This window comes from Agrobacterium sp. ST15.16.024, assembly GCF_027956545.1.
Classification (GTDB): domain Bacteria; phylum Pseudomonadota; class Alphaproteobacteria; order Rhizobiales; family Rhizobiaceae; genus Agrobacterium; species Agrobacterium cucumeris.
In genome coordinates this window covers 1-57,671 of the sequence record NZ_JAQKGO010000013.1, presented here as the reverse complement: position 1 = coordinate 57,671, position 57,671 = coordinate 1, and the positions used below count along the sequence as shown (strand labels likewise).

Sequence of the window (57,671 nt, the reverse complement as noted above, 5' to 3'; positions counted from 1 at the left end):
ATCCGCAGGGAGGTCGCGTGTGCGTGGCTGTTGAAGCACTATCCTGACGACCTGAAGAAACAGTTGGAGCAGATCGAGCCGCACAGCGCCTATTGGTATTCGGTCGTTGATCGCGTCGAACCGAAGCTGGCCGCGTTGTCGCGCATGGTCGTCACGGCGGAAGGAAGTTCGGAAGTCTGCTCGTCATGCGGCGACCGGCCAGCCATGTCCTACCGTCTTGCGAATGGCGCTCAGACGATGCCGGGCGTACCCTCCCTGCGCCTGTGCAGCGACTGCATCGAGATACGGCGCGGTATGGGCAACATCCTGATGCCGTTCCTGCATTGACTTGGAAAGAGAATGGGACCGCAAACGAAGGCTGTGATAAAAGAGGATGCGCTGCTTTGGGTGAGTTAGGCCGTTCAGGAAACAGTGTTCTGGACCCAGCGCAACTGCGTCGGATCGAAGCCGTGCATCGCGGCTACTTATTCCAGCACCTCTATGCAGTTCAATGTTTGTTGTCAGCCGCAACCATCGCTGCGCGGGAGATCGCTGTCGAAAGCGACGAAGATGTAGAAATCCAACTCGATGGCATCCGTATCTATGTGCAGGTGAAACATCGGAAAGATGCCCTTGCGTGGGATGATATCGAGGGCGCGATGTCACGTTTTGCGGACCTTGCCGCTGATTCGACGTTAGCCTAAGACCTATCGACCGGCTATAGCCGAAGAAAAATAGCGGGATATATGCGCCGACTCGCCGGCTGTGTTGATGAAGGCTAGCTCGCGCGATCGTGGCCGTACATGCGGAGCCTTTTAACTAGCATCGTTGAGAAGGTGGCGCGTTTGTGATCCTTAATCCCGCCTGCCGTGTTCATGAGCAGATCCGTCAACAGCGCATTCGTTTTTCTGCAATGCACTTGAAGAAGCCGATTGCCGTGATATGGCGCCGTGTCCAGTAAGATTGCCAATCTCTGCGCCGGCGGGAGGGGCCTATTCCCTCGACCATCAGCGACATTTAGATCGCGACAAGTAGCGTCACCTCGCAAAGTTGGAGAAAAAGAGGGTGGCTGTATTTGATCCGCTGGGCTGGCAGGGGCGCTAGCGTTGGCGCTCGTTCATGCAGCCAACCTGCATTTCAAGTGTTGCAAAAGTAATAGATTAGCAGTGGAGACGCCCTTTTCATCTGAGTAAGGTTAGCGTGATTGAAGAAAAATGGAGCTTCTCATGCCGTCCAGCAGCCAACGAACACCTCCCCGAGAATCTGAGTCTGCTCGGGTGAAGAGTGATCCTGCGTCACCAAACCGAAACCTACCTTCCGATGTACTTGCAAAAGTTGCTACCTACGTTCCAACCCAGGATGTGGTCGAAACCGCACGAGATCTCGGAAATCTAGAGCGAACTGGCTCCGCAGGTCGCGAAGCTTTACGTCGAGGCCCTATCGGAATTTATCACGCTCGCGTGAAAAGGATTGGTACATCGGCAAAAGCAGTCTTCGATACAATCATCCCTGGGGAGCAATTGCCTGATTGGCAGGTGAACCGGCCATCTGAAACGGCAAGAACGCGGGCGGTAGGACCACTTCTGAAGTTTCAATCTGAGGCTGGAAAAGCACGATTCACAACCAACATCCTGAACCTCCCTCAGCCTGATCAGTGCGACGCAATTCTGAGCGTGATAAAGCATCTGGACGATCTTGGGGAAGTCAATAAGACGCGCTTAATCGAACGTTCGATCGAAATCTTGCAGCTTGATCCCCCTCTTACTTGGAACCAGGGTCAGAAATGCCCCGCCGCAGACGTATTGGTCCAGGGCGAGAAGCACTTAAACGACGACCAAAAAACTCGGGTACAACACGAGAGGAACAATCGCCCGGAGCTGCTGCGCCTGTTCCGCCGGGCTGTCGCAGACTTTGAGATTGAAAAAAACATGGCGGCGCATCCCCGCAGGTATCAAGACGCGAAAGAACCGGAGGTGAAACCTATCGACGAGGTGATTGACATAATCGAAAGATATAGTCGATCGGTCGTGACGAGAGGGCCAAATGCTATCGGCCTTCTGACGGCACACGAGAGTTTCGTCAAGAACGTCGGTGATGCCTACACCCGTACGCGCGCCGAATTCGATTCATCCTCCCGCGATCGGGACAGATCGGCATTGTCACGGTAACTCTCGGCAGCCGTTCCGTGTTGGCGTGAGTGGAGGGATTACAAGGTGACTTGTCCCCGCTGTGCTCCAGGTTTCATTCGTGTTTGGTGCAGTCAATCGGCATCGGCCTCGTTGCAAGCTGTGCTGGTCCGAGGAATGAGGATTGATTGGCACCCGGAACGGCTTTTCCAAGGGGAAAACGCCAGCCGCAATCCGCAGTAGGGGCTTTCATCGTGAGATTGACATAGGACAAGGCTCGACCGGAGATGTAGAACAGGAGCGCGTGGGCGTGCTGCCCGACGCTCGGGTCGTGCGTCCCAATAGCCAGCCTTGGATTGCTATCGGAGCCGGAAAATCCAACACTTTGTTTGTGTACTTTTCTACCACAGCACTGAATGGTGTGCCGTCCTGCAGCTTCAACACGGCACGATGTTCGAGAAGAAACGGTGGCAGGACCAGTGGTCCTCTCCGGTTCGCAGTTAATTCATTTCCCATGTCCCAGCCTTCTGGTAGAGGAGACCAAAGCAGATTGGAAGATAGGTTGGTGCGGGTGAAGTTAAGAGACTGAACGGCCCTGCCGAACGCTATATCACTGGTGCTCAACGCGTTATTCATTTCCATTGTCAGTCTCGCCGGAACATACCAGTTGTCGGCTTCTGATAGTACGCGATTTCCGCAAACCAGGCGAACGCGGCGATAAGCGATAGGCTCCTCTGATCCCACGGCAAGAAGTTCTCGGATACTGCTATCGGCGGGCGTGTCTTGTACGCGCACGCGCTGGGCAACGATCTTGGAGTCTTCCGGGGCGAGTTTGTGCGCGGCACACCAGCGATCGAGCGTCAAGGTGGCGCTAGGATTTCCCAGGAGATTTGCATTCAAGGTCTGGAGAACTGCGAGCGCCTCGATCCGAGCGGTTGGTGTGTCCGGCCATGGAGAGGCGGTGGAAGATTCTTGTGCCAAGGTATTCGCGGCCAGCACGAGCGCTATAGTCGATGCGATTGCTGTTACCTGCACAGACTTTAAGCAAAAATTCGACATACTGAATTACTCCCTGGATGTGCGTGGGCGAGTTGAATGTTGATCTTGGGGAGGACTGGAAGCATCGCTGTTCGCGGAGTGGCCAGCGGGGCAGTTTGTTCCGGCTTTCGTGTCTGCTCATGCATCTTCCGCCGGCCGCCCAATCGTTCTGATTGTCCACCGTTGAGTTCAGCTCGTTTGGTGTACTGGAACTTCTAGCGTTCCTTCGAGGTTGGTTAAATGTCAATCGTGTTACAAATGTAAAGCATTGCCTTCGGACGCGTTGCCGTTGGATGTCATACCGAAAAAACTACGTTGGCTTCTCATTACTTCAGGAAATTCGAGTGCACTTTGTTTCGGATTAAGACGTAGATGTATGTACCAAACGGCTTTCCCCCGGTCAGTCGCCCACTCCCACCGCATTGACATGGCAATTTCTGCAGTCGGTTATTGTATCACGACAAGCCATACCGCTTTGAGGCGCCAAGGCGTCGTTGGAAGTCGTCATCTCTCGACATTGGCAATGGGGTGCGGGTAGCTTTGGAACATTTGATCTGAATCCGCGTCAGGCGCGGCGCATTCGTAAACGAGAACCGATTCAAGCGTCGCCGCCTTGAACTCCTTCGGCGAGTGGCCGCCATCAGTTCTCATCATCGTCTTTTGCTTTCGAAGTGAAAGCTTCATATTGCTGTAGTGGATAAAAAAATTCACATCCGTAGGCAAAGTCCAAGAGCAACTGTTGAAAAAATGATCTTTGTAGCGCAACGGTTGGTCCCTCGATCTCTGAAGCGGTTGGCAATCTTGTCGATTGCGTGCCGTCGACACCAGCCGGCTCCAGATCCGAGCGGCTGTTTGCAGTACCTGGTTTTTCGTTCAGGCTCATGGTTCAGTCTCCTTGTACAGCTTTCACCCCCTATGCAATCTGAATGTGCTAAAATGATTTGCCGTGGGAGAAGGTCAGTTTCAGCTGTAATCCAACGGGGCTGGATGAATGCGGCTCGCTCTGCATTAGAGGCAGATATTGGTCCGAACCTGCTCGCAAAGTCGGGACAATCCCTTGTTTGCCAAACACTGTCGAGAGTGGTCCTCGCCGGTCGCCGTCAGGGGCCGCGTCTAAACGATAATCTGCGATCCCAGTTCAACAACCCGGTTGGCAGGAAGGTGAAAATAGTCTGATGGGAGTGAGGCCGCATTCGCAAGGAGGATGTAGAACCGGTCCTGCCAGTAGGGCATGCCTGAATTGGCGTCCGGCACCAGCTTGCGCCGGCCGAGATAGAATGAGGTCGACATGATGTCGAACTTCAGTCCGGCCTTGCGCAGCGTCGCGAGCGCCTGTGAGACGTTCTGCGATTCCATGAAGCCGAACAGCAGTTCGACGCGCGAGAAACGCTCGGAAATCTGCTCGACCTTGTAACGGTCCTGACTCGGCACACGCGGCTTGTTGACCGTGCGGATCGTCAGGATGACGTTGCGGTCGTGCAGCACGTGATTGTGCTTGAGATTGTGCAGCAGGGCGGCGGGTGCGGATTCCGGATCGCTGGTCAGGAAGATCGCCGTGCCGGGAACCTGGGCCGGCGAATGTTCGCTCTTGCGCTCGATCGAGCTGACGAAGGAGGCGAGCGGAATATCGGTGTGGCGGGTCTTTTCCATCAGGATCGCAGTGCCGCGGCGCCAGGTCCACATGATGACGGTAAAGGCCGTGGCGATCAGGATCGGGATATAGCCGCCGTCGTGGATCTTCAAAAGATTGGCGCCGAGGAAGATCAATTCGAGTATGACCAGCGGCGCCAGCGCGATCACCGCAACCGGCAGCGACCAGTTCCAACGGGCGCGAACGAATTCGAAGGCCATGATCGAGGTGACGACCATGGCGCCGGTGACGGAGATGCCATAGGCGGTCGCCAGCGCGTCCGAGGTTTTGAAACTCAGGACCAGGAAGATGACGCCGATGAACAGCACGGCATTGACCGAGGGCACGAAAATCTGCCCGGTATTGGTTTCCGAGGTGAAGAGGATTTCCCTGCGCGGCAGGAAGCCAAGGTTGATGCCCTGGCGCACCATCGAGAAAGCGCCTGTTATAACAGCCTGGCTGGCGATGATCGTCGCCGCGGTCGCCAGGATGACAACCGGCAGCAGCGCCCATTGCGGATACATCAGGTAGAAGGGATCCGACATCGTCTCCGGCTTGCCGAGCACGAGTGCGCCCTGCCCGAGATAGTTCAGCGTCAGCGACGGGAAGACCAGCAGGAACCAGGCCCACTGGATCGGGCGACGGCCGAAATGGCCGAGATCGGCATAAAGCGCCTCCGCACCCGTCACCGTCAGGAAGACGGCGCCGAGCACGACGACGCCGTAGAAGCCCTCATGCAGCAGGAAGCTGACGGCATAGTAAGGATTGAAGGCGGCAAGAATGCCGAAATCGTCCGAGATATGCGAAATGCCGGCGGCGGCCATGACGAGGAACCAGACGGCGGTGATCGGGCCGAAGAATTTGGCGACGGCGCCGGTGCCGCGCGATTGCACGACGAAGAGCAGCGCCAGGATCACCACCGAGATCGGCACGATATATTCCGAGAGCCTGGGCGTGACGAGCTTCAGGCCTTCGACCGCCGACAGCACCGACAGCGCCGGCGTGATCATCGCGTCGCCGAGGAAAAGCGCAGCCCCCAAGAGGCCGAGCAGCATCAGGATGGCGGTATGGCCGTTGGCGGTCTTCATCAAAAGAGCAAGCAGCGACAGCGTGCCGCCCTCGCCTTCGTTGTCGGCGCGCAGCAGGAAGAGCACATATTTGATGGTGACGATGATCGTCAGCGCCCAGATCATCAGCGAGATCAGGCTGATGACCTCGAAACGGGTGAGCCCGTCATGGGCCACCGGCTTCAACGCCTCGCGAAAGGCGTAGAGCGGGCTGGTCCCGATATCGCCGTAAACGACGCCGATGGAACCCAGCGTCAGATAGAACAGCTTTTTCGGCGTCATCTGGGATTCGGTCGGATGGCTTTCTGCGGACATGATTTCAACAGGCTCTTCGGAGCCCCAGCCTCCTTTTCCCGCATCGTTTAAAACGCAACAAAGGCTTTCGCAACGGCGTTGGAAAATTGACCGGTCGAAGAATTCTTTGATGATGCAGGCGTTTCTTTGAGGCCTTATCTCATGATCTCAACAGAGCTGAAACGTCGGATCGAGCTTCATCTGTAACGCTCACAAAGTTGCAAATCCGTTCGGCAAACTGATGCGCTGATCGAGGACCACTCGGGCTCTTAAAGCGACGAGTTTCGCAGGGGCGGCTTTCAGAATTGCCGATCGCAGACGCGGCGGCATACCAAGCCGCTTTGAACGACTTCAAATCGCGCGCTTCGCTGAGGACGTCAAATTTGATTTCATTTGTAACAGGGGACCACGCGTCGATTGAAATCCGAAGCGCGTTCAACATAAAAACATCGGGAAGACTTCCTTTTGAAACGTTTGGGTCAGCCTGTCATGTTCGTGCGTTCCGATGCTCTCTCCCGTATAAAGCCTTCTGCCACTATCGTTGTCTCGCAGAAGTTTCGCGAGCTTAAAGCTGAGGGCAGGGACGTGGTCCGCCTCAATATAGGAGAGCCGGATTTCGATACGCCCGACAATATCAAGACGGCCGCCATCGACGCGATCAACCGCGGCGAAACGAAGTACACGCCGGTGTCCGGTATCCCCGAGCTGCGCAAGGCGATCGCCTCCAAGTTCAAGCGCGAAAACGGTCTGGAATATTCCTGGGAGCAGACGATCGTTGGCACCGGCGGCAAGCAGATCCTGTTCAACGCCTTCATGGCGACGCTGAACCCGGGCGATGAAGTCGTCATCCCGGCGCCTTACTGGGTGTCTTATCCCGAGATGGTGGCGCTTTGCGGCGGCACGCCGGTTTTCGTTTCGGCCACCCAGGAGCATGACTTCAAGCTTCAGCCGGCGGATCTCGAAAAGGCGATCACGCCGAAGACCAAGTGGTTCATCTTCAACTCGCCGTCCAACCCGACGGGTGCGGCCTATACGCATGCGGAGCTGAAGGCGCTGACCAACGTGCTGATGCAGCATCCCCATGTCTGGGTGCTGACCGACGACATGTACGAGCACCTGACCTATAGCGACTTCAAGTTCGTCACGCCCGTTGAAGTCGAGCCCAGCCTCTACGACCGGACGCTGACGATGAACGGCGTCTCCAAGGCCTATGCAATGACCGGCTGGCGTCGGCTATGCCGCCGGCCCGCTCCAGCTCATCAAGGCCATGGACATGATCCAGGGGCAGCAGACCTCGGGTGCGACGTCGATCGCCCAGTGGGCGGCTGTCGAAGCGCTGAACGGCACCCAGGACTTCATCCCGGCGAACAAGAAGATCTTCGAAGGCCGCCGCGACCTCGTCGTCTCCATGCTGAACCAGGCCAAGGGCATCGTCTGCCCGGTGCCGGAAGGCGCCTTCTACGTCTATCCGTCCTGCGCCGGCCTGATCGGCAAGACGGCGCCGTCGGGCAAGGTCATCGAGACGGACGAGGATTTCGTTTCCGAGCTTCTGGAATCGGAAGGCGTTGACGTCGTTCACGGCTCGGCCTTCGGCCTCGGCGCGAACTTCCGCATCTCCTATGCGACGTCGGAAGCGCTTATCGAGGAAGCCTGCCGCCGCATTCAGCAGTTTTGCTCGAATTGCTCGTAAGAGCGTATCCTCCAGAGGTTATTTTATGAATGGTAGAGTTTCTCAAAAAGTGTCGGAAGAGTCCGGGCCAATGATATCGGCGTCGATCGACCCAGACAACGTTAGTATCGCGGACTTAGATCGGTTCGGCCACGCTATTTTTAAAGAATGGCGGCCGAAGCGGCCCTTCCTCCGCAGGCAGGACGGCGTATACCTCGTACTTAGGGCGGACGATGTATTGGGCTTAAGTAGTGACCCTCGGACCCGTCAGATAGAGACGGAACTGATGCTCAATCGGGGGGTCAACGAAGGAGCGGTCTTCGACTTCGTTCGCTACAGCATGCTTTTTTCAAACAAGGAAACCCACAGCAGGCGTCGCTCTCCTTTTACTCGGACTTTCGCATTCCGGATGATTGAAAATCTACGTCCGCAAATAAGGCAATTGACGGAGATCCTTTTTCGAGATTTGAAGGAGCTTGGTTCCTTCAATTTCGTGGGGGAATATGCTTCAAAGCTCCCAGCCGTTACGATAGCCAGCCTGTTAGGCCTCCCGCCAAGCGACATTCCCTATTTTACTCAACTCGTCTATCGCGTTGCTCGCTGCCTGAGCCCTTCATGGCGGGATGCCGACTTTCCGGACATCGAAAAATCAGCGGTCGAGTTTAAGAACTACGTGCAAGCGGTAATTGACGATCGCCGAACGGATCCGCGTGATGACTTCCTCTCATCCTACATAAACGCAACGCGAGAAGCGGAGGATCTCTCGCCCGTCGAAGGCCTAACCCAGCTGATGCTTATCATCTTGGCTGGAACTGACACGACCAAAACCGGCCTCACTGCACTGACCGGACAGCTTTTGCAACATCGACAGGCATGGGACGCACTGTTGAACGATGGTACTCTCGTGGCCGCCGCCGTCGAGGAGGGACTGCGCTTTGAGCCTCCAGTCGGATCCTATCCCCGTTCAACACTGGCAGATATTGATCTTGACGGGTTCATACTACCCAAAAATAGTCTTCTCGCACTTTGCACCATGTCCGCGCTAAGAGACGAGAAACACTATGTCCACCCTCAACTTTTCGATATTCATCGCAAGCAGATGCGCTGGCATATGGTATTTGGCACCGGTGAACATCGATGCCTTGGGGAAGCGTTGGCTCGTTTGGAATTGCAAGAAGGACTTGCTACGGTGCTTAGACATGCTCCCAATCTCTCGATTGAAGGTGAATGGCAGGCGGTACAGGGTCATGGAGGTGTGCGCCGAATTGCGGAGATGAGAGTTGGCTTCAATCGAGAAAATTGAAGCGAGTTGCTTTCTCTCGTTGGCTGATGGGAAGAAAGCGCATAGGAGTCGCCGCCAAATTCTTGTCGGACCAGCTTGGTTTGTTCGGTCGGTGTTTTTCACCGTGGATGCGGAGTAATGAGAAACTGGGTCAGACCACTGGGCTCCGTTGATTCCGCGAAATCTGCTTAGTTGGATTGGCTGTCAGAAGGAGAGGTGACCGCATGATTTGGGATCATTTATCACCTTCCCGAAGGGTTCTGCTTGATATCAAATCGTGGTCTGTATTGGTACTGGTAATTGCCTCGATATCTTTTGCGGTTCTGGCCATAGGATCTTGGCAAGACAACGAAAGCAACGAAGCGATCCTGACAGAGCTGCAATCGATCGACGTGGATTGCGCGATGCTGCAGCGGAATGTGTTGCGTGCTCACGCCGGCCTTCTTCGGAATTACCATCCTCTTATCGTCCCTCTGGGGCGACTGCGCACGAGCGTCGCAGATTTACAGCAGCTTTTTAGGCGGGCGGGCCTCGACGGGGCCGGTGAATTTTCTGAATTGCTGGCGCGGGTGAAGAGCTCAGTAGATGCGACCGACGCAGCCGTTGCAGCGTTCGGTACGCAAAATGTAATGTTCCAGGATTCGTTGGCGACCTTTAACCAGTCGATAGCTTCGCTTCCGAGGTCTTTGGATACGAGGGATTTGAACTCGCTAGAAGTCGCTGAGTTGGGCTATCTGATGCTCCAGTTTTCGTCTCAGCCAAATTTCGAGTTTGCACGGGAAATCAACCAACGTCTCGACCGGCTTCAGGTTTCGGCGAACGGGGATAAGGCAGGCGTCAAGGAGATCGTTCGCAGTGGGAGGATTATCCTGACTCTACTGCCGCGATTGAAAGACACCGTTGGAGTGATCCAAACTTCTGAAACCATCGACAACACGAAGAAGTTGCAGCGAGCATACCTTGAAGCTTATAGCTTGGCCAGCGCGGGTGAACAGCGGGTACGGGTCTTCCTCGGCGCAGTTTCGGTTTTCTTTTGCTTTTGCATAATTTCCCTAGTCCATAGGTTACATCTGCGAACCAAGGTGTTGACGAGACGACTGGACTTCGAAGAAGTGATCAAAAAGATTGGGCTTTGCTTCGAAGATGCTTCAGAAGCAAAACCGTCGTTGGAATCCTCAACGAATGCCGCGTTGGGAATTATCCAATTATTCTTTGAAGCTCATCAATGCGCGCTGGGACTGGTCAACATCAATGAGAATGACGTTGGCGTCACCTTTTTTGGAAGCACTCCTGCGCCAGAGTGGAACGAACAACGGGTGCGCGAAATTGTTTCCACGGTAGGGGCCGAGGACGGCGGGCGGATTTTCCGAGCCTATCCTCAACGAAAAGCGAGCTGCTTCGGTGAGGACTCTCCATTTCTGTGGGTGCTGCTTGCGTTCAAGGTATCCGATCGAATAGTCGCTGTCTTTGGCCTGGGATTTGATCGAGAGCATCTACAGACGCCGACCGCACGTGAAATGCAGCTGATGGAACTAGCGGCTGCATGTGTTAGCCACTATGCGGTCATTCGGCGCAAGCAGTCCCAGCGAGATATTCTGGAACGTCGTTTGAAACATGCGGAACGGCTTGAAGCAGTTGGTACGCTTGCCGGCGGCATTGCGCATGAATTTAACAACATTTTGGGTGCAGTTCTGGGTTACGCGGAAATGGCACACAACGTTCTGCGCCGTCGTACTCATGCTCGAGACTACATCGATCACATCATTTCTGAAGGCAATCGAGCGCGGTTGATTGTCAACCAGATCCTTGCCCTTAGTCGAAAGCGGGATCGAACAACAAAACCATTCGATCTTTCGGAGTTAGTGACCGTGATCGCGCCGTCGTTACGTGTTGCGTTGCCTCCGGGCGTCGAGCTCGATTTCAAATATCAGAGCGCTCCAATGGTTATCGAAGGAAACTCACTTGAGGTCGAGCAAATACTGATGAATTTGTGCAAAAACTCTGCTGAAGCATGCCGAGAGTTAGGGCGTGTGGAGGTCAGCGTTAGGAGGTCTGTCGTACGGAAACACAAGGTTCTTACAAACGGTACTATTCCCACCGGCGAGTATATCCTTCTTTCAGTTGAGGATAACGGCGCAGGCATAACAGAGGCGGTATTATCGCACATTTTCGAGCCTTTTTTTACTACCCGCGCCCGCAGCGGTGGCACGGGCCTGGGATTATCCACGGTTCACGGTCACGTTAGCGCGATGGCTGGTTACATCGACGTGGTATCAACTGTCGGCAGAGGTACGCGCTTCGACGTCTACTTGCCACCTTCGTCGAAGCAGCCGGTAAATTCAGAGAGTTTTTTTGACCCTGGAAGAATCCCGCTTGGGAACGGCGAGATTGTCGCGGTGGTCGAACCCGACTTAGCCACGCTGGAAATGTACGAGGAAAAGATCGCGGCGCTGGGCTATGAGCCAGTCGGCTTTAACACGTTGGATGGTTTAATCGACTGGGTGTTGGAAGGAAAAGAACCTGATCTTGTTCTAATTGATCAACCGTCTTTGCTGGATGGAGACGGTGCAGGGTCCTTAATCTCAAAGCTGGCAAAAGCGCCCATCATCATTATTGGCGAAAACCAGAAAAATGTTCCCCTTTCTGCGGATCGCGAGGGATCTGCCCGTTTTTTGGAAAAGCCGATTTCAGCAAAGACTCTCGCCTATGTCGTTCGTGCGAATATCAGAACTGAACGAATGGTCGGCTCGAATAGCAGCGGAATCGTGATTGCGTCATAAACCGATACGCCCTCTGAACAGAAGCCGGCCGCACAACGCGATTGCTTATTAATTTAATCCCCAGTCGCGGAATCAGCCGGTCAGTCCCGACATCCGCAACAACGCAACTCCGGTTGCGGCTGCAATCACCGCCAGTGATATACAGGCAAAAAACCGGTAAACCTGCTCTTTTGATGTTAAGAGGAGATGGATCGAAGCGATCATCAGAAGGAAAATCGTCGCAAGTGCGCCATACGCCCAATACTCGTTCGAATAAAGCCATGTTCCCAAAGCCAACAGACCGCAAACAAAAAAAACGAGTTCGAGCTTTTGCAAGACAACACCTCAAAAAGATCTCGTTGTGATCCTAGGACATCGGTCTCGCAGGTCAATACTGCGATCGCGTTTCATGCAACGGACTTGATGTATCTGCCGCGCGGCACTAGGAGACGTGAGGAACGGCCCCCTGTCTAGGGTGCAGTCGGTGCCGATCTCCGCTTCGGGGGCGCTTTGCGAAATCTCCTGCGGCTGCACCATCCTCCGCGCCAGCCTGCGAAAATTTTCGAAAACCGCCGCTATGGTGAATTCGCTCTCATGGCCTAGGGATCACCGCTTGGGCCGCCGATTCCCTCGATTCAAGAAATCAAACGGCTTCGCTTCGATGCTTCAAATGAAACCGAGAGGTAAGATAATAAAATCAGAAAGTAACAGACACCTCCCATAGTCGCGACTGTTAGCGATCGAGTCATTTCATGCTGACCAAGATCATTGCGATACAGTGGGGAATAAACAATGCGGAAGACGGCAGGATCTTTCGGGATCATTTTTCTGATGGTCCAGCCAAGCAAAGCTGCGCCGCTCTCGTTCGCTGAATTTAACCAACTCGCTCGCGAATGCGCACCTTCAGTCGCTCCATCGACGCTTGGAGCGATTGCGAAGGTTGAAAGTCAGTTTGATCCGCTCGTGCTGCATGACAATACCACCGGCGAAACTTTACATGGCAAGAATCCGGCGGATGCTACGCAAAGCGTAAACAATCGCGTCGCAGCAGGGCATTCAGTCGATGTAGGCCTAATGCAAGTGAACTCGAAAAATTTCGCGAACTTGGGCTTGACTGCCGGCAATGCAATCAACCCTTGCGTGTCCCTGTCGGCGGCGGCGGACCTGCTCGTACGGCATTATAGTGGCGGCGACACGGTAGAGTCAGAACAACTTGCCATCCGGCGAGCAATTTCGGCTTACAATACCGGCAACCCGACACGCGGCTTCGCGAACGGCTATGTGCGGAGGGTCGAAGTGGCGGCTCAGCTACTCGTCCCCCCGCTGGCTCAGTCGGGGAAAAAAGGCGACCGTGATGAGCGGAGTCCAGAAGAACCCTGGAACGTCTGGGGTTCATACGACCGCTCCCACTCAGCAGTCGGTTCGTCCGCGCCGCCAGAGGCGCAGCAGCCGAATGAGCGCAAATCCCCCGAACAAGATCAAGTTTTCGAACCGAATGATGGAGATGCACCATAATGGCATGGCTTGAAGGATACCGCGCACCGTCGAAATTCCGTGGCCTCTGGCACAGAGCTGTGCGCCTGCTGGCTCCGCACGTGCCGAGCGTCACCGGCGCGATCGGCTGGAGCTTGTTTTTCTGCGAGCCAGCTGCCGCGCAGGCCGCTGGGGGCACTGACCCCGCCACCATGGTCAACAATATCTGCACGTTTATTCTCGGTCCGTTTGGTCAATCGCTCGCCGTTCTTGGTATCGTAGCCATCGGGGTATCGTGGATGTTCGGCCGAGCTTCCCTTGGTCTGGTAGCAGGTGTTGTTGGCGGGATCGTTATCATGTTTGGAGCCAGCTTTCTCGGCCAAACACTGACAGGGGGCGGGGGATGAATGCCGATCTTGAAGAAGCCACACTCTACTTGGCGGCAACGAGACCTGCATTGTTCTTTGGGGTACCGCTGACGCTTGCTGGAGTTTTCATGATGTTGGCGGGGTTTCTCATCGTTGTTGTGCAGAACCCCCTCTATGAAATTGTTCTCTTGCCGCTGTGGCTTGGAGCGCGGCTCATCGTAGAGCGGGACTATAACGCGGCAAGCGTGGTCTTGCTGTTTCTCCAGACGGCAGGGAGAAGCGTTGACGGCCATGCGTGGGGCGGCGCGAGCGTCAGTCCCAACCCCATCAGAGTGGCGTCGCGAGGAAGAGGAATGACGTAATGTTCGGAGCAAGCGGACGGACCGAGAGATCTGGGGAAATCTACCTGCCTTACGTAGGGCACCTCAGCGACCATGTCGTTCTTCTAGAGGACGGTTCCATCTTGACCATGGCGCATATCAGTGGCCTTCCCTTCGAACTGGAGGAAGTAGAGGTCCGAAATGCGCGCTGCCGTGCCTTTAACACGCTCTTTCGCAATATTGCCGATGATAACGTCTCAGTATATGCCCATCTCGTCCGTCACAACGATGTGCCAGTACCGCCGGTACGCCATTTTCGCAGCACCTTCGCGTCAAGCCTAAGCGAAACGTTCGAGCGGCGTGTTCTGTCTGGTAAACTGTTTCGAAACGACCACTTCCTCACGCTCATTGTCTCTCCTCGCACCGCTCTCGGTAAAGTGGGAAGCAGATTCACCAGGCGCTATGGGAAGAACCCAGGCGATCTTGCGCATCAGATCCGACATCTGGAGGATCTTTGGAACGTTGTCGCTGGCGCGCTTGATGGGTATGGACTTCGTCGACTTGGCATCCGAGAAAAAAATCAGGTGCTTTTCACGGAAATTGGTGAAGCCCTTCGCCTGATAATGACTTGTCGTTTTTTACCGGTGCCGGTCGTTAGCGGATCCCTCGGCGCCTCAGTTTATACCGACCGGGTCATCTGCGGCAAGCGTGCCCTCGAGATTAGAGCGCCGAAAGATCGTTACGTTGGATCTATCTTTTCATTCCGCGAGTACCCGGCAAAGACGCGGCCCGGAATGCTTAACACACTCCTGTCATCAAGTTTTCCGCTCGTTTTGAGCCAGAGTTTCTCTTTCCTCACACGTGCACAGGCTCACGCCAAGCTCAGCCTCAAATCGAACCAGATGACTAGCTCCGGTGACAAGGCGGTCACCCAGATCGGTGAACTCGCCCAAGCAGAAGATTCATTGGCCAGTAGCGAATTCGTCATGGGTTCGCATCATCTCAGCCTTTGTGTCTATGGCGATGATCTCGATACCCTTGCCGACTATGGTGCGCGAGCCCGCACGAGCTTGTCGGACGCGGGCGCGGTTATCGTGCAGGAAAGCATTGGAATGGAGGCTGCATACTGGTCTCAGCTTCCAGGAAACCACAGATGGCGTACCCGTCCCGGAGCGATCACTTCACGCAACTTTGCCGGCTTGGTTTCATTCGAGAACTTCCCTATCGGAAGGAAGTCGGGCCATTGGGGAGGTGCGGTTGCTCGTTTCCGTACAAACGGCGGGACGCCCTTCGATTATATTCCGCACGAAAACGACGTGGGCATGACCGCGATCTTCGGGCCGATTGGCAGGGGAAAAACGACACTTATGACCTTCATCCTGGCGATGCTTGAGCAGAGCGTGGTTGACCGCAGCGGGACGATCGTTTTTTTCGATAAGGATCGTGGCGGTGAACTGCTTGTGCGCGCCACCGGGGGCACGTACCTCACGTTACGACGAGGTGTCCCAAGCGGCCTTGCACCTTTGCGCGGCCTAGAGGATACGGCAGCGGCGCGGGACTTTCTCCGCGAGTGGATCGTGGCGCTGATTGAAAGCGACGGCAGGGGGGGAATTTCGCCGGAGGAAAATCGCCGCTTAGAGCGCGGTATCCAACGGCAACTTTCGTTTGAGCCTAACATGAGATCCCTTGCGGGCTTAAGGGAGTTCTTATTGCACGGGCCCTCCGAAGGTGCGGGAGCTAGATTGCAGCGGTGGTGCCGAGGCAACGCTCTTGGCTGGGCGTTTGACGGCGAATCGGACGAAGTGAAGTTAGATCCTTCGATTACGGGCTTCGATATGACCCATCTCCTCGAATATGAGGAGGTATGCGCGCCGGCCGCAGCATACCTTTTGCATCGAATAGGAGCGATGGTAGATGGCCGACGCTTCGTCATGAGCTGCGATGAGTTTCGTTCCTACCTGCTTAATCAGAAATTCGCAGCAGTCGTCGACAAGTTCCTGCTGACCGTCCGGAAGAACAACGGAATGTTAGTTCTTGCGACGCAGCAACCCGAGCACGTACTTGATTCACCATTGGGCGCAAGCCTCGTAGCACAATGTATGACCAAAATCTTCTACCCATCACCCACTGCAGACCGCTCTGCTTACATAGACGGGTTGAAGTGCACCGAGCGAGAATTTCAGGCTATTCGCGAGGAGATGGCGATTGGCAGCCGCAAATTTCTGCTGAAGCGCGAGAGCGGAAGTGTTGTGTGCGAATTCGATCTGCGCGACATGCCGGAATACGTCGCCGTACTATCCGGGCGTGCCAATACGGTGCGTTTTGCCCAGCAGTTGCGCGAGACGCATGGAGAGGAACCCTCTGCCTGGCTGGAAAAATTCATGACGCGCTACCATGAGGCACAGGATTGATCTGGAGTTCGAAGTCATGAATATTACGAAGCTCGTAATAAACGCACTTTTCATATGCCTTGTTCTGTCGGGGACTGCCAAGGCGCAGTTTGTTGTCAGCGACCCTGCAACGGAGGCCGAAACGCTGACGACAGCGATCAATACTGCGGCGAACCTCGAGCAATTGATCACGATGGTGACAATGTTGACCTCGCCCTTTGGCGTCACCGGCATGTTATCAGCGATCGACCAGAAAAACCAATATCCCTCTGCCGGCCAACTCGACAAGGAAATGTTTTCGCCGCAGATGCCTGCTTCGACAACTGCGCGTGCAATTACCTTAGATGCCGATCGCGCAGTCGTGGGCGACGACGCTGAAGGAAATCTTTTGCGACAGCAGATTGCAGGCGCCGCAAATGCTGCCGGTGTCGCGGCTGACAATCTGGATGCAATGGACAAGCGCCTTGCGGCAAATTCTGAGACATCGGGCCAGCTCTCCCGCTCACGCAATATCATGCAGGCCACCGTCACCAACGGTTTGCTTCTCAAACAGATCCATGACGCAATTATTCAAAACATTCAGGCGACCAGCCTGTTGACGATGACCACCGCACAGGCGGGGCTGCACGAGGCGGAGGAGGCGGCGACCCAACGAAAGGAACATCAGGCAACTGCGCTTATATTTGGCGCCGCTCAACTGCACTGATCCGCTACTGTTCATTCAGGGCCCTCTTTCTCCGTAGAAAATCGAAGCTAAATCCAGGTAAGGGCAATGAATTTTAGCATTCCTGCGCCTTTTACGGCGATACATACGATATTCGACCTCGCCTTCACCGTCGGGCTGGACACGTTGCTTGGGGACATTCAACGGGCAGTCAGCGCTCCTCTCGTGGCCTGCGTGACGCTATGGATCATTGTCCAGGGCATCCTCGTAATGCGTGGGGAAATGGACGCACGGGGCGGAATCACCCGGGTAATCATGGTATCGGTAGTTGTTGCTCTTATCGTTGAGCAGGCGGAATATCATGATTACGTTGTCTCGGTTTTCGAGGATACGATTCCGAATTTCATTCAACAGTTCGGTATCAGTGGGCTTCCTTTGCAGACGATTCCTGCTCAGCTCGACACGATGTTTTCACTCACGCAAGTAGCCTTTCAGAAGATTGCTTCTGAAATTGGGCCGATGAACGATCAAGACATCCTCGCCTTTCAAGGCGCACAATGGATTTTCTATGGAACGCTTTGGACTGCGTTTGGAATCTACGATGCCGTCGGAATCCTCACCAAGGTGCTATTGGCGATCGGTCCATTGATGCTCGTTGGCTATCTCTTCGATCGCACTAGAGACATGGCCGCGAAATGGATCGGCCAGCTCGTCACTTATGGCATACTTCTGCTTCTTCTAAACATAGTGGCAACTATCGTGGTTCTGACGGAAGCGACGGCACTCGTGCTAATGCTCGGGGTTATCACTTCTGCTGGCACAACGGCGGCCAAGATAATAGGCCTCTATGAACTCGACATGTTCTTTCTGACCGGCGACGCCTTGATCGTCGCTCTTCCGGCAATCGCCGGGAATATTGGAGGGAGCTATTGGAGCGGTGCGACGCAAACGGCCGGTAGCTTAAATCGCCATTTCGCCCGGACAATCCGCCGTTAGTCCCAGCTTCACAAATGGAGGATTTCCTTGAAGTACTTTCTATTGTTTTTGATCATCGGCTTGGCGTCTTGTCAGACAAGCGATCAGTTGGCGACTTGTAAGGGGCCTATTTTTCCGCTGAACGTCGGGCGATGGCAGCCTGCTCAGTCGGACCTTCAGCCTACCAACGCAGGAGAGGCTAATGAACGGCTCTGAATACGCGCTGTTAGTAGAGCGGGAAGCATTGGCGGACCACTATAAGGAAGTAGAAGCATTTCAGTCTGCACGTGCTAGATCAGCTCGGCGAATCTCTAGAGCCTTGGCTGCTTTGGCTGTCATTGCAGTCGCAGGAAACGTGGCGCAGGCCTTCGCTATCGCCGTCATGCTTCCGCTGAACAAACTTGTTCCAGTATATCTGTGGGTGCGCCCAGACGGTACAGTTGACAGTGAGGTATCTATTTCGCGGTTGCCGGCGACGCAGGAGCAAGCGGTCGTGAATGCGTCTCTATGGGAGTATGTTCGTCTGCGGGAGAGCTACTCGGCGGATACAGCCCAATACGCCTATGATCTGGTCTCGAGCTTCAGTGCCCCAACGGTGCGTCAAGATTATCAGCAGTTCTTCAATTACCCCAGTCCTAGCTCCCCCCAAACCATCATTGGTAAGCGCGGAAAGCTGGAAGCCGAGCACATCGGCTCAAACGAACTTATGACTGGCGTCCAGCAGATCCGCTACAAACGCACTCTCATCATGGAAGGGCAAGCTCCAATAGTAACCACCTGGACCGCAACGGTACATTATGAAACGGTAACTAACTTGCCCGGCCGATTGAGGCTGACAAATCCAGGCGGCTTAATCGTTACCTCCTATCAAACTTCGGAAGATACCGTTTCGAACACGACGCGGAGCCAGCAATGATCAAGAATTTGTTTCTGGGCCTGGTTTGTATCCTCTTTGTAACCAGCGGCGCGAACGCGGAAGACACGCCAGCGGCAGGCAAACTGGATCCACGTATGCGCTATCTCGCCTACAATCCCGATGAGGTTGTGCACCTTTCAACCGCTGTTGGAGCCACATTGGTCGTAACATTTGGGTCCAATGAAGCGGTGACAGCCGTCGCCGTTTCCAACAGCAAAGATCTCGCTGCGCTCCCACGCGGCAATTATCTGTTTTTCAAGGCCAGCAAAGTGCTGCAGCCGCAGCCTGTGATCGTCCTTACCGCAAGCGACGCAGGAATGCGGCGCTATGTTTTCAGCCTCGCGACCAGAACGATGTCTCGGCTCGATAAAGAGCAGCCTGACCTCTACTACAGCGTACAGTTCACTTATCCTGCCGACGTTGCCGCTGCTCGCCGAAAAGAAGCGGAGCAGAGAGATCTTGCGGATCGGATGCGGGCGCAAGCACAATATCAGCGTCGAGCCGAGGACTTGCTCGAGCGTCCGCCAGCAGGTGGCAGCACAGATGCGAAAAATTGGAGCTATGTCGCGCAAGGAGACCGCTCGCTATTACCGCTCGAGGTTTTCGACAACGGGTATTCCACGACATTTCGCTTTCCCGGAAACGTGCGTGTACCTTCAATCTACGTGATTAACCCAGATGGCAAGGAAGCCACGGCCAACTATTCAGTTAAGGGAGATTACGTTGAAGTAGCATCAGTTTCCAGGGAATGGCGTCTGCGGGACGGCCATACAGTACTTTGCATCTGGAATAAGGCATATGACGCCGTCGGACGGAAGCCGGGCACTGGCACAGTCAGACCCGATGTAGTGCGCGTGCTGAAGGAGACGAGGTGATGGAGGACGTGAATGCCCAATCCAGAGAAGGTATCGACGCGCCCGGATCCCTCGTCACCGATCCTCATGGCCGGCGCCTCTCGGGGTCGCAAAAGCTCCTTGTTGCGGGTTTAGTCCTGGTACTGTCGTTGAGCCTCATTTGGCTCGGGGCGCGTTCAAAGAAAAGGACCGAGCCGTCTCCACCAAACACAATGATCGATGCCAACACGAAGCCCTTTCGGCCGGCCCCGATTGATATTCCCGCCAAACCGGCAATGACACCGCCAGCTGCGGAAGCAACGGTTTTGCCGTCGGATCAACATCAGCGAGAACACAACGAACTGAGGCCCGAAGAAACACCGATCTTTGCCTACAGCGGAGGTGATCAGAATGGTGTCAAATCCGCCCCACACGCTGATATTCAGAACGGTGGCCAAGACAATAGAAACGCCAACTCCCTAGCCGCGTCGGAGGATTCTGCTGAGAACGATCTCTCTGTGCGCTTGAAACCGACAGTGTTGCAGCCTAGCCTCGCTATACTTTTGCCGCACCCAGATTTCACTGTTACGCAAGGAACGATCATTCCCTGCATACTGCAAACCGCCATTGATACAAATCTGGCAGGGTATGTGAAATGTGTACTTCCTCAAGACATACGCGGAGCAACCGGAAATGTTGTGCTTCTGGATCGCGGAACGACAGTTGTCGGCGAAATCCAGCGTGGACTGCAGCAGGGAGACGCCCGCGTTTTCGTTCTCTGGAATCGCGCGGAGACGCCCTCACACGCCGTCGTCTCTCTTTCCTCCCCGGGGGCCGACGAACTCGGCCGTTCCGGACTGCCGGGTACGGTCGACAATCATTTCTGGAAACGCTTTAGCGGGGCCATGCTCCTGAGTGTCGTCCAGGGCGCAGTCCAGGCGGCAAGTAGCTACGCAGGGAATTCGACCGGCGGGACCAGCTTCAATAGTTTCCAAAACAATGGCGAACAAGCGGCCGATACGGCCCTAAGGGCGGCCATAAACATTCCCCCAACCTTGAAAAAAAATCAGGGTGACACGGTCTCGATCTTCGTCGCGCGGGATTTGGATTTCTCAGGAATCTACCAGCTTCATATGACTGGTGGATCGGTGAAACGTCGGCATCTGCGCTAATGCACAGATAGCCAAAGCTGCGAGATGCATCCAATGGAAGTAAATCCGCAATTGCGCGCCCTTCTTAACCCAGTCTTGCAATGGCTCGATGACCCGAGGACTGAAGAAGTTGCCATAAACGGACCGGGAGAAGCCTTTGTACGCCAAAGTGGCGTCTTCACGAGGTTCGCCGCACCGTTCTCTTATGATGATCTCGAAGACATCGCCATTCTAGCAGGGGCATTGCGAAAACAAGATGTCGGCCCCCGCAACCCTCTTTGCGCTACCGAGCTCCCAGGTGGCGAGCGGATGCAAATCTGCTTGCCGCCAACGGTACCCTCTGGCACCGTGAGCTTGACAATTCGACGACCGAGCAATCGTGTCTCTGAATTGGGGGAAGTCTCGGCTCGCTACGATGTTCGTCGATGGAATCAGTGGCAAATCCGGACGCAGCGACGAGATCAACTAGACGAAGCGATTCTGCGCGACTACGACAATGGCGATCTGGAATCATTTTTACGTGCATGTGTTATCGGTAAGCGGACGATGTTGCTTTGTGGGCCGACCGGAAGCGGCAAGACCACGATGAGCAAGACCTTGATCAGTGCTATTCCGCGGGAAGAAAGGCTGATAACCATTGAAGATACGCTCGAACTCGTCATTCCACATGAGAACCACGTCAGACTGCTCTACTCCAAGAGTGGGGCAGGGCTAGGTGCAGTGACTGCGGAACAGCTGCTCCAGGCAAGCCTTCGGATGCGGCCTGACCGAATATTGCTCGGTGAGATGCGCGACGACGCGGCGTGGGCGTACCTGAGTGAGGTGGTCTCAGGCCACCCCGGATCGATTTCAACCATACATGGGGCGAATCCCGTCCAAGGCTTCAAAAAGCTGTTCTCACTTGTGAAGAGCAGTGTGCAGGGGGCATGCTTGGAAGATCGCACACTGATTGACATGTTGGCAACGGCAATCGATGTCATTGTTCCCTTCCGTGCTTACGGCGATGTTTACGAAGTGGGCGAAGTATGGCTCGCCGCCGATGCCCGCCGACGCGGTGAGACGATAGGGGATCTTCTAAACCAGCAATAGAGCCGCACGGAGGTCTGCTCGCGCAGATTTTAAAGCGTTACAAGTGTAGCGCGCTGCAGCAACTCCTGTCATCAATCTGAAACCTTCCGTTAGCATTTTTGTCATGCACGGCTTGGCCGAAATTTTGCCGAACTACCCTCATAGTGAGAGAAAATGATCAGGTTGAGGCTGAGACGTACATCCTCTGCTTGCACGAATCTATCGATTCTGCAGAATCCCATACGGAGGCGAACTGGTGAAACATGTTCTTGTCATCGATGACGATGCCGCGATGCGCCATCTTATTACCGAGTATTTAACGATTCATGCCTTAAGGGTCACCGCGGTATCAGATAGCCAGCAATTCAACCGGGTACTTGCATCAGAGACGGTCGATGTCGTCGTCGTGGATCTCAATTTAGGGCGTGAAGACGGACTTGAGATCGTTCGCAGTCTCGCCACAAAATCCGATGTTCCAATTATAATCATCAGCGGTGATCGCCTTGAGGAGGCGGATAAAGTGGTGGCGCTCGAGCTGGGAGCAACGGATTTTATCGCGAAACCTTTCGGAACGCGCGAGTTCCTAGCACGCATCCGTGTCGCATTACGCGTGCGACCGAATGTCATGCGAACCAAAGACCGGCGTTCATTTTGTTTCGCCGGCTGGACACTTAGTCTCAGACAGCGGCGATTGGTATCCGCACAAAATGGCGAGGTGAAGCTTACGGCAGGGGAATTCAATCTGCTCGTCGCTTTCCTGGAAAAGCCACGCGACGTGCTTTCCCGAGAACAGCTCCTCATCGCGAGCCGAGTGCGTGAGGAGGAAGTATATGACAGAAGCATTGATGTTCTCATTTTGAGGCTCCGCCGAAAGCTTGAGCAGGATGCAGCGAGCCCAAACTTGATCAAAACTGCCAGGGGTGCCGGCTATTTCTTCGACGCTGATGTGGATGTTTCCTATGGAGGTCTGATGGCGGCCTGAAGCAGCGACGCATATGCCTTTTTCGATCTGATCCTAGGACGCGGACTCGTTAATTGAAGCGATCCAGATTCTCGTCGCGGCAAGTTTGAGCCCGGCAAGGTAGTTGTCAGCACGTCTGTCGTATCGTGTTGCCAGACCACGCATCTGTTTGATGGTTGAAGAAACGCTCGATCAGATTGCGCTGGCGATAGACCCAACGGCTGAAACTGAAGGTCTGTTTTCGGTTGGCCTTGGCGGGGATGTTTGCCCAGCATTTGCGTTGCTTGGCGAAGTTACGGATCGCGTCGGTGTCATAGGCCTTGTCGGCAAGCAGTGTCGTTCCGGGCCGAATGTCACTCAGCAGCTTTTCGGCCATAGGAGCATCGGCGGCCTGACCGGCGGTCAATGCCAGTCGAACCGGCAAACCATCAGCATCGACGAGCGCGTGGATCTTTGTCGTCAGGCCGCCACGCGAACGTCCCATGCAAGGATCGGCAGATCCCCCTTTTTTTCGTTTGCACCATGCTGGTGAACGCGGACGCAGGAAGAATCGATCATGACGATCTCTCCGGCATAATGCCTTGAAACAGCGCCGGGAAGGCGATCCCAGACGCCTGCCTTGCGCCAGCGAGAGAAGCGATTGTAGAGCGTCGTGCGCGGACCATAGCGCTCCGGTACATCACGCCAGGATGAACCTGTCCGGAAACGCCATAGGATACCATTGATCACCCGGCGGTCATCCACGCGCTCAACTCCACGGCTGTTGGTCGGCAGCAAAGGGGCGATAACCGCCCATTCCTCGTCGGTCAGTTCGTGACGGCGCATAACAATCTCCTTTCCAGGAAATTGAATCACACAACGTCATCAACATGAACCCCGTTATGGGGACACAGCCTAGAGTGAGCTGGCTGTGTTGTAGCTGGGTAGGGGCTGCCTCATTGCCTGCTGTCGAATACAATACCGCCGTCAAGTGACCGGCCTCATCATATTAGCGTTCTTTTCTTATCTTCTCTTCGGCAAAGAAAGATGCAAGTGCGGCCGTAGCCAGTTTGTGGCCAAAAGCCCTGGCGGTCTCCAATCTCAATGGATCAAAGTGATTGCGTGCGACTTCTAACAGCGATACCGGGAACATGCGAGAAGTCAGGACAACGATAGGTTTTTCGACTACTTTTGAGATCGGGTAGCTTTGAGGCCCCGTGCTAAATGATCCGTCCGCCAACATGTTCTCAAAATCGGCGAGCGCACGGCGCAAGATCATCTGCAGCGCCTTGGTAGCGCTGTACTGCAGAATCAAGTTGTCATATATCTTCGATACCTCAGGAGCGGGGGGGCGTGCCGAAAGAAAGACCTGGACTTTTTCCGGCGGCGCAGTCGAACTCAAGGCGTCCGCCGTTAGCATTGATTGCCGATCGAAGTTGTCACGACGTTTGGCGGCGATAGGAGGCGCTGGTCGTTTTTCCTTTCCGGCTCTTTCAGGTAATTGCGAAGGCGCCAAGTTTTGCGAGGAAAGAGCTGGGATTGGGTGAACGATCGGTCGCGCGGCAGCAAGCCGTCTTGCTTCACCGACAGACAAAGCAGGTTTGCGGATCCCCATCTTCAATTCCCCAAGGTATCGCCAATCAATTCTGAAATTGTTACGAGTTCCTCCATCGCAATTCTGAGGTTCCGCTCAAGGAGGCGCATCGTCGGATCATTTGTCGTGTTCAGCAATGTGAGATGCAACATGCCACGCTCTTTCATTGCAGCGAACGCGTCTCGTTCATGCATTGGAGATTGTACGACAGGCAGATTCACCAGCATGTCTGACATCGCGCGTTGTGACGTGGTTAATCGGCCAACCGGGACTCGCTGGCGTAACACGGCGGTCGGAATCACTAAGTTCTCGCTCAGCAGCAGCTCGACAACATAACGATATGTCGAAAGTGCCTCATCGATATCCAGCGGCGTTAACATTGTCGGGATCAGAAGCAGGTTTGAGCTAGCGATGATTGTGTTATTGAGCTCGCTCGAACCACCATGCGTATCGGCCAGCGCATAATCAAATTCCTGAAGCTCGGCGTCCTCATAAGCCGCTTCAAGAAGCGACATTTCTTCTGCAGCGTACACCTCGCAGGATGTATCCCAGGTGTTGCTACGCATCGCGTTTTCTTTCCATCGCGTTAACGGCCGGTTCTCGTCCGCATCGAAGAGAGCCACTCTTTTGCCGTCTCTTGCAAACGCAGCGCAAAGGCCCATGAGCGCCGTGGTTTTGCCGGCGCCTCCTTTAAATGAGCAAAATGTCAGAAGTTTCATAAGTTTATCCTGGCGACGTTGTGAACGAAAGTGCGTCTGTATCATTGTTTGTATGTGTGACTGTCTGTATAGCGAAATTATCAGGAGTATATTTCAATTGCATTGAAGGATAGTTGCAAATGTAACTATATAGATCCGAATATGAACAGTATATTCTTGAATTTATTCTGTTGGCGGCTAGGCTCCCTCAGTCTCAACTGGAGAATTTCACTCCGGAACAAATCCAGATCATTCCGTTTTCTATGGAGCAAGCCATGTCGCAAAGCGAAAAATCCACTTCAAGTGACATTGTCGACCGGCGTGAAGGCCCGAAGATTGAAGGTTTCAAGGTCGTTAGCACTCGTTTGCGATCGTCGGAATATGAGAGCTTCTCTCGCCAAGCCCGTCTGCTGGGGCTCTCCGACAGCATGGCCATAAGAGTTGCGGTTCGCCGCATTGCCGGCTTTCTCGAAATCGATGCAGAGACTCGTCAGATGATGGAAGCCATTCTTCATTCAATAGGAGCACTCTCAAACAACATTGCCGCGCTGCTGTGTGCCTATGCTGAAAATCCGACAACGGATTTGGGCGCTCTGCAAGCTGAACGAAACGCTTTCGGTAAATCGTTCGCTGATCTCGACGGTTTGCTCCGTTCCATTTTGTCCGTATCACGGCGACGGATCGACGGTTGCTCCATGCTGGCGGACGCCTTGCAGCATTAACGTAGCACTTGGGGGAATCTGTTGGATGCCCGATCGGTCTCAAGTCATCATCCGCATTGTGCCGGGAGGTGGGACGAAGACCCTCCAACAGATTATCAACCAGTTGGAGTATCTATCTCGGAAGGGCAAGTTGGAGCTGCAGCGTTCGGCCCGACATCTCGATACTTTCGTACCACCGGATGAAATCCGCGAACTCGCCCTAAGCTGGGTTCAAGAAACCGGGACTTATCACGAAAGTCGGCCAGACGAGGAAAGGCAACAGGAGTTGACGACCCACATTATTGTAAGCTTCCCTGCCGGTACAAGTCAGGTAGCAGCTTATGCAGCGAGCCGGGAGTGGGCAGCCGAGATGTTTGGGTCAGGCGCAGGGGGAGGCCGATACAACTATCTTACAGCCTTTCACATCGATCGCGATCACCCACATCTGCATGTGGTCGTTAATCGTCGCGAACTTTTGGGGCACGGCTGGCTGAAAATATCCCGGCGCCACCCCCAACTGAATTATGACGCCTTGCGCATTACAATGGCCGAGATTTCACTTCGTCATGGCGTCGTCCTCGAGGCGACGAGCCGAGCTGAGCGCGGCATCTCGGAGCGGCCGATGACTTTTGCCCAGTATCGACGCCTGGAGCGGCAGCAGGCCAATCAAATTCGTTTCGAGGATATTGATTTCGAAGAATTCTCGCCTGGGGGAAACGACGGAGAACCGGATCAATCTTTTAATTCTTCGTACGGTTCGCTGCCTCAAAACGTGTCAGAAAACTTGCGACGAAACGGCGGTCTGCAATCGGTGTCTGAAGTACGTTCCCGGGCACTGATCGGATCGAACGGCAACGGTGTCACGCCCGATCGTGTATCATCTGGAAACGATTCCCGTTCTCAATCCGGCAGCGATAAAGCCTTTGTGGACGATGGCAACTTGAGGAACGGCCCTCTCACCATCGCCGGAGACGGCCAGGATCTTGAAGGCCGTTCTGGCATGCATCGTTTGGCAACCGAACCCGTCACGCACACAACAAGCGAAGATGATGTTCGGCAACGGCCTCATCGAAAACGGCCTCGCGGTGATGAGGAAGAGCAGAGCGGCGCAAAACTGACCAGGGTAGACGGAATTCGGACGGGAGTGACAATCAGCGCCGTACCGGTTGCCCAGGACGATCCGATTACATCGCCGATCCAGCCCCCTGGATCAAATCCGTTGGATGACCCGGGGCAGACCAACATCGCTACGGACGCATTGCCTCCGACAGCCGATCGCCGGCAGCAGGGAGAGCCAAATTCTAAGCGTCCTCGTGATGATGACGCCGAGCCGAGCATTCGTAAGCGGTCAAGGGACGGGCGCAGCCAAGGGGATGAGGGAAACAGAAGGTAGAAAAGGATCGATCATGGCAGATGAAGAATTTCGTCGAGACTTCAGCCGCTCCGCTACGTTGAACTCGAATAACGAAGGCGCTACAGGCGCACCAATCCCGGATACATCGGTGTCGACTGCCTTCCGACAAAACCGCAGAGAACACTTAACGACCAGTTCCTTACGGCCATTAATTACTGGTGGGGCCGGCGACCTTCCAGGCACTTCCCCCGAAAATCAACGGCCGACAACCCATGCCCCGAATACAGCAGAAATACTCCCGGTGAGATCAGCCGAAGCTCCGGCTGGCCAATCAGCGGTCTTTCCGAGGAGCAAGGGGTATTTTCGTACGGCCATGCAATACCTGCGGGAGATTGAAATGCAGTCCACTGCCAGGGCGGACCACGAGGCGACGTCGTCGTCACGTTTTGGCAAGGGGGAAAGAAAGCAGCTGCGCGAACACGAGCAAACCGGTGATCAAAGTGAATCAATGGCGAAGCGGAGTACCAGCTCGGGAATGCAGGTGGGAACTATTGCCGCGTCTTTGGCTATGAAAGATAGCTCGACCGCGACGCCGGCTTCGCAAGGGCCGCACCGGTCTGGGATGGAGCTGGATAATATCGAAGGGACTGGAGAGAGCCGTACGCAATCTCAGCACGAAATTGCGACACAACCTATTGCCACAAGCGCTTTTGGTTCAGGTCATGATGTGATCATTCCTGGAGAGGGCCAGCCTGAAGAAACATTCGACGGCGCACCATATTGGATGGTAGAAAGCGGGGATAGCGAGACCAATAGCCTTCCGTCGATCCAACAAGGCTTATCTTGGCCAGGGTTAGATGACCTTGATTTGCTCGCCGACAGCAGTTCACCGCTCAGTACTCAGGTTGTTCCTCCTGACGTAGCCGCTACGAATTTAAGCACTGAGGCAGGGTCCGCCAGCGTCGAAAGCACCCAAATCCTCGCCGACAGTGCCTATTCCGACGACGCGACCGAAACCGGTGGCCAAACAGCTTCAGGATCGATCCATGAAGGTTCAGTTCGTTCGCTTGGCTCACCGGAGGAACGCTTCGACGCCTTTCCCGAGTTGACCGACGAGGACTTGGCGCAGATTGACGCATTCTCGCGAGCCCGCTCTCCTTCGAGGCGAGATGCTGCGCACGCTATTCATGCGGTCAGCTTGGATGATGCCTTCTCACGCAAGGATCTTGCCGCGGGCCACGACGGCCGGCTTACGAATCCTGCGTTCCGTCAGGAGGCTTCTCTGCAGGAATCGAGCCCATCAGAAACGAAGTCCGACGACTTCCCGGAATTAACCGACGAGGACCTGGCACGGATCGACGCACTCTCCGAAGCCCGCTCAACTTCGAGGCTGGATGTTGCACGCACTATTCATGCGGTCAGGTTGGAGGCCTCTCGGCAGGACCCGAGCCCATCAGAAATGAAGTCCGACGACTTCCCCGAATTGACCAAAGAGGACTTAGCCCGGATCGACGCACTCTCTGGACCCCGCCCGACTACGGGGCGGGAAGGTGCGAACACTATTCAGCCAGTCAGGTTGGACGATGCTTTCTCAGCCGAAGATTATACCGTGGGCCGCGGCGGCCGGCATACGAATCCTGCGTTCCATGAGGAAGCTTCTCGGCAGGACCCGAGCCCATCAGAGATGAAGTTCGATGGCTTGCCGGAGTTGACCGACGAGGATCTGGTAAGGATTGACGCAATCTCTGAACCGCGCTCGAAGAGATCTCGCTCCGAGCAGGTTGTCGGGGGAAAATCTCATAGGCTCAAACTGAACGAGGCTATCGAGGAGGCGGGCTCGCCCACTACCGTTTCGGGAACAAGCGCCGCCAGGGCGGCACCTATCACGCTCGAAAGCGGAGTACCTAGGTTGCCGCAGGCTACCCATACGGAACTTCCTGGCTCGGACGTTGCGGGTCCACTGCGGATCGGGAAGGCGTCGTGTGCCGATATACGGCGAGATGTTTCGGATAAAGGGAAACGAAAAGTCTCGTCAGATTATCAGATTCAGCAAGGTCCTGGCGCGTCCTATGCTTACCAGCCGCGACGCATGCCGACGGAAGCGATTTTCGATGCTGAACGGCTTGGTGACGAAGTGCTCATCGGGAATGAGCCAGTTCCGCGGTGGCCTTACCCCTGGGAGCACGTTGTTCGTTTTGAAACAGGCAAGCAGCTCTTCGAAAGATTGCAGAAGTGGCCGACTGCGGAGGAGTTGGAAAACAGTGTGATCCTCGTCAAAGCGGATAGCGCGCAACGATCCTATATGCCCCGAAATCAGCTGCTCTTGCATCTCGGATCCGAAAAGTATTACGAACGAATGAAAGCGCTCGGTCTATCCGATAATACCTTCAGCGGATTGAAGTCCGATAGCAAATATTTTTATGATACACCTGCTGGACCACGGGTAAGTGAACATGATTATGAGTTCCCGCGGCAGGCAGGCGTGCATAATCCAGAGGTGATGGTTCAGCATCATAGCGGAACCTTCTTCGCGTTTTGGCCAAAACTTCTCAGGCTGGAAAAGCTTGCGACAGTAACGAATACGTATGGCGCGGAAAATGTTTGGCTCAAATCGCCAGCCAATGCTTACATGACGCCGGAAACCTATAATTCCAAGGTTGCGAACGGCGCCGAAAACCTTTTCATCGAGTTCCTACGTCCCGCTCCTGTCCACGACCACCTGCGGGAACCTGGAACTTCAAACGCAAAAACTGTTGACGGACGAAACGAAGATCGCGCGCAACAGGCCGACCGGTTAGCAGATCAGTCGATGGGCCGGAACGGGGACGGCCGTGACGCGCAGGGTGGTAAGAGAACCTTGGAACCGCGCGTGCGCGAAAGGTATGGGCTGTAGATCCAGCTGCCCGTAAAGCAAACAGCCGTCCAATAGGATAAACGGAGCGTGGTCACGTGATGAATTCAGGCAAGTACACGCCAATAGGCCTGGCTGCGAGCATAGCATGTTCATTGGCCGTGGGGTTTTGTGCGGCCAGTCTCTATGTCACATTTCGCCATGGCTTTACGGGCGAAACGATGATGACTTTCAACGTTTTTGCGTTCCTGTACGAGACACCGCCTTATTTGGGATACGCAAGTCCTACGTTCTATCGCGGACTAGCCATCATCGTTGCGACGTCAACGCTCGTGTTGCTATGCCAACTACTGTTATCGATGCGCGAGCGCGAACATCACGGCACTGCTCGCTGGGCCGGCTCCGGCGAGATGCGGCACGCCAGGTACCTCCGGCGCTACAGTCACGTCACGGGTCCCATCTTCGGCAAGACATGTGGACCACGTTGGTTTGGCAGCTACCTAAGTAACGGAGAACAACCTCACAGCCTTGTTGTCGCGCCAACTCGCGCTGGTAAGGGTGTCGGCGTCGTTATCCCGACGTTGCTAACCTTCAAGGGCTCAGTAATTGCCTTGGATGTGAAAGGCGAGCTATTTGAACTCACATCGAGGGCGCGTAAATCAAGTGGCGACGCGGTTTTCAAGTTCTCGCCCTTAGATCCAGAGCGGCGAACGCATTGTTACAATCCCGTGCTGGATATTGCCGCGTTGCCGCCCGAACGGCGCTTTACAGAAACGCGCCGCCTCGCTGCGAATCTCATCACAGCCAAAGGCAAGGGAGCCGAAGGTTTCATCGACGGGGCACGGGATCTTTTCGTAGCAGGCATATTGAGTTGCATTGAGCGCGGCACACCAACGATCGGTGCCGTTTACGATCTGTTTGCTCAGCCGGGTGAAAAGTACAAACTATTTGCGCAACTCGCGGAGGAAACACAAAACAAAGAGGCTCAGCGTATCTTCGACAATATGGCGGGGAATGACACCAAAATCCTGACATCCTACACATCGGTGCTCGGCGACGGCGGACTCAATCTTTGGGCCGATCCACTCGTTAAAGCGGCTACAAGCACCTCGGATTTTTCCGTCTACGATCTGCGGCGGAAGAGGACTTGTATTTATCTTTGTGTCAGCCCGAACGATCTCGAAGTCATAGCGCCCTTGATGCGTCTTCTCTTCCAGCAGGTTGTATCAATCCTGCAGCGATCGCTGCCACTTGGAGATGAACGGCACGAAGTTCTGTTTCTCCTCGATGAGTTCAAGCACTTGGGCAAGCTGGAAGCTGTGGAGACGGCAATTACGACGATCGCCGGCTACAAGGGCCGCTTCATGTTTATTATTCAGAGTCTTTCGGCTTTGACAGGAACTTATGATGAAGCTGGTAAGCAAAATTTTCTCAGCAATACGGGTGTGCAGGTATTCATGGCGACTGCTGATGACGAGACGCCCAACTACATTTCCAAAGCTATCGGCGACTACACATTCCAGGCTCGCTCAACGTCGTACAGCCAAGCGCGCATGTTTGATCATAACATCCAAATCTCCGACCAAGGAGCACCGCTTTTGCGCGCCGAACAAGTCCGCCTACTCGACGACGATTATGAAATAGTCCTTATCAAAGGCCAACCTCCCCTCAAACTGAGAAAAGTGCGATATTATTCGGATTTCATATTGAAGCGAATTTTCGAAAGCCAACACGGTTCCCTTCCCGAGCCCGCATCTTTGATGTTGCCGGGAGACACAAACCTCGTTGAAGGCAAGCTCGACCAGGGAACAGCCGATACAACTTCGCAAAAACCGGTGCAGATTGAAGAGAACGACCATGGGGAAGTCGTTTCCCCCCAAAACAGAACTGTGGCTGATGGAGTAATGCCAATAGAAGTTCGCCCCCGTTCAAACGAAGTTGATGACGAGCGGGAATACCAAGGCGCGGACGCCGCAACCTCTGAGAAGCTTCCGGAAATTGCTCCGGCTCTTTTGGCGCAGCGCGAACTCCTCGACCAGATCATTTCGCTCCAGCTACGAGGTAGAACAGCCTCCGGCACTTGAAGCTCGATGTGATACCGCTTCGGATCGAGTCTTGTTAGCGCCGTCAGATGTCCCGTTTCGGGAATGCATTACCAACGTTGAAGGTTGCCAATTGATGAGACATCGCCATGAAACCGTCGGGAAGCTCAAAAACTGGATACGCCGGGTCGGCTAGATCCTCGCCCCAGGTTCGCGCAGGGGTTACGCCTGTCCTTCATCCCAAAGAGCCTTGGAACCGTTTTGCTTGCTCCCCATCTGACGGCCAAATGGATCACCGGGAAAATTTATCTGCGCAATTCGCTTACGATGGAATGAGACTGGGCGCAGCCGAGCGGTCCGCGTACGAGACATGGGATAGAGCGGACCGGCCGAGTTGGAAAGACCTGATACTGAGCGCTCGCCTGAACGCGATTGACAGTTTCGCTTGGAATGTCGATGTCGGAGAAAGTACCTCTTCAACTTTTGTTTATGATGGTGTTCCTCTGGCGGAAGGGGAACGGCATGCCTACGAGGAATGGGTGGAGCCGGGACAGCCCAGTTGGCAACAACTCGTTGTGAACGCGCGTATTGAAGAGCTAAACACCTCTGCTGCAATTCCGAATGAGTGTAGTCCCCTTCAAGAGGAATTCCGATCGGAGGCGCCTAAGCGTAAGCGGACAAGCTCCATTGGTCAAAAGAACGGTTTCCCTGAACCATTCGAATTTGATGGGATGAGACTCGGCTCGCCTGAGCGCGAAGCATATGAGAATTGGAGTAAACCGCAACCGCCATCCTGGAAAGACCTGATAGTTGACGCCCGTCTTGACGCAATCGACACCTCCACCTGGCTCAACGAATCAAATGACACCTCGGTCTTCGAGTACGAAGGCGTCCCGCTTGGGGAGGGGGAACGCCTAGCATATGAAAAATGGCTCGAGCCCGCGCAACCAGGATGGGAAGACCTGGTTGTGGACGCACGCGTTGCGGAATTGCACCAGTCTGCTCCGACGTGGTGCGAACACCAACCAGGCAACGACGTTTCTTCCAACGAGTCCGGGCGCATCTCGGGCGTCCCAATTAACGCCGAGCAGGTGTCGCGTGCGTTCTTCGTGTACGATGGAGTGGCGCTCGGAGCAGCCGAGCGCGCTGCGCATGATCGTTGGAGCAGGCCGGACCGGCCCACCTGGGAAGATCTTATCATAGTCGCGCGCCAAGCTGCTATCGAAGGCGGTGCCGTTTCGAATGGGATGATCGGGAAGACATCTTCCTCAGTCTTTTTATACGAGGGAATGTTGCTTGGGGATGCGGAGCGTCAGGCGTACGGACGGTGGAGGCAGCTAGCCCAGCCGCGGTGGCAAAATCTGGTGGTGAACGCGCGCCTGGCAGAGCTCGACCCGGCGGCCTGGATTCCCGATGAACATGATCCGTCTGAGGATGGCGGGGCGACTGGTCTTCTGTCGCAAGCAAGCACGACCAATAAGTCCCGCCTCAGTTTAGGTGATCAACCGGAAGCGCGCTCGCCTAGTCTCGCACGTGAGCCAGCACAACAGCCGACTCACGTGCAAAACCTGACGTGCGCACAATTGGAAGCAAGACGTGCTCTATATTTCGGGCCCTCTGGGAGGGATGCAGACCAAACCGCCAGCATCGCCGACAGTAATCGCCTCGACGAGGTAAGCAAAGTTAAACGGCTGGGTGCCAAGAGCCGTCGAGGCGCTAAAGCAACGGCCTATGACGTAATTTCAAGTGCGGAAAGACTGTCGTCTCACGAGGGTTGTTTGACGGTTCAGTCCACTCAGCCAGAAAAAGCCGCTTGCTCGAGAAGCGACAATATCGGCACTTATGGAAGTCGAAAAAACGAACGAGCTCGGCTTGCGACCGAGACCGGGAAATACGAGTCGGAGCATATTTTCGGGTTCAAGGTTGTCCACGATACCCTGCGCTCGACCAAAGAGGGCCGGCGGCTGGAAAGGCCTATGCCCGCCTATCTCGAATGCAAGGAACTTCATCGACAACATGTTGGTACGGGAAGGGGGCGGACCCGACTGGTGGGGCGCGGCTGGCCAGATGACGCAAGTTACCGCTCGGATCAAAGGGCAACTCTATCGGACCCTGTTGCGTCCACGGAAGGTGCAACGGCGTCAAACGGGTATCAATTAAACCAGCTAGGCTACGCACACCAGCTCGCTAACGACGGGCTGCAGAGCGAAACGCCAGATGGGGTTATCATGCCGCTTCAGGTCGCGACTACTAGCTACAACTATACGGTAAGCCGCGATCCGGTACTTTCTCCGCCCAGTAAAGAGCAAGCTCCGGAATTGTTGCACCTTGGGCCACGTGGCCAGACAGAAGCTGTACTCGCTCGCGAAACAGCATTGACAGGAAGATGGCCAACACGCGAGCGTGAGCAGCAAGTCTATCGAGAGTTTTTAGCCCTTTATGACGTCAAGAAGGACCTGGAGGCCAAGACACTTGGGTTGCGGAAGAAAAAAGCTGCGCTTGTTTCCGCGTTGAACCGGACTGCCGCCTCAATAGGCACTTCACCCTTGAAAGCCCAATCGTCGAGCGCAGAAGTTGAAAAAGCAACTCACGAGTTTGATGAACGACGGGTTTATGATCCGCGCGATCGCGGTCGGGACAAAGCATTACAACGGTGACAAAGCTGGAGATGACCATCGTTAGCGGACTTTGTATCGATGCTTAAAAATGATGGTTCAGCATTTGAACCGCAGGCTGTACTGCTACTCTTTGAAATCCCCCGCAAAAAACGCGCCGTAGTGCAATCGATCGCCAGGGCCTGAATTTCAGTTGAAACACGATGTCCATTCAACGCCTTAAGCGCAGGTGTTAGACTTCGCATATCCTTGATCCGCGTTGGAGTGTGAGTTATGCTCGAAGACGGCCAGAAAATGCAGGAACGCGAGCTTTCGGTCCTCGGTGGTGATAAGACCGAAAGTGCAGCCACCTTACCGAATGACATTTTGGTGGAAGTTGCCAAACATCTGCCGACCGACGATCCAGTCGAAACGGCAGCCAACCTCACAAGCTTTAAACTTGCGAGCCCGTCGGTTCGGGCATCGGTCGATCAGAGCGATGTCGGAACGTTCCACCGAAGCGTAAATCGACTGGGTGCCTCAAGCAAGGCATTGTATGACCTGGCTGTACCCCGGAACGGCTTTGCCGAGTATCCGAACTATCCGGAACCGGACCCTGCTGGCGAGTTTGCGCTGGCGAGCCAGCGCATCAGGACAATTGGTCCAACTTTGAAGTTCCAATCGCCCGCCAGGAAAACAGCGATCGTCAATCACATTCTCAATATGTCGGAAGGCGGTGAGCAGGCGGAGGCGATTATGTCGATGACGTCCCATTTGAGTGACCTCGAGAGGGCCGACAAGAGACGCCTTATCGACAGAGCAATTGAATACTTCAAGGTAGACGGGCCTATCAACTACGACAGTCGCCATTATGCAGCCTACGCGATTGCAGCGGCGCACAACCAGTTGGAACTCGAACACAAGTCACAAATCTTCGATGCAATGGCGAAGAGACCCCAGCTTGCGAGACTCTACGCCGACGAACGCATCCATGCGCAGGAGCATTTGGGGCTTGCGTCGACATCCGAAGGTCCGCACGAGCGGAGCAATAAACAACTGGCCACGGACATTCTTCAGATCGAACAAAAAATCCGCACTGAGCTCCTTCCCGAAACTCTCAGTGCTCACGACCAGATGGTAAAAGCGGAAGGAATCGCTGGATCGATTGAGAAGGCTTACCGCGATGCTCGCGCGAACTTAACCCGGGCACCGCGAGGGAGGTCAAATTCTGATCTCAGCCGGTAGAACTTGGTCTGAATATTCGATTATTTCTCCGACGAAAGCACTTGGTTGACGAGCGAATTTTTAAACGAGCATCGATAAAGCGTGCACAGGGAAGGCCCACCTAATGGTCAGTATAAATAAAAAAGCCCCGCAGAAATCTTCTACAGCGACCACGCGCAATTCTGATGAACGCCTGGTTGATCAGTTAGGGCAGGCGTACCTTGTGGAACGCGAGGCGCAGGAAAGGCGCGCGCGACTTGAAGCGCCGCCGGCGTTGAAAAAATATGCCTCGAAACTGCAACTCCTCAATAAGCTCGATGCAGATTTCCGTGGTGTGATCGCCCACAAGCCGTTTCGCAGCGAGCAACTGCGGGTCGATAGCAATGGAGAATTGACCCATAGTCGGGGTCTCATAAAAAAGAAGAAGAAGGTTTTCATTCGAGATCAAACAACTGGCTCCCTTCGGCTTATTCACTACGAGAGGTCTGACTGGAATAGTGTCCGTCGCTATGACTACGACCAGAACGGCGTGTTGAGCGAGAAACATATCAAAAGCAAAGCCGGTGCCTTCGAAGAAAAATGGGAGCGGGACGAAAACGGTGAACTGATGCGCACCCGATACATCGATCGGCGCAGACTTACTGGACGGGCGTTGCATCCCATTTCCGAGGAAATCGGACGTCCTTATGAGAGTGGCCTGGAGAAGAGGCTTTATCGCGTTTTAACGCGTCGGGAGGGCTCCCAACAAAAGACTTTCGAACGCGATGACAAGGGTAATCTGGAGCTCATTGCAAGCAAACGGATGGGCTATTCGATGTCTTCACAAAAGGCACCGGATCGACAAACATCTAGAACAAGTATCCGCAAGCTTGGCGGAGCTTTCAGTGAATCATATAGATCCCGGCTGGATAAGGACGGCCACGAGTTAGGTCGGGATGTCTCCGCACATCGAAGCCTCCTCAACAAGCGTTCAGCCGTCTACGATGACGCTACAGGGGAGCTAAAGAGCAGCAAGCACACGTTTGGGAAGATATACAAAGCGGAAGCGACATACCTGAACGCCGAAATCAAAGAGGTCTCCAAAAAAATCCTCGGAGTTACGGTCGGTAAAGAATTGAAGACATTAAGTGGACGCGAACTCGAGGCTCAAGTATTACGTGCCGCGGAACGTGCCCTCCATAAACAGGCCTGGCAGCACCCTTCAGCTAACCCCTCGCGGTCGCAGCGGGAAAATACCAACAGTCATCTTGGAAACGAACTTGATGGGCCGCTCGAATCGGATATGACCGTCGTCCATCAAGCCGGATCCGGGTTCGTCGGCGACGATCGCCACGTTCATGATGGCGGTGGATCCAGGTTGAATGAATTGCACGAATCGCGATCGTCGAATGATAGGGAAAAGCTTAGTTCGCCGAGAGCCGAAATTTGCGACCGCTCGATGAATCGGGATCGCACCGGCTCAGGTACTTTGTCGCGATGATAGCTAAACTAGGGGGGCACACACCGAGTTGTCAAGTCGCCCCCCGGCAAATGAGCTCATCCCTGCTGCCATATTCCCAAACTACCAACGTTTCGCGTCAAAATGATCACTGAGAAATCCGTGCCATCCCCGAAAATAACTGCCACGAGTGTCTCATCGAAGCCCACCTGCCGTGTCGTGCGGCCCGGCAGCACCTATGCCGGAAAACAGGGTCTCAATTATTTCGAAGGGATTGCGGCCGAGACAGTGGGCTCGACGGGGATCTGCATGCATCTTTTAACCATACCGCCGGGCGCCCGCGCCAAGGCGCATTTGCACGCCTCGCATGAGACAGCGATCTATGCGATTTCCGGAGAGACGCATTGCTGGTTCGGCGACCAGCTGGAAGAACACGTCATCGTTCGCGAAGATGAGATGTTCTATATTCCGGCTGGCGTTCCGCATCTTCCCGCCAATCTCAGCGACCGGCCGGCGACAGCGGTCATCGCCCGCACCGACCCGAAGGAGCAGGAAAGCGTCGTCCTGTTGCCGGATTTGGAGGGGTATGTGCCGCGTTGAACGCCACCCGGCGGACCCAACCTGGTGCAATGCTACGAGTCAGTTTACTGTAGGGTAAGCATCCGGTGAAGGCCGCAGGTTAGGCTGCTTTAGCTTTCAATCCGTGCGGCTGCCAATTCCACGGAAGCAATTGCTCGAGCTTACTGATTGGCGTGTCGGCGATGCGGGCCAGGAGGTCAGCAAGCCAAGCCTGCGGATCGACGTCGTTGAGCTTGGCACTTTATGCCGACCGGCGAACTATGCCTATTAATCAAGTTTTTTCCAACGTTTCCGGCAGCATAGCGGTCGCCCAGTCGGCATAGCTTAGGGTCTCTCCGTCGCAATTGACGCGAAGGAGAGGACACATGAACACAACTGACTATTTGAATCGCAGCGCCCTATATCGGAAGCTGCTCCACGGTCCGTATCGGGAGTTTGCGCGTGTTTACGCCGCCAGCATGTCGAAAGAAGGCTTGGGTCGGCAATGCACGTGGCGCTCGCTGAGCCTGTTTCGAGACCTGATGGACTGGCATGTTGGCAATGGATATGCCCCGCAGGATTTGAGCGAAGCTTATGTCGATCGTTTTCTTGAGCATCGCTTCAAACACTGGAGTCCCGATACGGGCGACCGATCGGCACTCCGACGCGTGCTTTCAGCGTTACGGGAAGAGGGCTTAATACCAGGTGCGCTTCCGGTTGAGCGCACTGAGCACGAGCAGATCGTCGATGTATTCGGGGCATATCTCTCGAATGAGAGAGGGCTCGCCGCCTCGACGGTGGGGAGCTACAAGCTTCTGTCACTTCGATTTCTGCGGGAGGTCTGTCCTGCCGGCGCGAATGGGTTTGCAGCGCTCACCCCGGAGATTGTCATCGGGTATGTCGAACGACATGCGCTCGATGGCTCCGCCGACAGCGGCAAGGCAATGTGCGGAGTCGTGCGTGCCTTACTGCGCTACTTGCATTTGAAGGGCTTCATTTCGACGGCGTTGGCCGATTGCGTGCCATCCATCCGCCGCTGGCGACTTGCCGGCCTTCCAACCTTCCTGCCGCCAGAGAAGGTCCAGAAGGTTCTCGATGCCTGTGACCGGACGACGGCAATGGGACATCGGGACTATGCGGTTCTGATGATCTTGGCCAAGCTCGGTTTGCGCGCTAGCGAAGTTGCTACCCTCAATCTCGATGATATCGACTGGCAGTCGGGCACGATTCTCGTACACGGAAAGGGACGGCGGCAAGCGACTATGCCGCTGCGTCACGACGTCGGAACAGCTATCGTGGCTTATATCCGGCATGGGCGTCCCGCTTCGGCGTGTCGGCGAGTTTTCTTGCGAACACTTGCGCCGCACGTGGGCTTTGCCTCCGGCTGCGCCATCACGATGATCGCGAAGCAGGCACTCGAGCGGGCAGGCATTGATGGCTATGCCCATCACGGCGCCCATCTTTTCCGCCACAGCCTCGCGACCGACCTTTTACGGTCGGGTGCCAGCTTTGCCGAGATCGGCCAACTGCTCCGTCATCGAAGCATCGACAGCACAAGGATCTATGCCAAGCTCGATGTTGACAAGCTGCGTGGACTGAGCCTGCCCTGGCCGGGAGGTGTCCAATGAGCCGGCTTCGCACTGCCCTCAACCGCTATGTCGGCATGCGCCAAGGGCTGGGATACAAATATGATGGGCCGGCACGACGGTTGTCGGCATTCGTCACCTTCATGGAAGCCCGCGGCGCCGAGACCATCACGTCGGACCTGGCAATGCAGTGGGTGACGTCGATGGGCCGACAGCCGAGTTGGTCCATCCGCCTGGCTGATGTGCGCTGCTTTGCCCAGCACCTCAGTCATTTCGATCTTCTGACGGAAGTGCCACCGAGCGACGCAGTGCCGCCGGCACGGCGGACAAAGCCCTACATCTATAGCGACATTGAGATTCAGGCGCTGCTGGCGGCAGCACTGTCGCTGCCGCCAGCCAACGCCCTTCGACGCTGGACGTATCACTGCCTGTTCGGACTGATAGCGGTCGCCGGACTGCGCCATTCTGAAGCGCTCGGCCTGCTCCGGGCCGACGTCGATCTCGAGCAGGGCGTCCTCACTATCCGAGAGACAAAGTTCGGCAAGTCACGGCTGGTGCCGCTGCATGCCACGACAATCGCTGTCCTTACAAACTATGCTGCCCGACGCGATGCACACCTTGGCACGCCGCGCAGTCCCTATTTCTTCGTCGCCGAACAGGGCGGCAGATTGCTGCATCAATACGTGCACCGGGTGTTCTGGCGACTATCCCGGCAAATTGGTTTACGGCAGGAGGGGGATCGCGGTGGCCCGCGGGTTCACGATCTTCGTCACCGTTTCGCCGTCCAAACCCTGATCAACTGGCATCGCGCTGGCGAAGATGTGGAACGCGAGCTGCCGGTACTCTCGACCTTCCTCGGCCATGCCAATGTTCGCGACACCTACTGGTATCTGTCCGCCGCGCCGGAGCTGATGAATCATGCCGTTCGGCGATTGGATAAGCGGTGGGAGGTTCGGTCATGAGACGAACGAACGACTTAGCCGTGCTGATCGAGCGGTGGTTCACAGATCGGCTCATGAAGCATCGAGGTGTAAGTTCCAACACCATTGCCTCCTATCGAGACACGTTCAGGCTCCTGTTTGCGTTCGCGCAGGCGCGCCTTGGGAGGTCCCCATCTCAATTGACACTGCGGGATTTGGACGCTCCGTTCATCGGCGCATTCCTGGAAGTCCTCGAGACGCAGAGAGCCGCCTCGGTGAGGACCCGGAATCTCCGCCTCACAGCCATTCGATCTTTCTTCCGATATGCGGCGTTCGAGGAGCCGGCACATAGCGCCCACATCCAGCGCGTGCTCGCGATCCCCAGCAAGCGATGCGACAAGCGGCAGCTTCAGTTCCTAACCAGGCCCGAGATTGAATCGATCCTGGACTGCACGGATCGAAGCACGTGGCTGGGACGCCGCGATTACACTCTGCTATTGCTGGCCGCGCAAACGGGGCTGCGGGTTTCGGAAGTCATCGACCTCGACCGAGACTCGGTAATGCTCGGCCGCGGTGCGCATGTGCAATGCGTCGGTAAGGGCCGCAAAGAGCGAAGTACGCCGCTCACAAAGGTTGCACAGGAAGCCCTCCGGCGTTGGCTCAAGGAACCAGGGAAGCGAGGCGCAACGGCTCTCTTTCCGAATATGCACGGTGGCAGGCTCAGCGCCGACGGCGTGCAGGCACTGCTGAACAAATATGTCGCCAAAGCGCGCGAGCACTGCGTCTCCCTCCGCTCGAAGCGGGTGTCGCCCCACGTCTTGCGGCACAGCGCTGCCATGGAGCTACTACAGGCGGGCGTCGACTGCTCGGTCATTGCCCTGTGGCTGGGCCATGAGGCGATGGAAACGACGCTGACCTATCTTCATGCACATCTTGAACTGAAGGAATCGACACTCGCAAAGCTGAAGCCGTACGAACGCGCCAAGGCCGAGCGATTTCGACCAAACGACCGGCTTCTGGAATTCCTGAACGCCCTCTGAGCATGAGAACTATGCCGAGTGCCAACGACGGGTCTTCGACCAAAACGGCAAGAGAAGCGCGTTTCAACTGGTAAGTTGGAAGAGGTGCTCGGCATAGTTCGCCGGTCGGCATAAACCGCCTTATGCCGCGCGCGGCATAATGCTGTCATGATCAGTGTCGCCATGAAGGCGGCGCGATCGGCACCTCGATCCGATCCGGCGAAGAGCCATGACTTCCTCCCGAGAGCAAAGCCTCTCAGCGCTCGTTCGGCCGCGTTGTTCGTGAGACAAATCCTGCCCTCGTCGAGGAAAGACGTGAAGCCGTTCCAGCGCTTCAGCATGTAGTCGATCGGCTCGGCGACTGGAGAACTGCGCGACAGTTTTGCCCGTTCGGTTTGAAGCCAGCAGTGCAGTTCGCCGACAAGCGGCAGGCTGTCCTTGCGACGGCGCTCCAGGCGTTCCGCTGCGGCAAGCCCGTTGATCTGCCGCTCGATGTCGAACAGGGCATCGATCCGTTTGACGGCCTCCAACGCCATAGGCGAGATCGGTGCGGCGCGGCTGCCGCGTTTGGCATTCGTGGCGATGTCGGCCAGCACGAAGAACTTGCGCCTCGCGTGCGACCAGCAGAGCGCCTGCGTCAGCGGCCCCGGATCGCGGTCTACCTTGAACAGCGGATTGTAGCCGCCAATATGTTCTGCCGAACATATCGGGGGCTATGTTGCGGCCGTCCATATGTGGCCCTGCTGACCTATACCCTTTGTCAACTGAGTATTTGGGCCCGATTTGACGCAACATAAATCGCAAGTTTGGCAGCCGGACCTTTTCTCGTTTGGAGGTTCGACATGGATCACCCTTCCTTTTCCGACCAAGCCGCTGATGCCCTATTTACCGAAGTGCCATTTGCTGACGAGCGGAACCGCTATTTGCATCACTGCGCCACACTCGGAGCGAGACCCGAAGTTCTCAGGGTCAAACGCAACGAACTCCTGTGGATCGCGCGACATCTCGGTCCAGAGGCTGCGGCCGGCGTCGGCATGGCGGAGTTGTTGCCGATCGCGCAGGCTCGGCAGAATGTTCACGGTGCGGCTACCGCTGCACGTCGGGTCGTCGATATCGGGCGCCCCTGGCTGAAGTTCCTTGGCTGGTGGCGTGAGCCCACTGTCATATTGTCGTACCAGGCGCAACTCGACCGGTATGTTGGCTGGATGCGCGACGAACGCGGATTGACACCGTCGACGGTGGAACAATGGGGGCGCATAGCCGGCAGATTCTTGCTGTGGTGCGAACAGTCGAGCCACCGGCTCAAGGATTTGAAGGCAGAAGACATCGACAACTATATAGCGACCCAAGGGGCCGGACGCTGGGGTCGTGTCTCGATTGCATACATCGTCTCAGCCTTGCGCGGATTTCTTCGATATGCGGCAAAAGAGGCTTGGTGCTCAGACCGCCTGGTGTCGTCAATATCGCGGCCTCGGCTCTATCGACAAGAATCTCTGCCATATGCCCCAGACTGGTCGGACGTCCAAAAGATGTTGGCTGATGTCGATACCGACCGGCCCCGCGATATCCGAGACCGCGCGATCCTAATGTTGCTGGCGGTATATGGTATGCGGCGCGGCGAAGTAGCCGCGCTGCGGCTCGACCAAATCGACTGGGCGGGGCGAACGCTTCGGCTTTTCCGCTTAAAGCGCCGACAAGCCCAGATCTATCCGCTGGTGCCCTCCGTTGCGGAAGCATTGGCACGCTACGTGGACAGAGTCCGCCCGCCGTCGTCGTGCCGAGAGGTTTTCCTCCGGATGCAGGCGCCTCGACATCCCTTAGGGGCCTCCAGCATTTATAGCGTCGCCAATCGGCGATTTGTTGCGCTCAACTTTATGGACCGCCTCTTAAGGGCGGTGGAGCGTCGTGACCGGAAGAAGTTGACCGACGTGCAAGCCGTCAGCGGTTGCGCAAACGACGATGATATCCGTCTCCAGCGCAGTGTCTTGGCCCAATGCCTGATTTTATACAGCCGAGTTCAATAAGCGAAGTGGCGCACACTGTCATCAGAACTTTCCTGCCAACCGCCCGAGGTCTCCAAACGAACAAAACCGCCTTACAACGGGCCTTGCTTCAAGATATTACCGAAACGTGCTCCCTCATGAAAAGGTCGCGAATAGGTTGCGGCTATCATCGCTCTTGATCATGGCGCACCTCATAAGCGACCCAAGGCAAAGCACGATGTCGCCTTATGTGGGGTGGCAGGATATATTGTGGTGTAAACGAGCTAAGTACAAGAGCTTTGAAGCGATTTTTGAGCACGTTTTTGCTATATTACCAGATGGTGTCCGGGTATGTTTAAAAGTGATTAATACAGCCTATCTAATTACAATTTTTATTTAAGATATTAAAATAATAATAATATCCGCGCCTTTAAATAATAAAGGTGAAAATTTTATCGCCAATCGTCGTCGTGCAACAATACGTGAGCCTGCACTTATTTTCCAAATTATATAAATAGGAAATACAAGCAGATTGGAGCAATTAGAAAGGGCGCCAATAATATTCACTACTAACATTTTATAAAAAGAACAAATACATCTGTCGACTATGCCGTACGAGTTGGTCGGGCAAAGCGGAGACTCGCCACAAGTTGAAGTCGTGAGAGGCGATGGGCACATCGTCAGAGCTGAGTGCGGCATCGAGCTCGGAAAGATTGCGCCTGCCTATCTCTCCGAGAGCAGCGAGCAACGACGTTTCAGTGCATTCCTGTACTCGCTTTCCGAGATTGTACATGCCTCTGTGTTCGATGACTTGAAGAGGCAGAGTCTCTTCAAGACGTTCAAGGAGGTTCGGTACCGAGTGCCGGGCGAGACCTCATCCGCCGTGACACCATTTGGGAGATCCCATTCGAGCTTCCACTCGGGCCAACATGTGCCTTTCACGGGGAACGGTTTGCGCTGGCAAAGGATATCGTTTTCCATCGGTTTCGGAAGGCTGCCAGATAAATATGAGCTTTTCTAAAAAGGATTCTTGTAATAATTAATCCTTATCCGGCGGGAGTCTTAAGTACTTAATGATGTTGAAAGAATTTATATTAAAAATATTCTATTCTGAATTATTGATTAATTAAATAAAGTATATAAAATATAAATAATTTTCGGTGAAAAAGATTCCATAGTTATTTATTCAATAATGCAGTGGCTCATGGAGATATTATATTATTTCTGGCGTTGTGTATTGAAATAGTCGCCGGAGTGGCGGATCATAGACACTAAAATAGAAAAAACTAAGTAACAACTGAAGCAATTATGACTTCTTTCCCTTCCTACGGTGACTATGGATGTAATAGAACAGCGGCAGATCGGAGCGATCACTTGCTCAGATCGGGCAACAACACGCCGAGATCGCCAAGAATTGCAGAGAGAGCATCCTCATTCGGTATGGCGAAGACGTTGGTTCCAGTGGGCTTCGTCTCACGGGTACCGACCCAGAACGCGATACCATTCTCCTTGTTGCCAACAGCGGTCAGCATATCTTTATCGTTTTCGCCGTTGCCGCACGCTATATGTAGGCCGATCTCACGAGGGAGTAGATTGACATAAGCAAAATAGCCTTTGCGCTTGCCTGGCGTTTCCTCGGGCATAACGCAATGACCCTCGGGTACTGCGGTCGCCCGGAAAGTGCGTCCCCAGGAATGATCTACACGCGGAAGAAGCGATGAAAGCAGATCTCCGGCCGATTGGTAACGTGGATGAGAGTCCCACATCTGACAGCCATAGAAATGCTCCATCGGAATGTTGCGGATTTCTGGGTTGCCGCCAAATTCGCTCTCCATAACCGCATGAATGCGGCTCCAGTTGGGCAGGGGAACGGATTCAAAACGTTGACCTTTGAAGATTGTGACCGTTCCGTCATTCCCTTGAAAATCAATACCTGGAATGTCTTTGAAGGGCGAAGCAGCGATTTCGCCGCAGTGGCGAGCGGACGTCAGCAGTAGGTAATGTCCCTTCCGGGCGATCTTGGTCAAATTGTCGATGATATCGATGGCAGGATTAATTTCCCAGCACTGACGGTTTCGATCTTGCTTAAAGGCGGTGCCATCACCATCGAAGGCGAGCAGAACCCGGAGAGAGGGATCCGTAAGACCGCGTGCTACCCGTTCCGCGATATCCGGAATGACCTCAACAAGAGACATATTCAAAGCTGGTGTAAATACGATCTGAATGAAGCCTTAAATGTAACGCAGCGCGGCAAGCATTAGTTGACTTTTTGGTGAGAGAAATAACTCTTAGCAGGGATTAGTTGGCCAGCCATTATCAATGTGGGGCCAGGCTGACAATGTTTGCGTGCAAGGCCGGATTATGTCGATGTAGACCTGCAGACCCGTTGACTTCCTATAAACACCGCCAATCATCCACCTCTCCCTTTCCAAGGTCTTGCCTTTTTTGCCTTGCTACCATGCCAGCCAGCGACGCGATGTGCGCTGCCGCGGTCGCCTTCCCGGAGGGTAACTGGAAGAGAGAACTCGCTGCGCTGCAGATTTTGCATGATCCTGTAGATGTGATTACGGCCGCTGTCGCCAGAGGTCTTAGCGGCATATGTAATGTCGTTGCTGCAATGGATGCCGAAAAAGTGACAGGCCTCGGCGACGTCATTCGGCGGATGCCTGCTCTAAATCACCGAATTGCCGTCGCCGCCGGTGAAACTCCAGTGCGAGACCTCGGAATAGGGTACCAGTGCGCAATCTGCCACCCCGACATAGCAAGTGCTATGTTAGCCACTTCCGACGGGATCAGCCATGCTGTCCGTGAAAAGATCGAGAAAGAAGTTGCTCAGGATATTGGAGAAGGTGCCATCGTATACATCTTCATTCAGCCGAGGATGAGTTCCAGCAACTCTCCGGTTTCTGTCCATTTCACCCTCCAGTTTGCGAGTTCTGGAGCTCTCGTCGAAGCCAGAATGATAGAGAGTTACAATTTTATGAAAGGCGATGGCACAGTGACTGCAGAGAAATTGAAAAGTCATTGGAAGCAGCACGGTATTCGCAGACCAAGTCCACGTCCGCCCAGGTCCAAATTTGAACTTCTTTTCGCTCCGGTCCCCGACAACAGTAAACTTGCCGCCGCCGATTTCACCCATCTCGGCTTGGTCGAGCGGGATAGAGAATTGCTTGGCAGTACGGTCTTCGGAATTGCCGCCAATAAACCTGGGACGGTAGTTTATCAGTGTGACAAGGTTCTGTGTCTGGAAGTGGATGTCGAGTCACACCGCGCGTTGGAGGTGCTTCACCGCCTTGGGGAGCAGGTATATAGGGCTGGTTGGGGCACGAGTTTCGGTCTTCACACAGGCCCTTCATCTTGTCTTAATCTTTCCGCTGCTGCACTCGCCACCTTTTTCAAACGGACTGATCTTTGTTCCGTCCCGCTGAGTGATGTTTTTTGTCTCTTCTGCGACCATGCCAGCCGTTGCTACGCCGCCAAAGAAGACGGACTTCCACTCACCGCCTTCTCCCTCGAAAATGAAAGTCAGTTTGAACTCGTCGACCCCCAGGTTGTCAGAAAATACGTTCTCGGTCTTTTCGACGCCCCGACAATGGTTGAGCCCCGCGATATCAGCAGAGCGAGCTTCTGCAGCCAATATATAACTTTCCGGGAACCACATCCCTGTAAGGAGTTCAATGAAATTGGTGTTCTGATCCTCGATGCTGCTGCTAAAATGCTCGAAAGTTATGCCGAATTCCTGGAAGACGATGGAAGCGATGATAATGAAATTGCGAGCGTTAAAGATGTATTTGGCTTAATTGATAGGACATTATGAGCACGATACAAAACAGAAGCAGTAACGGAAGTTTCCAATGTGTTTGATATTTGTGTTGCCATTGTATGTTGAATTCCTTTTGTCAATCTTATTGCATGTTCGAAATTGCATAAATTTGGGCCGTAATTTTCCGACTTTTTTGAATTTTCGTTCATCTCTTTAATTGTTGATGTTGTCTAGGGAGACAGCTTTATTGAATTTCAATGACATGTCGCCATTTACGTGTACATCAGAATAAAAAGATAATTCCGGCAAATAGTTTCAATTTATATATATTACATCCAGATTTACATTAACAAAGCATGCCTTCTATAAACAAAAGGAAATTCTATATTCTCTCAATACTCCATATCTACATGATGGATCTTCCCTATAACCGCCCCCGTTTCCCCCCGTTTGCTATCACCGGTCTACCTAGTGCGGCCAAACTGAAACGAGCAATTTCTCGGGCCTTTGTCTGCTATGACCAGTTTTGCGATGAACTCCTACAATATCAGCAAAGGTGGACGGATTGGGTGTTCGACCACGGATTTGCAGAAGCCATAGAAGACATGGCTCTGGTGTTCCAGATTGAACCTTGCCTTCATGGTCCCCGAACAGGCACACTGGAAGTGCTGAGATCTTGTCGCACGAAGGTCTTCATTTATACGTCGTACCGCAGGTTGCGCCACTTTGTTGAGAACCAGTGCATTGCTCAACCTGGCGACGCCGTCCTTGCTTGCATGATCCCGCCCTACGTGAGTGACCTCTCACTGCAGGAAATGTCTCGAGCCCACAATAGTTTTTGTCCAGGCAGTCACACGAGCATTGCAGACGTGCAGTGCTTTATTGCCATCCAACTCAGCAGCCTATTTGTTGAGGAGGGTACATGTGATGTGCATGGGCGAAATGGATTAAAAACAACCTGCCGCTTCTTTCGTCGTCCCGCTGAGTGCTTCAGCCGTTACGACATAGTTGCAATAGGGTCTGTGCTCTTTCACAACGCATTGCATCAGCCAGCGAACTACAATGAGGATCTTTCTTGCTTCGATCTGCGGTACGACTATCAGGTTTTCCTCCATGAGCGCGATGCCAATGATGGTGTGGGGCATTATCCGGAAGGCACACCACTACCTAGTGTCGCCATCGTAGGTGGTGGGCTCTCTGGCCTTGTTGCTGCTGCAGAACTACTTGACGCTGGCGTCAGGGAAATAGCCCTTTTTACCCCAGTAGATGAGGTTCGGAGTTTGGGTGTATCGCCGATGTCAAACGGCGACGCTCGCCAGGTCTTGACGTCATTCGGTGTCATGCCCATCTCCGGCAACCAAGTTTGTCTGTCATACTATCTGGATAAGTTTAGAATTCCGTCCAGCCTTCGTTTTCCTTGTGCCGGCAACGATCACACAGCACTCTACTTCCGGAAAAAACGTTACGAATGGCCGGCTGGACAAGCTCCACCAGGTGAATTCCAGCGGATATCTGCAGGGTGGGAGAAACTACTATACCACGGGTGTGAACGGAACGGCAGGAGGCTGATCGCTCCGATGGATATCTTTTCCATGCTGAGAGGTCGGCGTTATGAAGAAGCCTCGGAAGCAAGGCGGGCTTGGCTCAGGGAGTTTGATAATTTCACTTTCCATGCCGCTCTGGTCGAGATCTTCAGCTGCGGTGTCGAGAGTCCTGGTGGGGCGGCATGGCAAACAACTGATTTTGCTGCTTTCGGGATGATGAGATTGGGCGGCGGCCGAGTTTCTTCCTGTTACACCCTACTGTTTTCGACAGTCCTGGACTGGATAATCAATGGGTACGAGGAGGACCAGTATATCTCTGTTGGAGGGGTTCATCTTTTGCAGGCTCTGATGCGCATTGAGATATTCAAGAGAAAAGTAGGATTCCATTTTGACCCCCTGCGTGGACTAGCCAAGGAGGGCGGGAAAGTGAAGGTATGCATGAAAGATGGCCGTTCGCGCGTTTTTGACCAGGTCATCATTGGCGGGCGAGGTGGGCCCGATGCAACTAATATCACTCCGGTTAGCCATGTGACCTGTGTCGGCTATGATATCGAAGCCCCCGCTGGAAACTCGTCTGCTACTGTTAACGCAGCACTTTTCATGATCACAAAGCAAAAATTCTGGCTTGATGACGATATCCCAGCTTTGATCTGGACGGATGGGCTCGTCCGTGAGCTCTGTTGTATTGACATCGAATCGCCATCGGGAGAGGGGCTTGTTATTTTTCATTATGAAATGAACGACTATCTATCCCGCCCGTTCCAGTCCGATGAGAAGAAGAGAAGGTGCTTGGATTTAGTCAGAGAACTTGCTGCTGTCTTTCCTGAATTGGCTTGTCATTTGGTTCCAGTCAACGAAGATTACGAAGAATATGTCTTCGACGGCCACTTGAAGGATGGTTTCAGGGCCTCTTTATGGAGGGAAAATTCTCTTAAAAAATGTCAGTACAGCCAAGATCCGCATATGTATGATTCTCCGTTAATGGAGCATGGGGCAGTTTGCCAGATTGACAGTAAGGACTGCGTAAACGGAGCTTTGTTCGAAGAGCAGGTTAAGACGGGCATCATAACGGCCTGCACCGTCATTCGCAGCACCGGCGGGACACTATCTTCACTCCATCCCCTGGATTGGAATAAAATATATTTTCCTGCTTAAGTATATTAATGTATTAGTGCGTATTAATCCCGTAAGCCTGTAAGCTGCAGTAGCGGCGCTCAACTTAGCTTTCCATGAATAATAATGTTTTTCCTTTATTTTTGATTGAATCCTGCTTAAAAAATATTCTTTGAGTGGGCTTAAAATGACATTAATCAGATTCCAAAAATTTCCATCTGTGACCATTAGCGCCTTGATCGATGACATTAAAGTCTTCACATCTCCAGAGAAATGCCTTCGTGATTGCTTGTCTCCACGTGCTTTCGCATCTTGACAGCTAATAGCGGGCCCCTTGACACACTAGCCGGCCACGCAATTCGAGATATTCCCACTAACCCCAATGAGGTCACTGCATTCGTCATTGGCAGCCGCCCCACTTGCATTCGCCACTGTGCCGTTTGGGGTCCACTAGCCGCTAATTAGGACTGCATATATTTTGGACGAGCTAAGGGGTCACTATCACCTTCGGTTTGAATTTCCTTTTCACAAGACTTTAATGTTGCCAATTGAGCAGGCTGAAAGAAAATCCGCAATCAACGGAGAAAGGTTAACAGCCAAACAAAAAAAGAATGCTTCATCATTGCATAGGGTCTACAACGACCATTACTTTCGGCGGTGGGCCTTCTACTATTTTTTTCTTAGTCTTCGGCCAGCCATTTGTTAACTTCCTATATAAATCGCTTCACCAGAAGAATGAATTATTTAGATCATGCTGTAATGCTTCAATGCTGTAAGTTCTAAATGTTTGTTTCGTTTTGCAAGAAATCTATTTTGCTAACAGCACTTCTTTTATTCTCAGGATGGAACTAGCCGGAATAAACGTTGTCGGAATGGCCCAGACCTTTGGAGAGGCCTCGCTCGTTGTCTCCGACCTATTTCGGCGGGCTAAGGTCAAGAAGAAGAAGGCCAAACGTGTGTCGCCGGGCGATTTCCTCCCTGACCAAATTGCAGAGCTTGATGATCTGAGCGTCACTCCTCTGGCTATAACTTCTCCTGGGCCTCCCGTGATGGTCAATGATCACGGAATTGCCACGAGGGGACGCTTTGTCGCTGGACCGGAATATTCAGACCTACGGGGTTAATACGCAGTTCTAAACAAACCTACGGGATTAATACGCACGTGGCTCTATAATTTCGATTCATCTCGCCGCCGGAGATGATGTCGGCTATTTTCTCGTTGGTACAATAAGTTGCGAGCCACCGTGCGATTGTTTTTAATTTTCTATATAGTACTTTAACGTCTCTCTATGGCGATTTGTAATGTTTGGAATATTATTGTCTGTTAAGGCGCCTTTGTAACAATATCAATGTAAAAGCATTATCAGTATTGTGTGAGATCTCTATAAATATCGAAATGATTTGCCTATTTTCTGAAAATTGGCGGCAGAAATAATGCTGTAATAATTTATTTCAACACAAGTAAAATACATCGTGGCGTACGCTACACAACTCCTAACAGGAGCATAGGGGCTACGCCGGAAAACATAGAAATCCTACCAAACTTATAGTTAAAGGTGGCCTGCAGGGGACCTCAAGTCGCCGAGGTTTCTTTCTTCAGATTTACTATAGCAGGCTTCATATCACCCTCTTCACGTTTCTGGTTGGGTCCCGAGAGCCGCAGGGTGAGGTCTGGCTCCGGTGACGGTACCGCCGGTCGTGGCATCACGCCAGCATTTTTGGTGAACTGTGTGATGCCGCAAGCAATGACGTCATAGGAGCGGTTTCCAGTGCCTTGCCGCACGAAGAAGGTGCAGGCTACCTCCCTGCCGTACACATTTGTCACTTTTAACTCCAGCAGGTGAATGAACAAGGTACTTGCAAAAATGGCGATAAAACCTTCCAGATCAGGTTCTTCCACGCGGCGGTGCGGCCAAGCAATGTTGTGAGCACGGACCATCTCCTGGAGGGCGAGGTCGCTACGATAGGGTTGCATCGTGGTCGCCAGCACGGCCTCTAATCCAAACGTGATGGATTTTTCCTCCAGTACTTTCTGCATCTTCTCGCGAGATAGATAGACAAATACATGTCGGTCGTTTTCTCTGGCCAAATCCGGTTGATCGACAAGCATGGGGGGATGATAACATACTTTGTTTTTTAGAAGATGGGCCAGTTGTTTAAGTATGACCACCGGCGGACGGTTTTCCTCCAAATCAAGCACGCCTTGGGCCCACCTTTTCTGGAAATCCATGAGAGTTTTGCTATAGACTTGGCTATAGATTAAAAATGCAAATTGGATCTCATTGAACAAGTTAAGCTGGTTCCAGGCTTTTGTGAGATCTCGTGGTTGAAAGCGTTGAAGGAATAGTAATCGAGGAGGCATTGTGATGTGAGGTTGGGGATAACTGTGGAATAACGGCAAGTTCAGTGCCATTTAAAGTACGCCGCCGGCAAGTGGCATCAATCAGCCACAGTTTCCGGTCGGGAAAGCCAGAGGCAATCTGGCAATAATCACCATCGCATCAAAATCGATGCTCGGACATGGCGGCCTTAAAACCTGGATCAAGCGAAAAATAATGCCTGCTTGATTGGTCACGAGGTCATAGTAGTGGGCTAGCATTTTTGTCTTTTTTGTTTGGCTTTAGTGAAAGTGTATCTAAAAGATACCTGAAATGGGGAGGGGTGGGGTAGAGCTTAAAGTTTGCCGAATATTGGGTTTCGTGAAAGCTGCACGGGCAACTTGTTGATGGTTGCACTCTCGATGCTATTTATAATTAAGATGTAATTATTGCCGCTACGTGTAGTTATTGCCGATAATATCATAAATTCTATTGATGTATGTGGTATATTTTGAAATTGCATATGTCTGCTCATACAAATAATTTATTTCAATTACGCAATTACTCTTATGCCAATAAAATGTGGATTATATAGCAAGTGTAATCTTAAATACAATTTGGACCTATACGACTTAATATTGCCACGCCAGGCAACCAGTCCATTCGGATCTTGCTATAAGTGCCATACTGATACAAGTTTTAGATTTGAAGCCCATCAATCGTTTTAGAGCCCAAAAATCAAAATGGGCCGAAATAGCATTTATCTAAAAGAAGGAATCGTGGCTAGTTAAGTGCTTTGAATGAGATCCCATGGAAAAGCGACACCTGTGTGGTGCAGACAGGCCTAACGTGGTGCACAGGTTGAAAAAGTAGTGCCTTTTCGCAGCATAAATAAAGGTAGGCGCGTGCGACCATAATTAAAGGAAAAAGAAAGATGCTATTGACGATGTGACACCATTATTGGACAGCAGAACCTATTCCCACTCGTGCTTTTGCAAAGATGCAAAACCCTTAAAGGCCATTTTAAGTACAGACACGTGCCGGTCTATAATTATTTTACAAATGTGAGACGTGGAACATCGATAGTCGTATAATTTATGAATATTGGGTTTTGCAGCTATACCTAACTGATATTCAACTCATATAAGCAAAAGCATCTATAAAGGGAATGGTGCTTCCAGTTCTGGGTGCACGCCACTATTGTTTCCTACTTTGCTAACATGGCGGAATTTGACCTATGTGCTCTCTTTTCCAGTCTTAAGGTAGGCGACGTATCGTCCAGCGATGAGCTAAAGAAACACATCCAGAGCGCCTCAAAGGAGCGGACCCCCCTGACGGAGCCGGGTGAGGGCCAGTCGATGGATGTTGACGAAGAGGGCGGTCGCCAAGACCCTGGGATACTGTACCTCTACGTCGATTGCCCGACGATGATGCGATGCTTTTATGGAGGGTCTTTGCCCTACAATTCCACGCACGGCGCGCTCATCACCAATCTTCCACCATACCAGAAAGATGTAAGTCTCGGTGAGGTGTGCAGGGGGCTTAGGCAGGCATCAGGATTCTTTGGATACGAGGATGTTATCCGGAGCGCCTACTTCGCCGCACTTTCTGTCCCCGGGTACTTCGTCAAGCTGGATGGGCAGATGGAACTAACTTCAACAAAGGGAAAGTCTCTGACCTTCGACCTTTATGCCAGCAACCAGCTCAGGCTCGAACCTGGTGCGTTGGTGAGGCATGGCGAATGCAAATTTGGAATGGAGTGATGGCAGTAGCTGTTCTGACGGTGCCCAGAGGCTGGAGGTGGTACCTGTTTCACGCTAGAAATATAAATGTAATAAACTCATGGATCTGGTTGATGTAACCTGCGCCATGGATGCACTTGTTCTTTTTTGGTTCCGATGGATGGGTTGTTTGCTTGAAATGAAACCTGCCTGTTCGAAATTTGGTTATCACTTTTTCCATTTATGTTTTTAATTATTTGTGTATTAAAGAAAATAGTTCACATAGCCGCAATATATGACCGAAGCTGGCCCGCAATGCCGCAATAGATGATTAATTTGTCAAACTTAGCTATCAATATCTCGATAGAAGTGCCCACATGTTTAAACTAGGCAAACTCGTTCTCCTTGAAAACTGATAATAAAGACAAGAAAATTAGCCCACTCTAAAAAGTCACATAGCAAATTCAACATAAAGAAACCAGAAGTCAGAGGAAAGACTTTTAATCCTTGATTATTTGAACGAAATAGCCGCAATACGCCAAAGTGTCGCCTTCATGATTGTTCAATAATTTCTGTAGCAAATGGAAAACGTTTTACAAACAATGTGGCCTTGGAGTAATAATCGGAAGAAAAGTTCATAAGTCAGATAATTTGCGTTGCTGACACTAGTGACCAAGCACCTTTAAATACCTCTGCTTCCCATGCATTTTTCCAAGTTAACCTAAAGTGGCAGTTGAATGGCTCGTTATTTCGGTGGTAGCTCTCAACGGCTTCATGTCGATGATTTTCGTTTGATCAAGGAGCCCACTCGACTGAAGGCTCAGCTTGTTAATGTGGTGGAAACCTACAAGGCTGCACAAACAGAGACGTTAAAGTACTATATACCATCTGCAACTGAGCGTGTGGCTCATATGGAGGCAGTCCATGTCAACAATGCAGAAATGGGGCTGCATCCGGCCGGGTTCAAGTATCCTCTGTCCTTCGTCTTTACCTCCCTGGCCGTGGCTAAAGCCTGCAAGGAGAACAAGCATCTCGTGTGCGAGGAGCATTTGGAGGGAGATCTGATATCGTGCGTCGTTCCTCCCTATCAGACAAATGTCTCACTCGCTGCTTTAAGGGAGATCCACAATTCCATTTCGGGAGGAGGGTACCGGAATCCAACAGACATGGATTATTTTGTGGCGATCTTGCCAGATGAAAATTTCGACTATCAGAGCTGTGAAATTGTCACCAAAAATGGCGGCGAAGGCCTTTGCAAGATTTATAGCAGACAACTGGAGGGGCCCTTAGCTTATGAGGCCATACTGGCAATTGGCAAGGTCCTGTTGGAATAGGCAGTGCACCGCTGATCCAACGGGAGTTTCGATTATATTTCGTATTATCTTACATGACTTAAGATCATGCATGTTTCGCTTGTTCTCCCGTGTGTCGGTTACGTTATTGTGTTAAAATAACGGGATGATGATATCAAGTGCTATTGTAAAATATGTTATATTTTGAATATCTATAATATAAGCGCTGTGTGCGCTCGATGGGTAGTTAAATGATCATGATATATATTTTTGGGTAATCAATCGCATTGCAGTGCCGTGTGCTTATTGAAGTAATATAGTGTTAAAATTATTTATTTAATATCTGATAACATATCAAAGGGTACAACGTGATAACAAAGACGGTGGATACAGCGTTTATTGGGATATCCGCTGGCCAGTTATACGTAAATAATACAGACAGAGTTTGAGAGAGCACGCAGATTGTAGCCAAGTTGAGTGACTTGCCGGTAGCACCGAAGCTAAGCTCAGGTGTTCCAAATTGACTGGCGTCGAGGTGACGAGCACGACGACCTTGCCGGACAATGCGGTCGCAGGGGGCTCAAGGCGGGTGGCTTGTAACGGACCTTGTGCTTCTTGTTGTAGCTTTCGTTGAGCATAACCATTGGGAAGGTTGCTGAACAACGGTAGCGCACCTTTTTCAAGCGAGGGTGGCAGAAGAACATATTTGCCCGTCGGCAGACGGCGGTGAGCATGACAGCTGCTAAGGGAGTTACTGGAATCGCGTGAGCGGTGAGCATGCCGTCCTGACTATCGGCGCCCAATCAACAGGACATCCTCAACATGTTTTCCAATTCCTTGAAACCTATCTTTATAGCATTGATCTCCAACCGATCTCGATTGAGGCCAAATTTAATATTCAAAAGAGAGTTTAGTGGAAATGGAATATAATCCCGTGGCGGAAGAAGAGCCTTCAAAAATGGCAGTCCACTAGGACAGTCAATAATATCCAAAAAGCATTGAAATTGGGTTGGGCACGAGAGGCTGACGCGGATGCCACTCGATTGCTAATGGAGTGGTTCCTTTTCTAGCATATCGAATCCATCGCTTCACTATATCCTTACCTGATTGGCTGAGCTGCGAGACCACCAATAACTTCCACTAATATCGAAAGTGTGGCTGCTTTGATTATGATGCTTTGTGAGAGGTTCTCTCCCCAATAAAGTCAAGTTGACAGATTCGGATACGCCCGGTTGAGATTTTATTTCATTTTTTATCTATTTCGCATCTCGAAAAGTTCACAGAAATCAACAAGGAGGAGGCCAGGTGTTTAAATAGGTTCCAGCTGCTCTAAAGTGATCAGAAGAGAATTTACAGCTGGAGGCACAAAGCACTAATCCTGCTAAAGCATGAGCATGGCAGATGAGTTGGAGCGTCAATTGGAAGGCATTTCTCTCGTTACAGTCCTGGGTCCGGATGTGAGGGCCGAGCTTGAGGCGGCGCTACGGGACTACCGCGATGATCTCGACTTCTGGAAAAGCAACGGTTACGCGGTGGCGGATCTCGATCAATCTGTGACGGTCGACAAGCTTCTTTTTATGTATATGGATGAACCAATAGCAGACTTGTGTGTAAAGAATCGCATCCTCGTTTGCAACAGCAATTCAGTCGCGAAAATTACTTCGCTTCCACCATACCTGCCTGGGGTTACAAGGGCCGAGGCGTTTGAGAAACTTAACTCCATTGTTTGTGGAGGTCCTGCATCTGGATCTCTTCAATCTGCTTGTTGCGACTATTTCGTGGCGTTCCTCCCCAGCAATTGTTTTGAGAAGACCGGTGAGATATCGGTGCGCACAGTGGACGGCGAGTGTGGCCCCTTCGATGTCTTTACCCGGCAGCGTCAGCCAGAGGATCAGAGCGATATGTTTTTTAAGTATGAAGAGATTGTATGTGCTGGAAAGAGTCTATTTTTTTGAAACTAGTGTGTTTTATCTGTGTAACATGTTATGGAGTCTGATCGTATGATGTAATAGCTAAATTTGGTATTAATAATGATTGATCGTTATATAAGAATTGTTATTAACATAATTAAGTTTAGAGTAAAGCAAGAGGGAAATAAATTAAAACACTTTATTCAGTTACAAACAATTATGAAAATACAAACATAATACAAACATAATACAAACGTCGCAGGAGAAAGATGACACCGTAGGATATTTATGAGCCAAGGATAGACTTGCCAGAAGGCGAGATCGTCCTCATAGCTTAGTCGCCTTGGGCGGGCCCTAACTGGTGGGCTCCATCTTGAGAAAAAACAGCTCCTTAGTCAGGAAGGTGGCTTCCAGAACAGCGCGACCAACCTTATAGATATCGTCGGCATACTCCGGCAGGATCTCACCGAGAACCGGTGTCGCAATATCTTCGGTGACTTCACCATA

At 53.1% G+C, this 57,671-nt stretch carries 43 protein-coding genes and 4 pseudogenes (1 of these 47 running past the window's edge); 35 read left to right on the top strand and 12 right to left on the bottom strand.

Annotation, left to right across the window (positions count from 1 at the left end):
• The 3 genes from PL640_RS23800 to PL640_RS23790 form a co-directional block, all read left to right on the top strand.
• Positions 1-327, top strand: partial view of a YiiX/YebB-like N1pC/P60 family cysteine hydrolase gene (locus tag PL640_RS23800; protein ID WP_012476023.1) — the 3' end only. The gene continues 942 nt to the left of window position 1, outside the view; the window shows 327 of its 1,269 coding nt (coding positions 943-1,269); the start codon falls outside the window, past its left edge; the stop codon is at positions 325-327.
• Between the two features lie 56 nt (positions 328-383).
• Positions 384-683 carry a hypothetical protein gene (locus tag PL640_RS23795; RefSeq protein WP_077768112.1) on the top strand — a complete coding sequence of 100 codons (300 nt, stop codon included), beginning with the start codon at positions 384-386 and terminating at the stop codon, positions 681-683.
• Positions 684-1,205: 522 nt separating this feature from the next.
• Positions 1,206-2,147 (top strand): hypothetical protein, encoded by a 942-nt coding sequence (locus PL640_RS23790; protein ID WP_077768177.1) that lies wholly within the window; start codon positions 1,206-1,208, stop codon positions 2,145-2,147.
• A 207-nt stretch (positions 2,148-2,354) separates the two neighbouring features.
• Here PL640_RS23790 and PL640_RS23785 read toward each other — a convergent pair whose 3' ends face one another.
• The 4 genes from PL640_RS23785 to PL640_RS23770 all read right to left on the bottom strand — a co-directional run bounded on the left by PL640_RS23785 (position 2,355) and on the right by PL640_RS23770 (position 6,155).
• Positions 2,355-3,164, bottom strand: a complete 810-nt coding sequence (locus PL640_RS23785; protein ID WP_010900336.1) for a hypothetical protein — start codon at positions 3,162-3,164, stop codon at positions 2,355-2,357.
• 483 nt (positions 3,165-3,647) lie between these two features.
• Positions 3,648-3,797 (bottom strand): hypothetical protein, encoded by a 150-nt coding sequence (locus PL640_RS23780; protein ID WP_161991479.1) that lies wholly within the window; start codon positions 3,795-3,797, stop codon positions 3,648-3,650.
• On the bottom strand, positions 3,784-4,026 hold the full coding sequence (locus PL640_RS23775; protein WP_142843418.1) for a hypothetical protein: 243 nt from the start codon (positions 4,024-4,026) through the stop codon (positions 3,784-3,786). The genes PL640_RS23780 and PL640_RS23775 overlap by 14 nt, the downstream gene beginning before the upstream one ends.
• A gap of 230 nt (positions 4,027-4,256) precedes the next feature.
• Entirely contained in the window at positions 4,257-6,155 is a 1,899-nt protein-coding gene (locus tag PL640_RS23770; protein ID WP_012476026.1) for a potassium transporter Kup, read from the bottom strand.
• A gap of 468 nt (positions 6,156-6,623) precedes the next feature.
• Between PL640_RS23770 and PL640_RS23765 the strand changes: the two are divergent.
• The 3 genes and pseudogenes from PL640_RS23765 (at position 6,624) to PL640_RS23755 (ending at position 11,865) form a co-directional block, all read left to right on the top strand.
• Positions 6,624-7,824, top strand: a pseudogene (locus PL640_RS23765) (pyridoxal phosphate-dependent aminotransferase).
• Between the two features lie 25 nt (positions 7,825-7,849).
• A complete protein-coding gene (locus tag PL640_RS23760; protein WP_234886495.1) occupies positions 7,850-9,106 on the top strand; it encodes a cytochrome P450 in 1,257 nt (418 codons plus the stop codon).
• A 203-nt stretch (positions 9,107-9,309) separates the two neighbouring features.
• Positions 9,310-11,865, top strand: coding sequence for a two-component system VirA-like sensor kinase (locus tag PL640_RS23755; protein ID WP_010900341.1), 2,556 nt, complete (start codon positions 9,310-9,312; stop codon positions 11,863-11,865).
• Positions 11,866-11,937: 72 nt separating this feature from the next.
• On the opposite strand, the gene PL640_RS23750 is transcribed toward PL640_RS23755, so the two are convergent.
• Entirely contained in the window at positions 11,938-12,180 is a 243-nt protein-coding gene (locus PL640_RS23750; protein WP_077768110.1) for a hypothetical protein, read from the bottom strand.
• A gap of 456 nt (positions 12,181-12,636) precedes the next feature.
• On the opposite strand from PL640_RS23750, the gene PL640_RS23745 reads away from it, so the two are divergent.
• From PL640_RS23745 to PL640_RS23690, 12 genes are all read left to right on the top strand, one after another.
• The gene (locus tag PL640_RS23745) at positions 12,637-13,359 is read left to right on the top strand and encodes a type IV secretion system lytic transglycosylase VirB1 (RefSeq protein ID WP_010900342.1); all 723 of its coding nucleotides are present in this window, start codon (positions 12,637-12,639) and stop codon (positions 13,357-13,359) included.
• Positions 13,359-13,724 carry a pilin major subunit VirB2 gene (gene virB2, locus PL640_RS23740; protein WP_010900343.1) on the top strand — a complete coding sequence of 122 codons (366 nt, stop codon included), beginning with the start codon at positions 13,359-13,361 and terminating at the stop codon, positions 13,722-13,724. Before PL640_RS23745 ends, virB2 begins: the two co-directional genes overlap by 1 nt.
• Positions 13,721-14,047, top strand: coding sequence for a type IV secretion system protein VirB3 (locus tag PL640_RS23735; protein ID WP_010900344.1), 327 nt, complete (start codon positions 13,721-13,723; stop codon positions 14,045-14,047). Before virB2 ends, PL640_RS23735 begins: the two co-directional genes overlap by 4 nt.
• Positions 14,047-16,416 (top strand): VirB4 family type IV secretion/conjugal transfer ATPase, encoded by a 2,370-nt coding sequence (locus tag PL640_RS23730; protein ID WP_077768109.1) that lies wholly within the window; start codon positions 14,047-14,049, stop codon positions 16,414-16,416. Before PL640_RS23735 ends, PL640_RS23730 begins: the two co-directional genes overlap by 1 nt.
• Before the next feature lie 16 nt (positions 16,417-16,432).
• Complete coding sequence (gene virB5, locus PL640_RS23725) at positions 16,433-17,101, top strand: pilin minor subunit VirB5 (RefSeq protein WP_012476031.1); 669 nt, start codon at positions 16,433-16,435, stop codon at positions 17,099-17,101.
• A 66-nt stretch (positions 17,102-17,167) separates the two neighbouring features.
• On the top strand, positions 17,168-18,055 hold the full coding sequence (locus PL640_RS23720) for a type IV secretion system protein (protein ID WP_010900347.1): 888 nt from the start codon (positions 17,168-17,170) through the stop codon (positions 18,053-18,055).
• Between the two features lie 27 nt (positions 18,056-18,082).
• Positions 18,083-18,250 (top strand): type IV secretion system lipoprotein VirB7, encoded by a 168-nt coding sequence (locus PL640_RS23715; RefSeq protein ID WP_010900348.1) that lies wholly within the window; start codon positions 18,083-18,085, stop codon positions 18,248-18,250.
• Complete coding sequence (locus tag PL640_RS23710; RefSeq protein WP_012476032.1) at positions 18,237-18,950, top strand: type IV secretion system protein VirB8; 714 nt, start codon at positions 18,237-18,239, stop codon at positions 18,948-18,950. The genes PL640_RS23715 and PL640_RS23710 overlap by 14 nt, the downstream gene beginning before the upstream one ends.
• Entirely contained in the window at positions 18,947-19,825 is an 879-nt protein-coding gene (gene virB9, locus PL640_RS23705; protein ID WP_012476033.1) for a P-type conjugative transfer protein VirB9, read from the top strand. The genes PL640_RS23710 and virB9 overlap by 4 nt, the downstream gene beginning before the upstream one ends.
• Positions 19,825-20,955 (top strand): type IV secretion system protein VirB10, encoded by a 1,131-nt coding sequence (gene virB10, locus PL640_RS23700; RefSeq protein WP_012476034.1) that lies wholly within the window; start codon positions 19,825-19,827, stop codon positions 20,953-20,955. Before virB9 ends, virB10 begins: the two co-directional genes overlap by 1 nt.
• Positions 20,956-20,988: 33 nt before the next feature.
• The gene (gene virB11 / locus PL640_RS23695; RefSeq protein WP_012476035.1) at positions 20,989-22,023 is read left to right on the top strand and encodes a P-type DNA transfer ATPase VirB11; all 1,035 of its coding nucleotides are present in this window, start codon (positions 20,989-20,991) and stop codon (positions 22,021-22,023) included.
• A 235-nt stretch (positions 22,024-22,258) separates the two neighbouring features.
• The gene (locus PL640_RS23690; RefSeq protein ID WP_012476036.1) at positions 22,259-22,984 is read left to right on the top strand and encodes a response regulator; all 726 of its coding nucleotides are present in this window, start codon (positions 22,259-22,261) and stop codon (positions 22,982-22,984) included.
• Between the two features lie 106 nt (positions 22,985-23,090).
• On the opposite strand, the pseudogene PL640_RS23685 reads toward PL640_RS23690, so the two are convergent.
• From PL640_RS23685 to PL640_RS23675, 3 genes and pseudogenes are all read right to left on the bottom strand, one after another.
• Positions 23,091-23,788, bottom strand: a pseudogene (locus tag PL640_RS23685) (IS5 family transposase).
• Positions 23,789-23,951: 163 nt separating this feature from the next.
• Positions 23,952-24,557, bottom strand: a complete 606-nt coding sequence (locus tag PL640_RS23680; RefSeq protein WP_010900354.1) for a conjugal transfer protein VirC2 — start codon at positions 24,555-24,557, stop codon at positions 23,952-23,954.
• Positions 24,558-24,559: 2 nt separating this feature from the next.
• The gene (locus PL640_RS23675; protein WP_012476039.1) at positions 24,560-25,255 is read right to left on the bottom strand and encodes a conjugal transfer ATPase VirC1; all 696 of its coding nucleotides are present in this window, start codon (positions 25,253-25,255) and stop codon (positions 24,560-24,562) included.
• A gap of 254 nt (positions 25,256-25,509) precedes the next feature.
• On the opposite strand from PL640_RS23675, the gene virD1 reads away from it, so the two are divergent.
• The 8 genes from virD1 to PL640_RS23635 all read left to right on the top strand — a co-directional run bounded on the left by virD1 (position 25,510) and on the right by PL640_RS23635 (position 38,038).
• Entirely contained in the window at positions 25,510-25,956 is a 447-nt protein-coding gene (gene virD1, locus PL640_RS23670; protein WP_012476040.1) for a T-DNA border endonuclease subunit VirD1, read from the top strand.
• A gap of 25 nt (positions 25,957-25,981) precedes the next feature.
• Positions 25,982-27,328 (top strand): T-DNA border endonuclease VirD2, encoded by a 1,347-nt coding sequence (locus PL640_RS23665; RefSeq protein ID WP_012476041.1) that lies wholly within the window; start codon positions 25,982-25,984, stop codon positions 27,326-27,328.
• 358 nt (positions 27,329-27,686) lie between these two features.
• Positions 27,687-30,182 carry a virA/G regulated protein gene (locus PL640_RS23660; protein ID WP_173992072.1) on the top strand — a complete coding sequence of 832 codons (2,496 nt, stop codon included), beginning with the start codon at positions 27,687-27,689 and terminating at the stop codon, positions 30,180-30,182.
• 59 nt (positions 30,183-30,241) lie between these two features.
• The gene (virD4, locus tag PL640_RS23655; protein ID WP_012476043.1) at positions 30,242-32,224 is read left to right on the top strand and encodes a type IV secretion system ATPase VirD4; all 1,983 of its coding nucleotides are present in this window, start codon (positions 30,242-30,244) and stop codon (positions 32,222-32,224) included.
• Positions 32,225-32,469: 245 nt separating this feature from the next.
• Positions 32,470-34,839: a virA/G regulated protein gene (locus PL640_RS23650; protein ID WP_236771576.1), complete on the top strand. Its 2,370-nt coding sequence runs from the start codon at positions 32,470-32,472 to the stop codon at positions 34,837-34,839.
• Between the two features lie 231 nt (positions 34,840-35,070).
• Positions 35,071-36,021 (top strand): hypothetical protein, encoded by a 951-nt coding sequence (locus PL640_RS23645; RefSeq protein ID WP_077768107.1) that lies wholly within the window; start codon positions 35,071-35,073, stop codon positions 36,019-36,021.
• A gap of 103 nt (positions 36,022-36,124) precedes the next feature.
• The gene (locus PL640_RS23640; protein WP_012476046.1) at positions 36,125-37,480 is read left to right on the top strand and encodes a hypothetical protein; all 1,356 of its coding nucleotides are present in this window, start codon (positions 36,125-36,127) and stop codon (positions 37,478-37,480) included.
• A gap of 102 nt (positions 37,481-37,582) precedes the next feature.
• Positions 37,583-38,038 (top strand): cupin domain-containing protein, encoded by a 456-nt coding sequence (locus PL640_RS23635; RefSeq protein ID WP_012476047.1) that lies wholly within the window; start codon positions 37,583-37,585, stop codon positions 38,036-38,038.
• A 79-nt stretch (positions 38,039-38,117) separates the two neighbouring features.
• Here the strand turns inward: PL640_RS23635 and PL640_RS23630 are convergent.
• Positions 38,118-38,258 (bottom strand): annotated as a pseudogene (locus tag PL640_RS23630) (transposase domain-containing protein); the annotation flags it as partial.
• Between the two features lie 124 nt (positions 38,259-38,382).
• Between PL640_RS23630 and PL640_RS23625 the strand changes: the two are divergent.
• The 3 genes from PL640_RS23625 to PL640_RS23615 are packed head-to-tail and all read left to right on the top strand — an operon-like array spanning position 38,383 to position 41,542.
• Positions 38,383-39,624: a site-specific integrase gene (locus tag PL640_RS23625; RefSeq protein ID WP_012476048.1), complete on the top strand. Its 1,242-nt coding sequence runs from the start codon at positions 38,383-38,385 to the stop codon at positions 39,622-39,624.
• Positions 39,621-40,544, top strand: coding sequence for a tyrosine-type recombinase/integrase (locus PL640_RS23620; RefSeq protein WP_077768106.1), 924 nt, complete (start codon positions 39,621-39,623; stop codon positions 40,542-40,544). Before PL640_RS23625 ends, PL640_RS23620 begins: the two co-directional genes overlap by 4 nt.
• Positions 40,541-41,542 carry a tyrosine-type recombinase/integrase gene (locus tag PL640_RS23615; protein WP_077768105.1) on the top strand — a complete coding sequence of 334 codons (1,002 nt, stop codon included), beginning with the start codon at positions 40,541-40,543 and terminating at the stop codon, positions 41,540-41,542. Before PL640_RS23620 ends, PL640_RS23615 begins: the two co-directional genes overlap by 4 nt.
• A gap of 140 nt (positions 41,543-41,682) precedes the next feature.
• Here the strand turns inward: PL640_RS23615 and PL640_RS23610 are convergent.
• A pseudogene (locus PL640_RS23610) lies at positions 41,683-42,219 on the bottom strand (IS66 family transposase); the annotation flags it as partial.
• 144 nt (positions 42,220-42,363) lie between these two features.
• On the opposite strand from PL640_RS23610, the gene PL640_RS23605 reads away from it, so the two are divergent.
• Positions 42,364-43,545 carry a tyrosine-type recombinase/integrase gene (locus PL640_RS23605; protein WP_077768104.1) on the top strand — a complete coding sequence of 394 codons (1,182 nt, stop codon included), beginning with the start codon at positions 42,364-42,366 and terminating at the stop codon, positions 43,543-43,545.
• Between the two features lie 1,328 nt (positions 43,546-44,873).
• Here the strand turns inward: PL640_RS23605 and PL640_RS23600 are convergent.
• Positions 44,874-45,698, bottom strand: coding sequence for a hypothetical protein (locus PL640_RS23600; RefSeq protein ID WP_010900201.1), 825 nt, complete (start codon positions 45,696-45,698; stop codon positions 44,874-44,876).
• 263 nt (positions 45,699-45,961) lie between these two features.
• Between PL640_RS23600 and PL640_RS23595 the strand changes: the two genes are divergently transcribed.
• On the top strand, positions 45,962-47,320 hold the full coding sequence (locus tag PL640_RS23595) for a hypothetical protein (RefSeq protein ID WP_077768103.1): 1,359 nt from the start codon (positions 45,962-45,964) through the stop codon (positions 47,318-47,320).
• A gap of 302 nt (positions 47,321-47,622) precedes the next feature.
• Entirely contained in the window at positions 47,623-49,965 is a 2,343-nt protein-coding gene (locus PL640_RS23590) for an FAD-dependent oxidoreductase (protein WP_116979321.1), read from the top strand.
• Positions 49,966-51,496: 1,531 nt separating this feature from the next.
• On the opposite strand, the gene PL640_RS23585 is transcribed toward PL640_RS23590, so the two are convergent.
• The gene (locus PL640_RS23585; protein WP_236771578.1) at positions 51,497-52,285 is read right to left on the bottom strand and encodes a RolB family protein; all 789 of its coding nucleotides are present in this window, start codon (positions 52,283-52,285) and stop codon (positions 51,497-51,499) included.
• A gap of 1,314 nt (positions 52,286-53,599) precedes the next feature.
• On the opposite strand from PL640_RS23585, the gene PL640_RS23580 reads away from it, so the two are divergent.
• The 3 genes from PL640_RS23580 to PL640_RS23570 all read left to right on the top strand — a co-directional run bounded on the left by PL640_RS23580 (position 53,600) and on the right by PL640_RS23570 (position 57,209).
• The gene (locus PL640_RS23580; RefSeq protein ID WP_161596388.1) at positions 53,600-54,004 is read left to right on the top strand and encodes a RolB family protein; all 405 of its coding nucleotides are present in this window, start codon (positions 53,600-53,602) and stop codon (positions 54,002-54,004) included.
• Between the two features lie 695 nt (positions 54,005-54,699).
• A complete protein-coding gene (locus PL640_RS23575) occupies positions 54,700-55,296 on the top strand; it encodes a RolB family protein (RefSeq protein WP_077768172.1) in 597 nt (198 codons plus the stop codon).
• A 1,352-nt stretch (positions 55,297-56,648) separates the two neighbouring features.
• Positions 56,649-57,209: a RolB family protein gene (locus PL640_RS23570; protein ID WP_161596389.1), complete on the top strand. Its 561-nt coding sequence runs from the start codon at positions 56,649-56,651 to the stop codon at positions 57,207-57,209.
• The last annotated feature ends 462 nt before the right edge of the window (positions 57,210-57,671 follow it).

Coding starts and splice junctions, on each gene's coding strand:
- PL640_RS23790 (WP_077768177.1), top strand. CDS start 1,206: ATGCCGTCCAGCAGCCAACGAACACCTCCCCGAGAATCTGAGTCTGCT.
- PL640_RS23785 (WP_010900336.1), bottom strand. CDS start 3,164: ATGTCGAATTTTTGCTTAAAGTCTGTGCAGGTAACAGCAATCGCATCG.
- PL640_RS23780 (WP_161991479.1), bottom strand. CDS start 3,797: ATGATGAGAACTGATGGCGGCCACTCGCCGAAGGAGTTCAAGGCGGCG.
- PL640_RS23775 (WP_142843418.1), bottom strand. CDS start 4,026: ATGAGCCTGAACGAAAAACCAGGTACTGCAAACAGCCGCTCGGATCTG.
- PL640_RS23770 (WP_012476026.1), bottom strand. CDS start 6,155: ATGTCCGCAGAAAGCCATCCGACCGAATCCCAGATGACGCCGAAAAAG.
- PL640_RS23760 (WP_234886495.1), top strand. CDS start 7,850: ATGAATGGTAGAGTTTCTCAAAAAGTGTCGGAAGAGTCCGGGCCAATG.
- PL640_RS23755 (WP_010900341.1), top strand. CDS start 9,310: ATGATTTGGGATCATTTATCACCTTCCCGAAGGGTTCTGCTTGATATC.
- PL640_RS23745 (WP_010900342.1), top strand. CDS start 12,637: ATGCGGAAGACGGCAGGATCTTTCGGGATCATTTTTCTGATGGTCCAG.
- virB2 (WP_010900343.1), top strand. CDS start 13,359: ATGGCATGGCTTGAAGGATACCGCGCACCGTCGAAATTCCGTGGCCTC.
- PL640_RS23735 (WP_010900344.1), top strand. CDS start 13,721: ATGAATGCCGATCTTGAAGAAGCCACACTCTACTTGGCGGCAACGAGA.
- PL640_RS23730 (WP_077768109.1), top strand. CDS start 14,047: ATGTTCGGAGCAAGCGGACGGACCGAGAGATCTGGGGAAATCTACCTG.
- virB5 (WP_012476031.1), top strand. CDS start 16,433: ATGAATATTACGAAGCTCGTAATAAACGCACTTTTCATATGCCTTGTT.
- PL640_RS23720 (WP_010900347.1), top strand. CDS start 17,168: ATGAATTTTAGCATTCCTGCGCCTTTTACGGCGATACATACGATATTC.
- PL640_RS23710 (WP_012476032.1), top strand. CDS start 18,237: ATGAACGGCTCTGAATACGCGCTGTTAGTAGAGCGGGAAGCATTGGCG.
- virB9 (WP_012476033.1), top strand. CDS start 18,947: ATGATCAAGAATTTGTTTCTGGGCCTGGTTTGTATCCTCTTTGTAACC.
- virB10 (WP_012476034.1), top strand. CDS start 19,825: ATGGAGGACGTGAATGCCCAATCCAGAGAAGGTATCGACGCGCCCGGA.
- virB11 (WP_012476035.1), top strand. CDS start 20,989: ATGGAAGTAAATCCGCAATTGCGCGCCCTTCTTAACCCAGTCTTGCAA.
- PL640_RS23680 (WP_010900354.1), bottom strand. CDS start 24,557: ATGGGGATCCGCAAACCTGCTTTGTCTGTCGGTGAAGCAAGACGGCTT.
- PL640_RS23675 (WP_012476039.1), bottom strand. CDS start 25,255: ATGAAACTTCTGACATTTTGCTCATTTAAAGGAGGCGCCGGCAAAACC.
- virD1 (WP_012476040.1), top strand. CDS start 25,510: ATGTCGCAAAGCGAAAAATCCACTTCAAGTGACATTGTCGACCGGCGT.
- PL640_RS23665 (WP_012476041.1), top strand. CDS start 25,982: ATGCCCGATCGGTCTCAAGTCATCATCCGCATTGTGCCGGGAGGTGGG.
- PL640_RS23660 (WP_173992072.1), top strand. CDS start 27,687: ATGCAGTCCACTGCCAGGGCGGACCACGAGGCGACGTCGTCGTCACGT.
- virD4 (WP_012476043.1), top strand. CDS start 30,242: ATGAATTCAGGCAAGTACACGCCAATAGGCCTGGCTGCGAGCATAGCA.
- PL640_RS23650 (WP_236771576.1), top strand. CDS start 32,470: ATGGATCACCGGGAAAATTTATCTGCGCAATTCGCTTACGATGGAATG.
- PL640_RS23645 (WP_077768107.1), top strand. CDS start 35,071: ATGCTCGAAGACGGCCAGAAAATGCAGGAACGCGAGCTTTCGGTCCTC.
- PL640_RS23640 (WP_012476046.1), top strand. CDS start 36,125: ATGGTCAGTATAAATAAAAAAGCCCCGCAGAAATCTTCTACAGCGACC.
- PL640_RS23635 (WP_012476047.1), top strand. CDS start 37,583: ATGATCACTGAGAAATCCGTGCCATCCCCGAAAATAACTGCCACGAGT.
- PL640_RS23625 (WP_012476048.1), top strand. CDS start 38,383: ATGAACACAACTGACTATTTGAATCGCAGCGCCCTATATCGGAAGCTG.
- PL640_RS23620 (WP_077768106.1), top strand. CDS start 39,621: ATGAGCCGGCTTCGCACTGCCCTCAACCGCTATGTCGGCATGCGCCAA.
- PL640_RS23615 (WP_077768105.1), top strand. CDS start 40,541: ATGAGACGAACGAACGACTTAGCCGTGCTGATCGAGCGGTGGTTCACA.
- PL640_RS23605 (WP_077768104.1), top strand. CDS start 42,364: ATGGATCACCCTTCCTTTTCCGACCAAGCCGCTGATGCCCTATTTACC.
- PL640_RS23600 (WP_010900201.1), bottom strand. CDS start 45,698: ATGTCTCTTGTTGAGGTCATTCCGGATATCGCGGAACGGGTAGCACGC.
- PL640_RS23595 (WP_077768103.1), top strand. CDS start 45,962: ATGCCAGCCAGCGACGCGATGTGCGCTGCCGCGGTCGCCTTCCCGGAG.
- PL640_RS23590 (WP_116979321.1), top strand. CDS start 47,623: ATGCCTTCTATAAACAAAAGGAAATTCTATATTCTCTCAATACTCCAT.
- PL640_RS23585 (WP_236771578.1), bottom strand. CDS start 52,285: ATGCCTCCTCGATTACTATTCCTTCAACGCTTTCAACCACGAGATCTC.
- PL640_RS23580 (WP_161596388.1), top strand. CDS start 53,600: ATGGATGTTGACGAAGAGGGCGGTCGCCAAGACCCTGGGATACTGTAC.
- PL640_RS23575 (WP_077768172.1), top strand. CDS start 54,700: ATGGCTCGTTATTTCGGTGGTAGCTCTCAACGGCTTCATGTCGATGAT.
- PL640_RS23570 (WP_161596389.1), top strand. CDS start 56,649: ATGGCAGATGAGTTGGAGCGTCAATTGGAAGGCATTTCTCTCGTTACA.